Raw genomic sequence first — 57,052 nt, forward strand, 5'->3', positions numbered from 1 at the left:
AAAATAATTCTTCGTAGGCTATTATTCGGTGTTGATTATCCAGATAAAGTGCAGCGAAGGTTTCGTTTTTATAGTCACGCAATCTTTTTTTCAAATAGGCGTAGGTTTGCTTGCTGTTGGTAATCTGGGTTTCTTTTTGTAAGTGAATAAAGTCACTGCGGCGACAAATTTCTTTTACTGCTTGTAATTGCAGGTAACGAACCTCCCCAAGACCAGAGATTTGCTTGAAATTCTGCACCGAGGCGTTCAGTATGGCTCGTAAATCGCCAAGATGTTTAATCAGATCATAGGCTAATTGCAGGCATGATTTTTTTCCGCTTCCTGAACTGATAAAAACAGCTAATAATTCCGTATCAGAAAGGCTTTGCGCACCGTAGTTAAGTAATTTTTCACGCAGATCAAGCTGCGGTGTTGATTGGACAACCGTCATTTTTGTATTCCTTTTTTATTCCTTTATTGCGAAGTTTGTGCTTTGATCGGGGGTATTCTTATAAAAAATGGTCAGTCATGCAAGATTTTATTAATAAAAAAATTCTTCTTGGAGTTTGTGGCGGTATTGCTGCTTATAAATCAGCTTATCTGGTCAGAGAGTTAACTCGACTTGGCGCTGATGTCAAAGTGGTTATGACTCAGTCTGCCGCACAATTTGTAACCCCTTTATTAATGCAAGCTTTATCAGCGAACGAAGTGCGAACCGATTTATTTGACAGGCAATCAGAACATGCCATGGGACACATTGAATTAGCACGATGGGCGGATTATTTCCTGATTGCTCCAGCCTCAGCGAACTGTCTTGCAAAAATGGCTCAGGGTCTAGCAGATGATTTATTGTCTACTTTGTATTTGGTTGCAGAGACCCCGGTACTTGTTTGTCCGGCTATGAATCGCAGTATGTGGGCACACCCTGCAACCCAGGCAAATTACGCCCTGCTCAAACAACGTGGTGTCATTTTTGTTGGACCAGAAGAGGGAACTCAGGCCTGCGGTGAGCACGGGTTAGGTCGAGTTAGTGAAGCAGAACAGATAATCAGCGCATTACGATTACATGAGGTGCATCAGCTTTTGTCAGATAAACAGCTCTTGATCACCGCAGGCCCTACACGTGAAGCATTGGATCCGGTTCGTTATTTAAGTAATTACAGTTCTGGCAAAATGGGCTTTGCACTGGCAGAGGCTGCAGCCATGGCCGGAGCTCGGGTTACAATAATCAGCGGGCCTAGTACTTTATCTGTTTCGGCAGGAATAGAACTGGTTCGAGTGGAGTCTGCACAATCCATGCATGATGAAGTGATGCAGCGTTTACACCCAGGGATTGTATTTGTTGGTGCAGCTGCAGTTGCTGACTATAAAATAGCAACTCCGGCAGTTGAGAAAATGAAAAAAAATAAACAGGAAGAGCTCACGCTGCATCTTATCAGAAATGTCGATATTCTGAGCACCGTTGCTGCCAGCGGCAAGGCCGCTTATGTTGTCGGATTTGCTGCTGAAACGAATGATGTAGTGCACTATGCTCGAGAAAAATTAATACAAAAAAATCTCGATATGATCATCGCCAATCAGGTAGGAAAAGGCATGGGCTTCGAGACAGATGACAATCAAGTGAGTGTGATCACAAAAAACAACCAAATAGATCTCCCCATGTGCAACAAAACACGACTCGCCGGACAAATTATTGCAATCCTTGCTGCAACTCTGCAAAATGGCGCTCATTAAACTTATTGGATTTTATGATGCAGCAGGTAATACAATTAAAAATTCTTGATTCACGAATAGGCGATACCATTCCCTTACCTACTTACGCTACTGGCGGTTCTGCTGGTTTGGATATGAGGGTATGTATTTCTGAACCCATTCAAATTGCTCCGCAAGAAACGGTACTATTACCCACAGGATTGTCCATATACATTGCAGATCCCAATTTGGCAGCCGTCTTGTTACCTCGTTCAGGATTGGGACATAAAAATGGCATTGTTTTAGGCAATCTTGTTGGATTGATTGATTCAGATTATCAAGGGGAATTAAAAATTTCCTGCTGGAACCGAAGTCAGGATTCTTTTACCGTTCACCCCGGTGAGCGGATTGCTCAACTGGTTTTTGTCCCTGTGGTGCAGGCTGCCTTTGAGGTAGTGGATTCATTCACCGAGAGCAGTCGTGGTGAAGGCGGTTTTGGCAGTTCTGGGAGACATTAGACTATGTATGAGCAAGTACGTATCCCTCGGTCGGTTTTTCGTGCCTACGATATCAGGGGCGTCATAGGCCAGGATTTGGATGAGCACTCTTTTTATACTATAGGTTTGGCTCTGGCCTGTTTTTTACAGTCTTTGCATAGAACACAGATTTATCTGGCTCGTGATGGGCGCCTTACCAGTCCTGGTTTATCCCAGGCGTTAAAAACAGGACTTTTAGACAGCGGAATTGATGTCGTTGATTTGGGTGCTGTTGCAACACCGGTCATGTACTATGCGACCCATACCCAAGGTTTGGATTGTGGATTAATGGTAACTGGCAGTCATAATCCGGCCGACTATAATGGCATTAAGATGGTTTTGGCGGGTAAAACATTAATTCAGGAAGATATAGATACCCTCTATGAGCTGGTTCTTGAACAGAAACGCATTCACGGCAAGGGGAGCGAAATCCAGTTTGATGTCTTGCCACATTATATCCAGCGTATAGTCAGTGATATAGACCTAAAACGTAGATTAAAGGTTGTGGTTGATTGCGGTAATGGTATTGCCGGTCCAGTAATTCCTGCGGTGCTTACTGAATTAGGCTGTGAGGTAATCCCTCTATTTTGTGATGTAGATGGACGTTTTCCCAACCATCATCCCGATCCGACTATAGAATCAAATCTGCTTGATTTAAAGAAAGCGGTAGCGCAACATCACGCCGATATAGGATTAGCATTTGATGGCGATGCCGATCGTTTGGGTTTGATTACCAATGCTGGAGAAATGATTTGGCCTGATCGTTTGATGATGCTTTTTGCTCAGGAGGTATTAAGCAGAAATCCCGGAGCTACTGTCGTTTATGACGTTAAATGCAGTGCACATCTTGGGCAAATGATTACCGATGCCGGCGGAAAAGCGAAAATGTGCCCTACTGGACATTCTATAGTCAAGGGGGTTATGAAAGAAGAGCAGGCGGCTTTAGCGGGTGAGATGAGCGGTCACCTGTTTTTTAAAGACAGGTGGTTTGGATTTGATGACGCCCTCTACAGTGCCTGTCGTTTATTAGAAATTATCAGTGCCTCTGATTTAACGGTCAGTGAGCAATTTAAACGTATTCCTGACAGTATTAATACCCCTGAATTAAAGATCGCAATTGTCGAGGATGAAAAATTTACGTTTATGAAACGGTTTAGTGAACATGCAGATTTTCCCGGCGCACGAATGATCACTATTGATGGTTTACGTGTCGAGTTTCCCAATGGCTGGGGTTTACTCAGAGCGTCCAATACGACGCCTTGTCTGGTCGCCCGGTTTGAAGCCGTTGATGCCGAGAGTTTGTTGCAGATTCAATTGATCTTTAAAAAGCAAATTCAACTATTTGACGCCAATCTGGTTCTGCCTTTTTAGCAGGAAAGATCACGTTCTTTAGGCCGTTTAGCCGCATGTGGTGCATGCGGCCTTACTTTGGGGAAAACCTTTTTGGTGTATTTTTCTCTTCCTGTTGGTCAGAAGCGCTTTGAGTGGCACCGAACAAGTGATAGGCATTCAATTGAGGTTGGCCTTGGACCGTATTAAGCAGGCGGTTTAGTTCTATTTTGGTTGATGATTTACCGTACAATCCACGAATCGCTCTGACTATCCACAAATTACTGCGTAATTGACTGATAAAGAGTAACTCTGGAGCTATAGGATTATTTTTCGTTCCATTGAGATCTTTTTTTAACCGTTTTATTTCGTTTGGTGTGAGGTTTTCCAGATGCTGTTTAATGGTATTCACTGCAATTATTTTTTTAATTTTCAGGTTTAAATTGGAGTCCTGGCTTATTTCGCCTATAACCTTTTTTAAATCAGCATAATGGTTTATCTTGCGATCATAATAGCGGGAGTGAAATCGGTACTGTTCTAAATTAATTCTTTTTGATTTCAACACCTCTGCAACTTTGGGCGTCATTTTTGCGCCTTGTGACAACAAATGTTTCATAACACATAATGGGTCGTTGCCTGGATTGGTTTGCTCAGAGTATGGAGTATATGTTTGGGCTTTTTCGGCTGCAACTTCAAGAGGTGTTTGGCCTGCGGCATTAGTCATTTTAAGATGTTCGCCAAATGCTTTTTGGCTTTCATCAAAGCGGTATTGCCCAAGGCGAATAAGCACATGCAAGGGAGTATCACCTTGCTGAAATATAGTTGCATTTTGAGAATTAATCGATGTTAAACAGGCCTTGTATTGATTGTTGATTGCCTTTTGCATCTTATCTATTGAATCTTTATGAGAATGCAATGTTTCTGTCATGTAGTGCTCAAATTCCATTTTAATGTCGTTTACATCGTGTTTACCGTCTTTGCTGTTTAAATAAGCGTGAAATTCTGGGATAGACAATAACACGGCTCGTAGCTTGATAAGACGTTCGTTTGTTGCCTGGGTTATTAAATTAATTTCTGCAGCATCTTTGGAATCAGTTGGATTCAAATGCAGGCTTAAAGCGTCTCTCATCAGTTGCTCAGGAGTCATGATGCATTTAAGGAATCGCTTCCATTTATATCTATTGAATTGAGGATCGTGTTTTAAGTTGATGAAGGCATTTCGCTCTTGAGTATCGATGTATGCTTTATCATCGTTAAAATGAATCATATACCGGCCATAGGTTGGCCAATAATGATTGGCAGAATCCTGAAGATCTGGGAAATTAATTAAATCCCTGGCTGTAATGTTGAATGATTTATTGCCATAAGACCAATTGGGAACCCGTGAATCAATAAAGGACATAATGCTGTCACTGAGCATTAAATCGTGATCTATATTAAAAAGGACGACATGCGGCTTGTTGTCTTTCATGACAGTATAAAAACCCATGTTTCCTTTGTGGAGATCATCCTCCTCAAGAGTGAATTTGTTGACAAACGTATTGGCAACCGAATCCATATCTACAGTGAGGTATCCTTGTTTTCTTTGTTCCATCAAGGTGTTGAAAAATCCGTGTGGCAGTTGATTAAAAAACTGAACCGGGATTTCTGACGATTGTTGGACTGCGATTGGGCTCAATTGATAACGCTTGGTTGCTGATGAGTATTCAATTTTTTGGAACTTGGCTTGAGTTATATTCACTTGTTTTGCAATAGACAGATGGATGTGTAAGGAGGCTACACCTGTAACAGCGTTGCTTTGTTTATTACGCACCAAACCATAAACGGGCGTTGAATGGCTGAGCATAAAAAGACGAGCTAACTCGCTAAATGCGACTTCTTTGACTGATGCATCAGGATTATTGTTTTTGTTTTTTTTGTAGATAATCGGCACAACGGTTCCATCGGGCAGCCTAAAGTTTAAATTGTGCGTTTCATGCCCTGATTTTTTTGGGCCAGAATGTTCTAATGGAACGTTTATGTCATAAAATAAATGAGGATCAGGCATCAGCTTATCCACCATTATGGTAAATTATTAATCTATTTTAAGGGTAGCATAATAAAATTAACAAATTATTAAATTAGATCAAAGTGAATTAATAAATTACATATTATGTTTTATTTAATCTATTTTGCTGCTTTATTGGATGTGTAAAATAATACCTTGATTGCACTGCCTTCCATCAAGGTTTTTGCAGTACGTAAAGCATTACTTCCAATGGATGCTGGTTGTGTAAACGTGCCGGAACTTTTTCTTTTTTGATGAGATCAAACTGATATTTATTCGCCAGACTTAGAATGTAATCAGGATGATGCTTGAAGCGGGCGCTGGTTTGCAGCATCCATGAATGCTTATCGCTTAGTTCAGTTGAAAAAATAAAATACCCTTTGTCATTAAGATGAGTGCTTATTAATTGAAACAGAGTATTTAAATCGCCAAAATAGGGTAAAACATCTGCAGCGACAATCAGATCAAAAAAACTGTTGTTTTGGTTAAGGAAATCTAAGGCCTCAGCATGAACCAAAGTGTCGTAGATTCCTTTTTCTCTGGCATGCGCCAGCATTTTTTCCGCTATGTCTATTCCGGTTAAGTGATTGCTGATTTCACGCAGTACGACTCCGGATAATCCCGTCCCACAGCCTATATCCAAAGTATGCCCCACGTGCAGTAACTTCAGTTCATGGACTGTTCGGCCTAAATGCTGAGGCAATGAGTAATTAAGCTGATCGCGCATATGCTGTTCGTAATACAAGGCATAATTGTTAAACAGATTTTTCGCATAATCAGGCGTTGTATCGGCATCATCGGCACCGTTTAATGCGTCAAGCATATGCTTGCTTATGGTATCTTGCGGATTTATTGTCAACGCTCGTTGCAAATATTCCCTTGAGGTTTCTCGCATCTCCATTTTAAGATAGATGGCGGCCAGGTTATTTAACGAGGGTGTGTGGGTGGTATTTAAATTCAGGATGTGTTCAAAAAAAATAATGGCTTCGTTTAAATGCCCCAGAGCCATTTGCGCAACTCCTGAGTTATACAAGTACTCAATATTGTCAGGATCTTTTTTTAACAGGACATCGTAATGCATTAACGCATTCTCGAATCGGTCGTGATGCATAAACGTAGCTGCCAGATTATTGCGAGCATCTGTGTTTTCATTATCTAAAGCTAACGCTTTGGTAAAATAATCAACTGCTGTCTGCTTATGATCTTTTTTAAGAGCAATAACCCCGAGGTTAATCAGGGTTTGAACGTGTTCGCAATCGTGTTCCAAAACCTTTTGCAATGCCTGTTCTGCTTCTGCGAGCAAATCTTCTTCCAAATAGAGAATTCCCAGATAAAAGTAAGCTTCCAAATAGTGAGGATTTAATGAAATGACATTATTAAATTGCGTTCTGGCAGCGGCTGGTTGCTTGTTTTGCAGTAAGAGCAGTCCCAAATTAAAGTGCGCTGCGCTGAAATCAGGCTCTGCATTAACTGCTTTTCCATAGTGGATAAGTGCCATTTGGTAGTTATTTTGTGAGGCATACACGGTGGCCAAATTATTGTGTGCCTGGGCGTATTGGGGGTTTAGTTCAAGCGCTTTTGTGTAGAACAGAATTGCTTTATCCAGTTGATTGGTTTTTTTGTAAGCATTGGCAAGGTTATTTAACAAAGCCGGATCGTCTGCATTGACTTTTTGTGCTTGCAGCAGGTATGAAATTGCATGATCCATGTCGCCAAGTTGGGCATAGGCCAGACCTAAAAAATGCAGTGTGTCGTAATGTTTGGAATCTTGAGCCAGGATCTGCTCATAAAGGCTTATTGCTTGCACAAGCTGTCCTTCATGGTGCACTGTGTAAGCCTGAGCAAAGAGATTATCAAGTTCAGTCTTCATGTTAAAATGGGCATGTATTCACGTAAATGGTGCAGCGCTTTGGCACGATGACTGATGGAATTTTTAATTTGTGCTGGTAATTCGGCAGCCGTGCATTGATGTTCTGCGATAAAAAATACCGGATCATAGCCAAAGCCTCCCGAACCTACAGCTGCCAGAGCAATACTTCCATGTAAAATACCTGTAGCAATAAAAGGCGTTGGGTCTGTGGCATGTTGAACCAGTGCGATAGCACAATAAAAATAAGCGTGCCGCTGTGCAGTGGGGAGGTCTTTCATATTCTCCAGTAACAGCTGGATGTTGTCCTGGTCACTTGCTTCTTGCCCTGCATAACGGGCAGAATAGATTCCGGGCTGTCCATTAAGAGACGGTACTACCAAGCCAGAATCATCCGCTAAAGCCGGTTTTTTTGCCAAAGAACTGACATGCCGGGCTTTGATGATGGCATTTTCTATAAAACTTAAACCCGTTTCCTCTGCACCGTCTATTCCCAGGGACGATTGGGCGATACAGCGTATGGGTGCTAATAACTCCTGGAACTCCCTAATTTTCCCTTTGTTACCGGTAGCTAGAATAATTTCGTTCATGATGATGCGTGTTTGAGGTTTTGGTCATTGTAGCGTGAGAACAGAAAGAACTAAACTTTTTTTGTATCGCATGAGGATGCTCCCTCTGAAGAGTCTCTTGTTTCCAAAATATCTGATTATTTTTAAAACAAAATCCTTGAATTCTTAGCAATAGTTTTATTTTTAAGTTAAAATAGAGGAGCGTCCAAACCTGAAGAATTCATTATGCCTGTATCTCATTTGTTGTTGGCCTTATTGGTTGTGCTTATCTGGGGAATCAATTTTCTTTTCGTCAAGTTGGGACTGGAGGAAATTTCTCCTCTGTTGCTGTGTGCCTTGCGTTTTTTTCTGGCAAGTGTTCCGGCGGTGTTTTTTATCAAACCACCTGCTGTCCCTTTTCGCATTATTGCGTCTTACGGGCTGGTGATGTTTGCCCTGCAATTTACTTTTTTGTTTTTGGGCATGCAGATCGGTATGACTCCGGGGATGGCTTCCTTGATCATGCAGGTTCAAGTGTTTTTCAGTATTTTTTTCGCTGGAATGTTCATAGGAGAATCGCCAACACCAGGCCAGCTTATCGGGGCATTGGTGTCGTTTTCAGGTATAGGCCTAGTTGCCTTGCATTTTGATGCGCATGTGTCACTCCCGGGATTTTTGTGCATTATGGCTGCCGCAGCGACCTGGGGTATTGGTAATTTGATCACCAAAAGCATGAAAACCAATCAGTTGATTTCAGTGATTGTGTGGGGCAGTTTTATAGCCTGTATTCCTATGTTTCTTTTGGCTTATTGGGTTGAGGGTGCAAGCAGTTTCAGTTATACCTACCAGCATTTAAGCTGGAAAGGGTGTGTTGCATTGGCCTATATAGTCTACATGTCAACATGGGTAGGTTATGGGGTGTGGAATTGGCTGATTAGCCGTTATCCCGTTGGGATGATAGTTCCCTTTACTATACTGGTTCCCGTGGTGGCCATGTTAAGTTCCATACTGTTTTTGGGCGAATCGTTCCAATTATGGAAACTGGAAGCTGGTTTATTGGTCATAGGCGGGCTTTGCATCAATCTGTTGAGTGCCCATCTCTTTGCGCCCAAAACACTTCCTGAGACGGCTTGAGTTCTGATATGCGTCAATTAAAAAACATCATTTTATGTGCTGATGATTTTGGTCTTAATAAAGGAGTCTCTCAAGGGATCTTGAAGCTGGCGCATATGCGTCGACTGTCTGCGGTGAGTTGTATGGTGAATATGGCCGATTTTGCACTTCATGCCCATGAACTTGGTGCGCTGCAAAATCAGGTGCAGATTGGTTTGCATTTTAACCTTACGGAAGGGTGTTTTTTATCAACGCCTGAGCGCCGGTGTTTTCGTTTACCGGAATTAATTTTAAGAACCCACACCAGAACCCTGAACAAACGTAGCATTCTTGCTGAACTGAATGCGCAGTTTGAACGCTTTGAGCAGGTCATGGGATGTACTCCTGCATTTATTGATGGGCATCAGCACGTGCATCAGTTTCCTGTTGTTCGTCACGCTCTTTTTGAGTTATTTCAGCAACGATCCCTGCACCATCAAGGGGTATTTATTCGCTCCACTTATCCTGCTGTATCGCTTTCGCAATTCAGATTTAAGTCTTTGCTTTTAGCCAAAACAGGCGGCAGACAATTGCACCTTCAGTTAAAACGATTGGGCATTGCCCACAACCCGGTATTTTCTGGTATTTATAATTTTTCTCCTGATTTAGCTTACAGGGATTTGTTTCGCTTTTGGTTGCAGAATGTACCTGCCAATAGCTTAATCATGTGTCATCCCGGTGAGGGAAATGAGATGGGCGATGTGATTACCAATGCTCGAAACAATGAAATGCAGTATTTGATGAGCGATGAGTGTTTAAGCGATTGTGAGGAACTGGGTATTGTTCTCAATGGCAACTGTCTAACGACAAGCCCAAAATCTTGAGAGAATGTAGCTGTAAACCGATACCAGCCCTAAAACCAGAACCAAGGCAATCATATAATTTAAAACAGTGAACTGTAACAAAAGAAAATACAGTAACTCATTAAGCACTCCCGCAGACGCCGCAACCAGAAAGAAATGAGGTAAACTTAATTGTTTTTGATCCTGAAGTTTGGAAAAGGTAAGGTACTTGTGGCCAAAAAAACTGAAATTAAACGCAATAAAAAATGCAATGACATTGGCCATTAATGGTTTCAGATCTAAACGAGCGACCAAATACAATACCGACATGATGTGAACCCCAGCTGAAGAGGCACCTATTCCGGTATAGTACATCAGACGATGAGATAATTTAGGTGTGGCTGTCATCAAAACTGGAATCCTCATCAATGATATAATGTGGTCTGTATTTGACCTCATCAAAAATACGCCCTATATATTCTCCAACCACGCCTAACGCAAATAACTGCAGCCCGCCAAAAAATGTAATGGCTGTGACTATGGTTGCCCATCCAGGAGTCTGTATACCAAAAATCAAGGTACTGATGATGATCCATGCCGCATAAAGCAAAGCCAGGGAAGCAACGCCAATTCCCCCCAGGGCTATCATTCTGAGTGGGAAGGCCGTAAAAGAGGTAATGCCGGTGATTGCCAGATCCAGCAGGGAATAAAAGTTCCACTGTGAGGTACCTGATTTTCTGGGTTGCACTTCAAAGGGAATGGCGATTTGTTTGAAACCAACCCAGCTGTATAAACCCTTCATAAAGCGATTGCGTTCAGGCAATTTTTGCAGCGCATTGACTATCTTTCTGTCCAGAAGCCGAAAATCTCCGGCATTAGCCGGGATATTGACGTGGTTTATTTTTGAAGTAAATTGATAAAACGCTTTGGCACAGGTTCTTTTTAGCCAGGATTCATCGTGTCTGTTTTGCCGGACAGCATAAACCATGTCATAACCTTGCTCCCATTGATGAACAAAGTCACTTAATAACTCAAAGGGGTGTTGAAAATCGCTGTCCATTAGAATGACCGCATCGCCCCGAGCATTATCCAGTCCTGCACTAATGGCTTTTTCTTTACCAAAATTACGACTGAATCTCAGATAACGAATGAGAAATTGCGATCTTAATTGTTGTATAATTGCAAAAGTATTGTCCTGACTGCCGTCATCGATAAGCAATATTTCATAGGGATAATCTAATTCTTTTAGTGTCTTATCCAGAGCAGCAACGAATTCCGCAATGACTTCTTCCTCATTAAAGACGGGAACCACACAGGAAATGAGTTTTTGAGTTTGTTTCGTTTTTAACATGGCGATTTTAATGGGTGTACCACTGATAGTTAGACGGCGCATCTTAACCCAATTTGGGAAGTGGCGTCTATGGCCATGGTTAAAAGTGGTACGGTTTTTATCTCGTTTTGCGTCAGCTGCCTACTTCCCATAACTGACTGTGTTGGAGTACTCTAGTGCAAGGTATCGCTTCATTGAATCAGGGTGTGTGATGCATGAGTTATGGTTGTGCAAGAGTATTCTTGAGCTGATTACCCAAGAGGCCAGGGAACTAAAATGCAAACAAGTGAAAACAATTGTTTTGGAGCTTGGTCAGTTAAGTGCCGTTGATCTGGACTCATTGACTTTGTGTTTTAAGGTAATAGCACAGGGTTCTGTGGCGCAAAATGCCGAGTTACGAGTTATTGATGTTCCTGGCGAGGCTGAATGTTATAGTTGTCATGCAAAGGTTCCTGTAAAACAGTATTATGATGATTGCCCCAAGTGCGGCAGTCATTCATTAGGTATTCTACAGGGTGAAGAGTTGCGAATTAAATCCATGGTGGTTGAATAATGTGCGGAATTTGTGGGTGTACTGAAGAAGATGGGCACAGTGGCGTGCATGAGCATCACCACGAGCATTCAGGTTCTGCTGAGCACTTGGTGCAGATAGAGCAAAATATTCTGGCAAAAAACGACCAATATGCAGAAGAAAATAAACGTTCTTTTTTGCAAAAAAATATTCTGGCCTTGAATATGATGTCCAGTCCTGGTTCAGGGAAAACGACTTTACTTGCCAAAACCATAGATGATTTACGCTCCATCATCGATGTTGCCGTTGTTGTTGGCGATCAACAAACCGATTTGGATGCTCGAAAAATTCAAGACAGCGGGGGAACCGCCATTCAGATTAATACCGGAAAAGTATGCCATCTTGATGCGCACCGGGTTGGACATGCGGTAGAAAAGCTCCCATTGCAAAAGCAGTCTATTTTGATTGTTGAAAATATAGGCAACCTGGTGTGTCCGGCTTTATTCAACTTAGGCGAGCACTATAAAATTGTCATTCTTTCAGTTACCGAAGGGGATAATAAACCGCTTAAATACCCGGATATGTTTCATGCAGCGGATTTGTTAGTGATTACTAAAACTGATCTTTTGCCTTATGTTGATTTTGATTTGGCGCAATGTAAACAATACGCACTCCGAATAAACCCAAAACTTGACATTTTGTCTCTGTCCAGTAAAAGTGGCGAGGGTCTGCAAGAATGGTATGAATGGTTGAATACTAAATTACTGGGGCTGGTCAGTTTAAAGAAGATGTAAATGAACCTTACACGGGAGCAAATTTGCGTTGCAGGCCGAGTTCAGGGGGTGGGGTTTCGGCCTTGCGTGTATCATATTGCGAAAAAATTAGGGTTGACGGGCTGGATTCAGAATACTGCCTCTGGAGTGCTTATTGAGATACAAGGCCTTCAAAGCACTCTTTTTTTAAAAGAATTACACGAAAATCTGCCACCATTAGCTCAATTAAGTTCGGTTCAGTCCCGGTTTATTCCCACCCTGGCGGAAGAAAACGAATTTGTTATCAGAGCAAGTCAACCAGGAAAAGCGCAAACGCTAATCAGTCCTGATGTCAGCGTTTGCCCCCAGTGTTTAAATGAATTATTTGATGCTCGCAGTCGTTATTATCTGTATCCCTTTCTTAATTGCACTCATTGCGGCCCGAGATATTCCATAACCCGAGCTTTGCCTTATGACCGTTGTCAAACAGCGATGGATGTGTTTCCGCTTTGTGCTCTGTGCGTTGCCGATTATTCAAATCCTCAAAACAGGCGTTATCATGCTCAGCCTACTGCATGTACTGATTGTGGCCCTGAACTGTCCTTGTCTGTTGATGAGATAGTAATACGAATACGGCGTGGTGAGGTGATTGCCTTGAAGGGGTTGGGGGGATATCAGTTAGTTGGTGATGCTCGCAACGAGGCGACTATTGCCAAACTCAGGGCAGGCAAAAATCGAGCAGCAAAACCTTTGGCTATAATGGTTGCCAATAGTGAAAGTGCTGCGGCTTTGGTTCATTTGACGCCCCAGAGCAGAACTCTTTTGGAGAGCAGGGCAAGGCCTATAGTGTTGCAAGCAAAAAAAAAGAGTTTCCTGCCTGATACGCTGGCACCGGGCTTAAAGCATCTGGGCATTATGCTGCCCTCTACCCCCATCCACTATCTCTTGTTTCATGCTTTTGCAGGCAAACCGGATGGCTGCCAATGGCTTAATGGGTGTCACGATCTGTGTTTGATCGTGACCAGTGCCAATGAGGGGGGGGAGCCATTGATTATTGAGGATAATGAAGCGCAACACAGCCTTTCCTGTATCGCAGACACGGTAGTATCTTATAATCGACAAATAGTCGCTCGAGTTGATGATTCGGTTGTTCATGTACTTAATGATGCTCCTGTTTTTATAAGGCGAGCCAGGGGGTATGTGCCCCAACCTGTAAAATTATCCCGTGCTGTTCCCACGGTTTTGGCTTTGGGAGGGCATTTAAAAAATACTTTATGTATTACTCGTGGCGATGAAGCTTTTGTGTCGCCGCATATAGGGAGTTTGACTAATAAGGCGACCATTGAGTTCTTTCATGAGACTTTGGACTATTTACTGCGTTTTCTGGATGTAGCGCCTGAACGCATCGCTCATGATTTGCATCCTGATTTTTATACCACCCGATTTGCAGAACACTATGAACTACCAACTTATGCCATCCAGCATCATCATGCTCATCTTGCATCGGTAGCTGCAGAGCATCATATTGAGGCACCCATTATCGGCTTGGCCTTGGACGGTTATGGATATGGACTGGATGGTTCAGCATGGGGCGGCGAGCTGTTATTAATGGAGGGTACACAATTCTCGAGAATAGGGCATTTAGCCTGTATTCCCCAGCCCGGAGGCGAGGTGGCTGTGCGAGAGCCCTGGCGGATGGCGGCAGGCGTGTTACACTGTTTGGGTCGAGGTCATGAAATTACCAAACGATTTGCACAACATGAGCACGCTTCCGCCCTACAGGCATTACTGGCGCAAGAAATTAACAGCCCTGTGACTTCAAGTGCCGGGCGTTTATTTGATGCGGTGAGCGCCCTTTTGGGGGTTCAGGCGCTCTCATCTTATGAGGGTCAGGCTCCCATGCTTCTGGAAAGTTTGGTAACCCAACCGCAAATATTAAAACAAGGCTGGCGGATTAACGAAGGGATTTTTGATATGATGCCTACTCTGGATTATTTATGTAATCATACTGATCCGGTAACAGGTGCCAATATTTTTCATGGCACGTTAATCGCTGGACTGACCCAATGGATTACTAATGCGTGTCGAGAAAGAGGAATCACTAAGGTACTGTTAAGTGGTGGTTGTTTTTTAAATCAAATAGTGGCGGAAGGACTTGGCAAGGCGCTAAGCCAGTCGGCTATTACTCCCTTGTTTCCACGAAACTTGCCTCCTAATGATGGGGGTATTTCCTTGGGACAGGCATGGATTGCTGCAATAAATTAAGGACAGGATATGTGTTTGGCAATGCCGGTACAAGTAACTCAACTTCTGGAACACAATAGGGCAATTATTAATTTAGGCGGGATCACTAAAGAGATTTCTACCGCTTTGGTGAGCGACATCAAGACTGGCGATTACGTCATTATTCATGCAGGCTATGCATTAACACGCCTTGATGAACAAGAAGCTCAAAAAACATTGAGTCTTTTTGCAACAATGCTTCAGGAACACAGCGAATGAAATATATTGAAGAGTTTCGTAATGCTGCCTATGCAAAAGCCCTGGCGCTTGAAATTGCGGCATTATCTCGTTCTGGGCGCCAATATTACCTGATGGAATTTTGTGGTGGCCATACTCATGCGATTCATCGCTACGGTATTCCTGATTTATTGCCTGAAAATGTAGAACTGATTCATGGCCCTGGCTGTCCGGTTTGTGTTTTGCCCATGGCAAGAACGGATAAAGCCATCAATCTTGCCATGATGCCCCATGTCATTTTGTGCAGCTATGCCGATATGATGCGAGTACCAGGCTCTAATCAAAACAGTCTTTTAAAGGCAAAAGCTGCCGGAGCTGATGTGCGGATGATTTACGCCGCAGATGATGCCTTAAGAATTGCCCGAGAAAATCCGCATAAAGAAGTTGTATTTTTTGCTATAGGTTTTGAGACCACAACCCCACCTACTGCATTGGTGATTCAACAGGCGAAACAATTAAAAATAAATAATTTCACTGTGTTGTGTAATCATGTTCTAACCCCTGTTGCCATGGAGAGTTTGTTGCAATCGGGCGAGGTCAATCTGGATGGATTTATTGGGCCTGCTCATGTCAGTATTGTTATTGGCAGTCAACCCTATGAGGCAGTATGCTCTACTTATAAAAAACCGGTAGTGATTGCCGGATTTGAACCTCTGGACGTCCTCCACTCTATAGTCATGTTGCTCAGGCAAATTAATGAGGGTCGATGTGCGGTGGAAATTCAGTACTTGCGAGCAGTCAATCGTCAGGGAAACCTTATTGCGCAGCAGGTGATGGCCGAGGTTTTGGAATTGAGAGACAAGTTTGAGTGGCGAGGTTTGGGCTTTATTCCTCATAGTGGTTTGCAAATTAAAGAGGAGTACGCAGCCTTTGATGCTGAAAAGCGTTTTGCATTACCTGAAACCATGGGAACAGAACACAAAAAATGTCTGTGTGGCGAGGTTTTGCGTGGAATAAAAAAACCTAAGGAGTGTTCCTTGTTTGCTAAAGTGTGTATGCCAGAAAATCCTTTGGGTTCATGTATGGTTTCATCAGAAGGAGCCTGTGCCGCTGTTTATGCCTATGGTCGGGTGAATTCATTATGACCCAAACAGTGCTTAGCCGGCCGTATCAAGGCCCTAAATTGAATGTTAAGGATGGCGTTGTTAATTTAACTCATGGCAGTGGTGGCCGAGCTATGGCTCAGCTCATTGATCAACTGTTTCTGTCGGCGTTTCATAATGAGTGGTTGGCGCAAAAAAATGATTACTCCAGTTTTGCGGTTGCTTCCGGGCGCATGGTGATGACTACTGATGCGCACGTGATTTCACCTTTGTTTTTTCCTGGTGGCAATATTGGCTCTTTATCAGTACATGGCACGGTCAACGATGTCGCCATGTCTGGAGCAAAACCTTTGTACTTGACGGCCAGCTTCATTTTGGAGGAGGGCTTTCCCTTGGCCGATTTAAAAAAAATAGTGGAGTCCATGGCGCATGCAGCACAAGAAGCGGAAGTCGCTATTATTGCCGGAGACACTAAAGTTGTGGAGCGAGGAAAAGGCGATGGTGTTTTTATTACGACTACAGGAGTAGGGGTTCTTGCTGACGGCATCACTATTTCCGGTGATCGTGCCAGACCTGGTGATCGAATTATCGTGAGTGGCACTGTAGGTGACCACGGTGTTGCGATTATGGCGTATCGCAATAATCTGCAATTTCAGACTCAGGTGCAATCGGATACGGCGTCATTACATGGACTGGTTGCACAGATGATAAGAGCCGTTCCCGACATTCATTGCCTGCGCGATCCGACTCGTGGCGGTCTCGCTACGACTTTAAACGAATTGGCCGTGCAATCAGGAGCGGGGTTTCTCATCGATGAAACGGAAATTCCCATCCGCACTGAGGTCGCCAGTGCTTGTGAGTTGTTGGGTCTTGATGCGCTTTATGTTGCCAATGAGGGTAAATTGGTCGCAGTCTGTGCTGCGGCCGATACACAACAGTTATTGACCGCAATGCGATCTCATCCTTTAGGTGCGAATGCAGCAGTTATTGGTGAGGTTATTGCAGATCCTCGTCATTTGGTGCAGTTAAAAACAAAATTAGGCGGAAAAAGGGTAATTGATTGGTTAACGGGGGAGCAATTACCCCGAATTTGTTAGACGCCAGGGATAACGCTCTGGTATGCAGTACTAAAACATATTCCGGTTAAATTAATTGGTAACGAAGGAGTTGAGATTGACCCAATACGAACAGGATGTACGCTCTTATTTTTTACCTCATTCCCGTTTGCAATCTTTGTTGGATGCTTTGCAAGGTGCCGGGTATTCCTGTATTGGTCCACAAGTACGTGATGACGCTATAGTTTATGATGAATTGATTCATGCCAGTCAATTGCCCTGGGGAATTCGTGATCATCAGTCTCCGGGAGAATACCGCCTGGAGCACATTCCTGAGCGCAAAGCATTTGCTTTTGCCAATGGTCCCCAGGCGATTAAACCCATTTTATTCAAACCGCAGGAAACGTTATGGACTGTAATCAGAAATGAGGAGGGAAAACTAACGTTTAAATCACACCAGCCGGATGAAAAGCCGGTTGCGGTTATAGGCGCTCGTTCTTGTGATTTGGCAGCGATGCGTATTCAGGATAAAGTCTTTGTTGACAGTGCCAAACCCGATCCCAGATACACTAAAAGGCGAGAGCAATTGTTTGTTATTGCTGTGAATTGTACTTACTCTTCGGCAAATTGTTTTTGTGTTTCGGCAGGTACTGGACCTGAAGTGCAGGATCCCTATGATATTCTGATGACTGAGGTAGAATCTGGTTTTGTGGTTAGGACGGGCAGCGCAAAAGGCCAGAATATCATTGGTTTATTAGGTCTGACTGCAGCAAAAAAAGCCCAATGCAACCTTGCCAAAGCAACGGTGACGCAGGCAGGAGCGATGCAAACCAAAAGGATTCCATTAGACAATAAAAAGGGTTTACGGGATTTATTGTTTGCCAATTTAAATCATTCACGCTGGGAGGATGTGGCAGAGCGTTGTTTGTCTTGTGGTAATTGCACCTCCGTATGTCCTACCTGTTTTTGTCACAGTGAAATAGAAAAACCAGAGCTGGATGGCTCTGGGAGCGAACACCAAAGAGAGTGGGATTCCTGTTTTACAAGAGGCCACAGCGTCGTTAATGCAACCGTTATTCGTAATGATACGCAAAAGCAATATCGCCAGTGGTTAACTCACAAAGTGGGCAGCTGGTTTGATCAGTTTGGCACAAGTGGATGTGTTGGTTGTGGGCGATGCACTACCTGGTGTCCCGTCGGGATTGATATTACTGAAGAATTGGCCGCCTTAACTGGAGAATCCAATGTGAGGATAAAAAAAAGTGATTAATACAGTCTCTGATCCTTATTTGCCCTATGAGGTGGAACTGGTGGGCAGGGTGCAGGAGTCTCCGTCTATTTTTACCTTGCATCTGCGCTTTGTTGAGCCTGATCTTCATGAGCAGTACCGCTTTTATCCTGGCCAGTTTAACATGCTTTATCTTTACGGCGTCGGCGAAGTCGCCATATCCATAGTTTCAGATCCAAAAGAACAAACAGTGCTTACTCATACCATTCGTGCGGTTGGGCGAGTGACTCGAGCTTTGCAGCAATTGCAGGTTGGTGACAGGCTGGGTATTCGAGGCCCTTACGGGCGAGGATGGCCACTTGATGATGCTAAAGGAAAAGATATTGTGGTGCTTACCGGAGGGCTGGGGTGCGCTCCTTCTGTGTCTATAATTAATTATATTTTAGCCAGAAGAACACAGTACGGTCATCTCAGTATCTTGCAAGGGGTGAAGCACAGTGATGATTTTATTTTTCGCAAGCAATATGCCCAATGGCAAAAATCACCGCATACGGAAGTCCATATCGCAGCCGATCAGGCCGGCCCCAAATGGCCGTGGAGTGTGGGGTATGTAACGGATATGATAGATAAACTCACCTTAGACCCCTCAAAGACTGTCGCCATGATGTGTGGACCAGAACTGATGATGCACACCGCAATCAAGGTACTGTCTGAAAAAGGATTTACCGATGGGCAGATGTTTTTGAGTATGGAACGGAATATGGAGTGTGGTATTGGGCAATGCGGGCATTGCCAGTACGGTGGACTTTTTGTGTGCAAGGATGGTCCTGTATTTGCATATTCTGAAATTAAGGGTTTATTTAAAGAACCGGGATTTTAATTGATTAATCGTTTGAGCATCCGATGAAAGCACGTATTGCCGTTCATAAATTTACATCCTGCGATGGATGCCAGTTGGCGTTTTTAAACGCAGGTGAGGCTTTGCTTACTTTGGCAGAGATGGTAGACATAGTCAATTTTGCTGAAGCAGGCGTTATTAACGTGGATGCGGCAGTTGATATTGCTTTTGTTGAAGGGAGTATTTCCACTCCACAGGAACAAGAGCGAATAAAAAAAATTCGGGAGCAAAGCAAGTATCTGATTACATTGGGTTCTTGCGCCACGGCAGGAGGAATTCAAGCCCTGCGTAACGGTGCTGATGTAAAGGAATGGATGGCTCATGTTTATGCGTCTCCCGAACACATTGCTACCTTAAGTACATCTACCCCTGTTTCCCAGCATGTTCGCGTGGATTGGGAGTTATGGGGGTGTCCGGTTAATGGAAAACAGGTGTTGGAGGCCATTCGCTTTTTACTCTCACATGCCGCACCACGAATTAAAAAAGACTCCGAGTGCATGGAATGCAAGCGTCGGGGAAATGTGTGCGTGTTAATTACTAAAAAACAACCCTGTATGGGGCCTGTTACTCAATTGGGTTGTGGCTCACTTTGCCCTGCTTTGGGGCGTGCCTGCTACGCATGTTATGGTCCTAAAGAAAATACCAATACCACTTCTTTGGGTGGACTTTTTGAGTCTTGGGGAATGGATAAAGAAGCGGTTGCACGACTTTTTTTACATATTAATAATCAGGCACCAGCCTTCAAGAGCGCAGGCAATTTTTTTAAAGGAATTCGGATAGTCCATGAGTAAAACTATAGCGATTAATGTACCTATTCTGGCACGAGTTGAAGGAGAGGGGGCGCTGGAATTGCATCTTCGTGACAGCGAAATTGAATCATTAAAATTAAAAATTTATGAACCACCTCGTTTGTTTGAGCAATTTCTCCAAGGGCGCAGCTTTAGTGAAGTATTGGATATAGTGGCCAGGATTTGCGGCATTTGTCCTGTCGCCTATCAAATGAGTGCCACTCAGGCGATAGAACAATGCTTTTCTTTACAACCCAGTTCCTGGGTGAGATCCATGCGGCGTTTATTTTATTGTGGTGAATGGCTGGAAAGTCACAGTCTTCATGTTCATTTTTTAGCATTACCGGATTTTTTAGGGTTCAAATCAGCGCCCGAAATGGCAAAACAATATCCTGAGGAAGTACGCAGAGGTATGCGTTTACAGGCCTATGGTAACGAGTTAATTAAACTGTTAGGAGGCCGGTCGGTGCATCCTGTAGGTGCATGTGTTGGTGGTTTTTATAAAGCACCTCAGCCCACCGAAGTAAATATACTGTTGGCAAAAGCCAAAGAGAGGGTTACTGATTGCATTGAGTTAATCCAATGGCTTGCCAGGATGGAATTGCCGGATAATTCACATGAATTCACGTCAGTTTCATTGTATCACCCTGCTGAATACCCCATGAATGAAGGCAGAATCGTATCTGATAAAGGCTTGAATATTGGTATTGATGAGTTTAATGACTACTTTTGCGAAAGCCAGGTGGCCTACTCAACCGCTTTGCATTGTTTGTTACAGAACAAACCCTATTTAGTTGGTCCTTTGGCCAGGCTTAATAATTGTTTTGGTCATTTGCCTGAGCCCATTCATCTTCTATTACAGAATCTGGGCATTCATTTTCCCTCACGTAATATGTATGATTGCGTGATTGCACGTGCTGTTGAAATCTACTATGCCGTTTTGGAGTCCATCCGCATTTTGGAACACTACGAACGCCCTGAACACGCATACCCCGAGGTCTTGCCTCAGGCAGGGGAGGGTTTTGGTTGCACCGAAGCGCCCAGAGGGCTGTTATGGCAGCATTTTAAACTGGACCAACAAGGCATAGTCACTTTTGCTCGCATCGTGCCCCCTACCAGTCAAAATCAGGCTCGTATTGAAGAAGATTTGGCAACGTCTTTAAAACAATTGGGTTTGGATAGGCCCGAGGATGAATTAAGGCATTTTAGTGAAATGATTATTCGTAATTATGATCCCTGTATTTCATGCGCCACCCATTTTTTAAAATTGACAGTCAACAGAACATGAACACGATAAAAGTTCTGGGGATAGGCTCTCCTTTTGGCGATGATCAGGCGGGATGCCTCGTCGCCAAAAGGTTAATGGACAGTGATTTGCTGAAGCTTAATTGCCCTTTTGTTGTGATCGAAGCTCATGATAGACCCGGTATTCGTTTGCTGGAGTTAATGGAGCAGGCCAATAAAATTTATCTGGTTGATGCCATTCAAACAGGCAGTCCGCCAGGAACCATACACCGATTGATAAACGAGGCGATTTTTGAATTAAAGCCCATGCTTTCAACTCATGATGTAGGTATTGCCCAGGCACTTGAGTTAGGGCGTAGTCTTAATCAATTGCCTGAGCACGTTATTTTGTATGGAATTGAGATAGGATCTTTTGCACATCATTCTGAGCTTTCTTTGCCAGTAGCGCACGCAATCACCAAGACAGCAGCTTTATTGGTAAAGGAGCTGTACGCAGAAAGTATGGGGTGTATTGACCTTTTGTGATGTCGTCATTTTAGCTTCTTTAATTCTTCTTATGTTCAATTCGTCGTACTCGATAAATTAATTATTGCAAATGAGAATCATTATCATTTATAGTGTATTTCATTCAGTGTATTTTGGGTAGGATTATGAAAGTGAAGGTTAATCAGCAACAGGAAGTAGCTCATCCATTGCACGTCGTGCTTTTTGAAAAAATTCTGCATCATTCGCCGCAAGAGTTGGATGCGTTCATTGAAATGGCGTATCAGGATTGTTTTTCTCGACTACAACACGCCGCTCGCAGTGAACAATTAATTGAGCACGAATATACTTTATGCTCCATTCATCACTATCTCGATTTGCTCAAAACATATCAAAATACCAAGCATCCGGCGGGTTTATTTGACCGCTGGAGCGGTTTACGAGAAGAGCTGGAAGAAAGCATACTTAATCAAGCATTTGCTTTGGTGTATCGTCACCATTGGCAGCAGACTCTGAATGCACAAGCAAATGAATATCCGACTTTATGGGCGTGGTTAAGCGCACATTTTGATCAACAGCAACTGTTGAATTTTCTTGAACAATGGGGGTGTACAGGACATCCTTATCATCCTAATTTTCGAATGAAAAAAGGATTCACACCTCAAGAGGTGATTCACTACTCACCAGAATTCAATACCCAGGTAACTATTCATTGGGTGGCGGTACATTGCTCTTTGGCGTTTACTTCAATAGCGCCATTAAACTACCGATTGCTTTTTGCACATCATTTTGCCCAGGAATATCAGTGCTGGGCTCAGGCGCTTTTGTCCATGCACCGGAATCCTGATGATTATTTACCCTTGCCTGTTCATCCCTGGCAATGGACAAATAAAATAAAAGAGTTATGTTCTTCTTTTATTGCATCGGGGCAAATGATGCTTATTCCTGATGTCCAAGAAACCAGACCGTCCATGTCTTTTCGCACTATGATGCCTTTGTCAGGTAATAAGCCGCATCTAAAATTAGCGGTAGGTGTTCATACGACTTCTGCAATGCGTACCGTATCTCCTGCATCAGCATACAATTCAACCACTCTTTCAACATGGCTTAGTGAACTTTTGGCTCAGCATCAGCATTTTGGCGGCACTTTATACATTGCCAGGGATTTGGCCGGAATTAATCTAGCTGATTCGTCCATTCCACCGCATGAAAAAAAACATACAGCCTTAATTGTTCGTGAAAATCCTTTAAACCATATTAAGGAACAACAGCGTCTGGTTCCATTGGCGGCTTTGTTTGCCAGGTCGTCGGTAAGCCATATGCCTTTGTTAGTCGAAATCATTCAGAACAGTAAAGTTAATCCTCGTGCCTATTGGTCTGAATATTGTCATTGTGTTTTGGCTGGACAATTGTATTTAATGCTGCGCTATGGAGTCGCTTTGGAAGCACATCAGCAAAATACCTTGGTCATCATGCAGAATCATAGACCTGTGGGGCTGGTGATTAGAGATTTGGGGGGAATCAAAATAAGTAACAATGAACTGCATAGGCAAATTACCAAACCGCACTTGCATCCTGATTCTACTATTACCTGTTCTGAACTGGATGGCTTATCTCAACTTTTTATTCACGGAAATCTGTTAAGTAATCTGACTCCCTGGATTCATTGCCTTAATGCCGCTTATGGCTTTGCCATTGAGCAACTCTGGCAGCAGGTCAACATGATCCTGAAAGGGTTACTGGAGCACTTCATGGAAGAGATTCATCCAGCGGTTTATCGTTCTCATTATCAGCATTTATTGAACATGCCCTGGCAACATAAAAGTCTGTTGACCATGCGACTGAATCAAAATCAGGATGAAATCCAATATTTTGCTCTGGAAAATCCTCTGAGTGTCTTTAATGAATAAGTCCGTGCAGGCGGTTGTTTTACTGGGGCAGTTTTTTATGATCCTGGCCTTGGAAATGACCAATCCATTTCTACCCCTTTTGATCACCGCCCAGAGTCAGGCGCCTGGAGAACAAATCGTATTATACAGTACCCTGTGTTTGCTTCTTCCTATGCTGGCTAATAGCATTATGGCTCCTTTTTGGGGGCAAGTGGCGGATCGTTATGGCTATAAGCCTATGGTGATGCGTGCATCCTGGGCTTTGGTGTTCACGCAATGCGCCATGATTTTTGTGCAATCCGTTGGTGCCATATTGGCATTACGCATCATACAGGGGGCATTTGCCGGATTTATAATTGCGTTGCAAACCTATGCGGTGAGTTTGTGCGAATGGCAAACCAAAGGCAGGCAATTGTCATTATTGCACTCAACCAAAGCGCTGGCTTCTGCGGGTGCTGGTTTTTTGGGGGGAGTGGTATTACTGTTTACTGATTATCAGGGTTTATATGGCGTAGCAAGTTGTATTTGTCTTTTAATCACTCTTTTGCTGCAATTTTATTTACCTCCCTCGCATAAAAATAATCTGCAACAGAAAAAATCACAGGCCGATCTTTCGGGTGACTCTAGTGGTATTTTTTATTTTTTGTGTTTTTTGATTGCTTTGACGCAAATTGCCAAATTCCTGCCAGATCCGGGTTTTTCTCTTTACCTGAACGAGTATTTTTCTAATCAGCTGCTGATGATTGGCGCACTGTATTCTATGCCTGCTCTGGGTATGTTATGCAGCTCGACCTGGTGTGGCCGTCAATTTGACCGGTGTCGTAACGACCCAGAATTGGTTAATCTGTTCCTGATTCGTTACAGCATCCTGGGTTTGATTCTTATGCTGCTTCAGGCCTTTGTCAGCTATACGGTTATTTTTGTCATTGTGCGTATCCTTTGGGGAGTAGTTTTGGCTGCTTTATTGCCTGCTTTGTTTGTCATGTGCTCGGATCGTGCTCTTTTACCGGGTTATGCTTTGGGGATGGCTAATTCTTTTGCCAAAATAGGTAACCTGATTGGATTGGTATTAGGGGGTGTGTTAACTCATTGTGTTTCTTATCCTGTTGTTTTTTTGGTTATTGCAGCGATATATGGGCTTTTTGCTCTTTGTGTAGGGGGATATCATTGGTTTTTTGTTTTAAGAATGAAACATTTCACAGGTTTATACAGTGATGCGGCATCATGAAAAAAAGTGCTTTATTAATGATACTATTAACCTGGTTTCTCGGGAATATGGACGTCCACTTTATCACGCCATCATTGCCTGCTCTAGCGGCGAGTTTCTCGGTAGATGCAACTAAAGCACAACTCATCATCAGTTCGTTTTTGTTGGGAAAAGCACTCAGCATGCTTTTTTGGGGAATTATTTCGCAATATTACGGCAGAAAAACAATATTGATTGGTGGATTAGTGCTGTTTATTTGCAGTAACTTGATTGCCTCTTGGAGCACTACTATTGGTTTTCTTATTGTCTGTCGTTTTTTTCAAGGTATGGGGGTTGGCGCAACCTTGTTAATGGGACGAGCAATGATTAATGACACCCAAAATGAACGCAACGCCACTCGTTATTTCGCCTGGTTATTTACTTTAGGGGGCGTGTTTATTTGTTTTCTTCCTTTGTTTGGGGGGCTCCTTAACAGTTATTGGAATTGGCGTATTGCGCTGTTAGTCATTGCCGCTTATGGTCTGTTTTTATTGCCTTTGGGCGGTTTTTTAAGGGAAACCAAACTTCATAATGAGCGTCCTGTAGCATTAAAAAAAATACTGTTTATGGTTTTTAGCCATCCCGTTTTTGTTGGTTATTTGATGATTTCCGCTTTGATGATGGCTGGTGAGTCAGCTTTTAATACCAGTGCCTCGTTTATTTTGATTAAAGGAGCGCATTATAGTGTCTCGGAATACGGCTTTATTAAAACAACCATGGCTGTTATGCACCTGTTAGGTACGGCATGTTGTGGTTTTATGGCAACCTATTATTCAGGAACGCAGTTGGTCGGTTTTGGGGTTCGTCTTTTTGTTTTATCCGTATGGTGCATGGGGTTATTTGCAATTATTTTTGACTCAATTCTTTTTTATTTTATCGTACCCATGATGATTTATTATTTTGGGACGGGATTTATTGTTGCCTCAGCTGCCGCATCATCAGTTCGTCCCTTTCCCAAACACATGACCATGGCTTTGGCGCTTACTCTGTTTTGTCAGTTTAATTGTTCCGCATTATTCAGCCTTATAACCAGTCTTATTGGGGTAGAGCGGGTTGATGCGTTTTTGGTTTTGCTTGCCTTGATTAGCCTGTTGAGCTTCATCTTCATGCAGCGATTAAAGGTAAATGCGCATGTTTGCGAGTTTACGTCTGGACAAAAAGTATGCGTAAAACAAACAGGTTGAAGCCGGATACTCAAGACCAGTACTCGTCTTGAGCATCCGTGTTGATTATACAGCAGGGCTTATTGCGGGTTCTTTGATTGATTCAATACCGCCAGATATTTCTGAAGATTTTGGTGCTTTCAAGCTCTCAGATGCTTCAAATAATGCGGAATAAACCTGATCGGTTTTTGTCGCTTCTGAAAAAGGCTCGTCGGAATTTTTGTTTTTACTGGTTTTATTTTTTTTCAATTTAGACAGCACCTTCGCAAATTTTATTCAAGCGATTGTCAATTCACTCAAAGTCGATGGCGAGGCTTATTTTTTATTGCGACCCTTAACTCAGCACGGTTGTGACTTATTTGCGGAAATGTCCGGTTTATTGTGCCCAAGCACCATTACTCTTCGTAAAGTGGCTAATATTCGTGGTAATGAGGTGATTTTTTTGAAGAAATGTTGTCCAATTATGATGTGATTGATGGCGCTATTATGGCTTTGCGATTGGCTGGTTCATTCTTTTTTTACTTTTTTCCATACAATTAATTGCTGACCAGTGCTTAGGGGCGCTTCTGGGCTCAGATGATTCCAGTTCATAATGTCCTTTGCGGTAACGTGATACAGTTTTTCAAGTGAACTGTACGATTCATTGGGCTGGACAATATGGATTACTCTGTATACCTCACCTTTGAATGAAGTTTGGCTTAAGAATTTTGATTTGGATATTTCATGAAATGGCAGTACCGGAGTGTTTTTGGTGCTTGGAATTAATAGAACCTGATTAGGACGTATGGAATGATCAGGCAGCCGATTCAGTTTTTTGATCAAGGTCACTGTGGTGTGGTACTGTCTGGCAATACTGCCTAAACTGTCGCTTGGAAGAACAAGATGTTTGGTCCAACTGACTCGTTTATCTACTGGCAAGTGAGATAAATTAAAATAAAATTGCGTGACTTGAGCGATAGGAACAAGCAAAGTGAATGGTTTGTAGGGTGCTGTAGCCCATCGGTTAAAACCGGGATTTAATTGGGTCAATTCGTTCACGGAAATTCCGGCCAACCGAGCGGCATGGCTTAAATCAATTTGACTGCCAATATTCACCTCTTCAAAATAAGGTTGAAAGGGCGTTACGGGCAGCTTGATTTTATAGGCCTGGGCGTTGCCTATGATTTCAGCCAGAGCCAAAAATCGAGGCACGTAAACCTGGGTTTCTTTAGGTACTTTTAATTCCCAAAAATTAACCGGGTGATTTGTTGGGCTTAGTGATTTGATTGCTCTGCCTATTGTGCCTTCGCCTGCATCATAGGCGGCAATGGCGAGAGTCCAGTTTCCGTTAAATACTTTATTCAGACGCATTAAATGAGTAAGGGCTGCATGTGTTGAATGATTAATACTGCGTCTGCCATCAAACCACCAATCCTGAATCAAGCCTAATTCATTTCCTGTGACCGGCATGATTTGCCATAAACCGGCAGCACCAACTTTTGAATAGGCGAAGGGATCGTATGCACTTTCTATCATGGGAAGCAAGGCCAACTCACCGGGCAAATTTCGTCTTTGTATTTCTCTGATAACATGATAGAGGTAGGGCTGTGCTTTTTGACAGACTTTGGTGACAAAACCGGGATGTTCCAGAAGCCAACGGATTTGATCTTGCACTTCTGGTCTGGTGATTTGATGATTTATTTTGAATTCGCCACGTAAAACCTCCCAGGCATCAGGTGTTTGTCCAGCGTAAATCTGGGTGCAAAGCATATAAAAAAGCAGGCATTTTAACCTTTGCGGTATTTTTTTAGCGATAAAGGTCTTAATCAAATTGGTGTTCCTGCTTTTAATGGCGTCAATGAACGTCGCTTGCATTAAATGATTGATGACTGTAAATATTGGTATCAAGCTTTTAGTTTAAAATATACTGAGCTTTCTGTCTTGTACAAAGATCATTTTTTTAGTTCAAATTTCGTGATACAGCACGTTACTCCTAACCTGCCAAGAATTTTTTGGATGTGGTATCTGAATTAATGCCGATTCTTAACTAAATTTGGGATAAAGCTGACGGGCTATTTAAATTTCAATCGCCTGTTTGATTATATCATCATTATATTAGGGCATTTAAGGCTCTTGGTGCAGCACACCAAGAGCCTTAATGTTTGAGCCGTTGAAACGCCTTAAGGAGTCAATGCCATAGGGACAATGGCAAAAGATTGGGAGAACTCGTTGTTTAATCTGATGAAGTTCCCGCCTATGTAGACGGTGTTGCTGCTGACCGCAAGGGCAAAGATAGAGTTGTCGGGATTAGGATTCAAAGTGGTTGCGTTGCCGGTAGTGGCATCCAGGGCAGCAAAGTAATTGCGAGGTGCTCCGCCTATGGTGGTGAAGTTCCCACCAGCGTAGACGTTGTTGCCGCTGACTGCAAGAGCATTGATGTTAGTGTTGGCGCTGGGATTCCAGGCAGTGGCGTTGCCGGTGGTGGCGTCCAGGGCTGCTATGTAATTGCGAGCCTGGCCGCCTATGGAGGTGAAGTCTCCCCCAGCGTAGACGATGTTGCCGCTGACTGCAAGAGCAAAGAGGATATCGCTGGCGTTGGGATTCCAGGCGGTGGCGTTGCCGGTGGTGATATCCAGGGCTGCTATGTAATTGCGAGCTTGTCCGCCTAAGGAGGTGAAGGCCCCACCAGCGTAGAGATTGTTACCGCTGACTGCAAGTGCATAGACATCGCTGTTGGCGTTGGGATTCCAGGCGGTGGCGTTGCCGGTGGTGGCGTCCAGGGCGGCAATGTGATTACGTGCCTGGCCGCCTATGGTGGTAAATTCCCCGCCAGCGTAGACGGTACTTCCGCTCACCGCAAGGGTAAGGACCTCATTGTTGGCATTAGGGTTCCAGGCGGTGACGTTTCCGGTAGTCGCATCCAGAGCGGCAATGCGATTGCGTGCCTGGCCGCCCATGGTGGTAAATTGCCCGCCAGCGTAGACGGTATTGCCGTTCAGAGCAAGGGCAAAGACTATGCCGCCGCCGGCATCGGGATTCCATGCGGTGACAATACCGGTGGTCGCATCCAGGGCAGCAATGTTATTGCGCTCTTTGGCGCCTATGGTGATGAAATCCCCCCCGGCGAAGACGGTGGAACCGCTGGCCGCAAGGGCGTATACAACGTCGCTGGCGACGGGATTCCAGGCGGTGGCGTTTCCGGTAGTGGCGTCCAGGGCGCCAATGAAAATTCGTGCTTGACCACCTATGGACCCGAAGCTCCCGCCTGCATAGACGGTGTTTCCGTTCAATGTAAGGGCGTAGACAGCGTTGTCAGCGTTGGGATTCCAGGAGGTGGCGTTTCCGGTAGTGGCGTCCAGAGCGGCAATGTTATTGCGGGCTTGACCGCCCATGGAGGAGAAGCTTCCGCCTGCGTAGATGGTGCTTCCGTCTACCACAAGGGCACGGACAAAGCCGTCGGTGTTGGGATTCCAGGCGGTAGCATTACCGGTAGTGGCGTCGAGTGCGGCAATCCCATTGCGTGCTTGACCACCAATGGATAAGAAATTTCCACCAGCATAAATGGTGCTCCCACTCACCGCAAGGGAAAAGATGGGAAGGTTGGCATTGGGGTTCCAGGCGGTGGCGTTGCCGGTTGTAGCGTCCAGGGCGGCAATGCGATTACGTGCCTGGCCGCCTATGGAAGTAAATGTTCCTCCAGCGTAAACGGTGGTACCGCTGACCGCAAGGGCATCTACACTATTGTTGGCGCCGGGGTTCCAGGCTGTGACGTTTCCAGTAGCGGCGTCCAGGGCAGCTATGTAACTACGTGCTTGACCATTTATGATGGTGAAGCCTCCGCCAGCGTAGAGGGTGCTGCCGCTCACTACAAGAGTAACAACGTTACCGTCAAAATTGGGGTTCCAACTGGGGTCTAAAGTGCCGTCGCTTAGAATATGGGCAATATTATTGCGGGGCTCACCACCCACGCTGGTAAAAAATCCTCCTACGTACCAGCCTCCAAAGCCATCGGCTGCCACTGCTCGAACATTCCCATCAATGCGCGGGAAGGTAGCCACTGGCGAGCCTGTACTGTCGTCAATTGGAACTCCGCTGCCAGTGTTCGGTCCGACTACATTAAAGTTTCCCCCCAGATAAATGAGGTTATTGGTGGCATCGAATGCAATTGCAGCTACTTCTCCATCGGTTATATAAGGCAAGCTCAGGGTGATGGTTGCTCCAAATGTATTGGTGTTGGTTCCGGCAATGGTAATGGCGGTTGGCGGATGCACCTGGGTGTTGGACGTAAAGTGGAGGTTGCAGCTTGCCCCTGGTAGCAATACGGCGCAATTACTGGCATCTTGAGTGACGTCAGCCGCCAGGGAAGGGGGCAGTACTGCCATTACATTCAGGGCGGTGGCGCTGCCTGTGTTGGTGACAATTAATGAGCCTGTGGTATTTGGAGGCAATAACAGAAACGATCCGTTGGCGGAAATTGTTGTAGTCGGTATCGGTGGAACTGAATTTAAGGTGATATTGAGTCGATTAGGCTCACTTGGCTGATAACACTGCGGCATTGAGCCTGTTTCGCATAAGTAAGGGCCGTTTTGAATGCCTTCTTTAGGGATCATGGAGCCCTTCACAGTGACAGTCAGGGAACATCTGCCTTTGGCTCCACCTTTACTTGCTGGAAGAGAGCAGCCTGGCGAGCTTAATCCCGGTGTTGGAGGGCAACTAGCGCATGCTGGAACAGAAGTAACCAAAACAAGAGTTTTGGGATGCGATGAATTGTTGGTTATTGTATAAGTCACCTCGGCAGTTCCCGATGGCGTTACAGTCACTTTTTGCGGATTGGGAGCCGAAAAAGTCCATAAAGGCTTGGCCTGAACTGTTGTTATTACTGCAAGGCTTGAAATTAACACCCCAATCAGCATCATGCTGTATTTTTTCATCACGTTCATCCTTAAGTCACTAAAATGAAATGGAATAACATCCTCTTGAGCTCGTTATCATCTGCGAAAATCAAATGTACCAGATTTTTTATTAATGTAAACAAGAGGATACGTCTTCAGTCCTATAGTGAATTATTTGTAGTGCAGGGTAATGAGGTGTGAGTAAACTATCGATTTTATTAGTATGTTGATGGTTTGTCAGACGAGATGGACATTATTTTGTCTTGTCGTTAATGTTATCTGGTTGGTTAATGCCAAGTTTCATTAGCATTAATTTACTGTCTGCAAAATCGCCAATAATATATCGTTTAGGATGAGGGTGGGTTTTAACCACAGTAGGGATTGCAATAATTTCTTCCTGGTGGGCTAATTCAGGATGTTGCCTCAAATCTATAACGTCAATCCGGTACTGATTGTGAAGGTAACGCTCACAAAATTTTTTGAGATTGGCTAATGTCAACAAGCAATGAGGTGTCTGGTCGGCAATATACAGAATAAACTGCCATTGGGCATTGGTGTTTGGGGATGATTTTTTTTGCGAAGTCTTGAGAATTTTTGTTTTTGGGTTACTCATTTTTATTCTCTTTCTTGATGTGACGCTGAGAGGGCAGACTTCGTGACATACGAATTTTTTCATAACCTTTTTCACAAACTTCATCAATTTTCTTTTGGGTGGATGCTAATAAATCGATGTTTTCCTTAATGTGATTCAGCTGCGTCGTTAAGGTATTAATACTGGATTCAACGCTGGATTGTTCTGATTTTAGTTCATTAATTTTTTGGGTTGTTTCCTGAGTTCTGGTAATTTCTTCCACTTTATCCTGCATGGCTTGTACTAACCGTGCCGAGCCTACTAGTATTTTACCCGATCCCATGTATACCTCGTTAAGATGGATCCCCTTGCTGCTGATTTGTAATTCTCGCATTTGATTGGAGTGTGCCATCCCACGAGATTTTTTTATGATAAGCAGGGTATTTTGTTCCAAATCAGTTTCAACAGTGTGCAGTAAAATCCAGGTATCCATTAGTGATGAGATGCCCAGCTGTTGGTTTGGGGTCTCTTCATGCAGTAAGCTGTTCATCAGGGTTGTTATGTTGTTTAGTTTTAGAAAGTGAATTAAGCGAGCCAACATTAATTTAACATTATGCGGCGAGCCGATAAGGCTAAAATCAGAAATGGGATCGATGACCACGCTATCGGGTTTAAATTCTTTAATCAGTTGCACCATTTTGATTAGGTGCGATTCTAAACCGTAAACACTGGGTCTGATGGAATTAAACAATAATGTGCCTTTGTTTTTCCATTTCTCCAGATCTATGTTAATGGATTTCATGTTTCTGATGATTTGATCTGAGGATTCTTCAAAGGCAAAGTAGATGCATCTTTTACCGAGTTTACATTGATTTTCGACAAATGCAGAAGCGATACTGGTTTTTCCAGTTCCAGCTGTTCCATTAATCAGGATACTTCCCCCCGCATAGTAGCCATAGCCGCTTAATGCCTTGTCCAGTTCTTCAATTCCGCTTGGAACAAAATGCTTGGGAACAATGTAATCAAGAGTAATTGCGGTGACTGGTGAGAGAAGAATCCCCTGATAATCAATAATGAAGGGAAATTCGTTAGCACCATGAGATGAACCCCTGTACTTTATTATGCGTAAGTAACGAGTGGCAAGCTCATTGGTTACTCGGTTATCCAGTAAAATAACGCAATCTGCAACGTATTCCTCAAGACCATGGCGGGAAATAGTGTATTGTCCATTCTCTCCAGTAATAATAGAGGTTACCTTTTGTGTACTCAACCAGCGAAAAAGACGTTGCAATTCAGAGCGGATGATTGGGATATTTTTGAGTTGATTGAACAATACTTCAATGGTGTCAATAACAACCCTTTTAATTCGGTATTGCTCTATGAGATAGCCAATCTGAATGAATAATCCTTCGAGATTATACGTTCCTGTTTCATCAAACTCTGTGCGCTCAAGATGAATGTGATGCAGTACTATGCTCTTTTTTTGAGTCAACTCAGCCAAACCAAAGCCCAGTGAGCTGCAATTGGCAATCAAATCGGCTTCTGTTTCTTCAAAAGAAATAAACAAACCAGGCTCTTCGTGTACAGCGCCATTGATTAAAAACTGCATACCAAATAGTGTTTTGCCAGTACCAGCACCGCCTACTAGCAGGGTACATCGGTTTTCTGGAAGACCTCCATGGGTGATTTGATCAAAACCACCTATACCGGTAACGCATTTTTTTAGCTCCTTGGAGGGGGCAGCAGCGTTTTTTTTCCTTTAGTCATCGTCATCAATCCTGTTTGCAAGATAATTGATACTGCAATTTGGCGGAAAAAATATTTATTAGCCTTCTTGGCCACTCTTTCAAGTATAGTTTATAAAAAAATATGTGTGGTATTTCCTGTTGCTGTTTCGCCCCTGAAACAGAAGAACTGTTCTATACTTTAATAAGAGTATTTTGCCTGCTTGATAAAAAATTTAACTGAAGCGGTTACTCATTTAGGTTTTTTACCGTTTGACAGAGCGTTTGGGCTTTTAATTTAAACGTCCAGATTATTTGTTTGCATGAGTTAATATGGCATAAAAAAATACATCGATTAAACGACTTTAATCCAGAAATAGTTTACGAGAGATTAACAGGATAACATGGATCGCCAAACCTTGATTTTAGTTGCCTCTATCCTGATTAGTGTCGTATTTATTACAGGACTGGTCTTTATTGCTTTGCTTTACAAAACACGCAATAACCAAAACTCATCAAAAAGCGCACTTTATGACTACGACGACAAACAACTGTTTTTGGAATTCACGCAAAACATTCAACAGGTTTTATGGCGCTTGTCTACAGAAACAAACGAGTTTACGTTTATAAGTCGCTATGCAGAGCAGGTATTTGCCCAACCACTTGATTTGATTGATAAAAAAATAGAAACCTGGTTGCGCTTTGTCGTTCCTGAAGACCAACCTAAAGTCATGCATGCTCTTAAACGCATGAAAGAGAATCCTGCCAATAATACTCTGCAAATTAAAATTTTAAGGGCGGATGGTATAATGGCCGTTTTATCCCTCCAGCTTTTTCCTTCACTTGATGCCCAGGGAAAAATAATTGCAATACTCGGCATTACCTCGGATGTAACTACCCAATTCAATGCTGCCTTACAAAAACGGCTGAGAGCTGACCTGCATAAAAATCTGAATAAATCCAATGACTTAAATAGTTTTACTTACAGTACGTTGCAATCTATAGGATTGGCTGTTGGTTATGATATGGGCGAATTGTGGATATTTGATGAAAAGGAAAACTCGCTGGCGTGCATTGTGAGTTGGTTTGGCGAGAAACTCAAAAATTCGGTTGAGCATCATCAGCAGTTCATTATTTCACCCCAAACTCAGCATGAGTTTCCAGTGATTTGTCTTAACAATAATATCATCCAGTACAGTACTCATAAAACGCATTTAAAACCTATGGGGGCAAATTGGGATGAAAAAACGGTAAAACTTAAAGAAGTAGTTGGCATACCTATAGAGGTTGCAGACAAGAGAATTGGGGTTTTATGTTTTTACAATCAACAGATTCTCAATCTTGATGTTGATGGTTATAGGCTTTTACTAGACTTTGCAAAAGAGTTTGGCGAGTACATTCAGAATAAATTACTTACCAAACAGCTGAAATACATTTCTGATTACGATGTGTTAACCGGATTACACAATCATGTGTCCATAGAGAAAAAAATCAAAGAAATGATAGCTAATGGAACACAATCGATAACCGTTATCAAATTACGAGTCAATAATTTTCAGCTCATTAATTTTGCCTTTGGTTATGATGTGGGCAATAAGATATTGCAAGAAATGAGTAAAAAAATCGTTGATTTTTCAACAAATTTTAGTAATTCATTGTCTTACATAGACATGATCGCTTTAATTGAATCAGGAGCTTTTTGCTTTTTATCAAGTCAGTTTCGTGATAAGAAAATGATTACTGATTTTGTTGGCGTATTACTGAACTTGTTTAAACAACCGTTTAAAAAAAACGATATTGAGCTGTTTTTATCTGCTAACGTAGGAATTAGCCGCTACCCGCAAAATGGAACTACTTCAGAGCAACTATTAGGCAGTGCGGTAATGGCGCTTCTGGAATCCTCTAACGAGGGGAGTAATCGTTTCAAATTTGCTACCAAAGACAGTTTTAAAAAGACTTCCGAACACCTTGAAATTGAAAATGCCATTCATCATGCTCTTGAAAATAATGAATTAGAACTTTATTACCAACCTAAAGTTTCCTTGAAAACTGGAGCAATTGTGGGGGTTGAGGGATTAATTCGCTGGCATGATCCGCGCAACAGCATGCGAACCCCGGAATATTTTATTTCCGTTTGCGAGCAATCCGATTTAATTTTTAAAGTGAACGAATGGGTCATGGCCACTGCAATCCGGGATATTGCACGCAGTGAGCAGCCCATCAGGACATCAATTAACTTATCTGCACGTCAATTCAGCACATCCTATAACTTACTCGAACAACTCAATCAGTTATCAGCGCAATACGGTGTTGATTACCAGTATCTTGAAATGGAAGTAACTGAAACTTTATTAATGACGAACAGGTTATACGCATCCAAAGTGATATCAGAACTTAGAAAATTAGGCGTAACCATTTCGCTGGATGATTTTGGTACAGGATACAGCTCATTTGCCTATTTAATGAATTTCGCCCCGGATGTGATCAAAATGGATAAATCCTTTATAGACGGTATTCCTGAGGACAGTAAGAGCAATAAAATAGTTAATGCCATGATTTCAGTTGCTCATAGTCTGGGGTTAAAGGTCGTTGCAGAGGGCGTTGAAAATGCCGCACAAGTAGGGTTCTTGAAAAGCGCAGATTGCGATGAAATTCAGGGCTATTATTTTTCTAAACCAGTACCTTTTGCTGAAGTTCAGATGATGATTAAAAACGACCTGCGTTTATCTTATTCTGAATAAAAAATAGCTCAATTTGCAGTGATATAAACGATGATTTGTACCAAATAAGCCGCACCCATAGCGCATGACGTGGGGAGTTACGTTTCTTTTAAGTAAATTAATTTTTGCTCATTTCGACTTGTATTCGTTAATAATGTATTAATAAAATCATACTATAATTTAAAAAAACGAGCATTTACTGAAGAATCTTCATTTGGATCATTATGCGTAATAAAATTGAGCTGAAAGATTATGTTTTCCAAGATGGGATGTCCACAGATGAAATATGGTTGTACTACAACCATATTGCACATGAAAACAACTCTGACACCTTCAAAGTTCACCTGTCTGTGCTGCATGATATTGATACCATAAATAAAGCTCAAGCTCTTATACTGCCTATACTGGCAAAATATAACGTACGGATGTTCAAAACACAGAATACAGATCTATTATCCATGCACCAGAATTTAGATGGAAAAGAGTTCTGTATTTACATGCAAACATGTGATGAACACTCTCCTGAAAGCAAACAAGAGTTCTGGATGGAGTTACTTAATGAAATAGAAACAACTCTGGTACAACATGAGATTAGTAAAAATCCTAATGGAGCATTGGGTGATTTACCTTTTCCAGGAAGTCAAGGATATGTTTATTACAGAAATCCTCATAATGTAGGTAATGAGTATGTTGATGCAATCACATTGATGGACAGTGGATTTACACGCCATGAATCATGCAATATTTCAACAAACGATTTCTTTAAAGGATATGCTCTTAAAGGAGAGGAGGTTAATTCCAGCCAAACAAAAACCTCTGAACCTTTAAAATTTAAATTACCTGTCCGTCAGGTTGATCGGGAAAAGCAGCTGAAGCAATCGATTCTTGAATCATTTCACAATCAACTTAAAAATAATAACAATCTGTTAAAATTATTTTTAGGCACAAGCGGGTCTCCTTATAGCAGAAACGGTCGTTTATGCGACCGTTTATTTGGAACAAAATTATCCAGAGACAAAAAATTTAGAGCCTTTGAGCAGGCTCGTTCTGGAGCACTTGATTTAGTAGGCCCATTCACGAATTATTTTGACCGTGCCGCAGACAAATTAGCACAAATTGCTTTAATACTCGAGAATAACGGCTACACCTTCGATGCACATAAGCTGGGTAATGTATTACCCGCACTGTACTTTAAGTTCTATACCCCTCTTTACCTTGAAAATCACAATAAATACCCCGTAGTTATAGAACTGAGTGAGAGTGATACAGAGGCTTTAGTTACTGAAATAATACGATGTAGCTTACGTGATGTATCCAAAGTTGCAATTGATTATGAGTTGCCGCAATACATCAATAACATGAACGAAGCAGACATCTCCATGTTATTGTCATTCATTGGCATTGAACATCCTCGACATGAACATTCGGCTGAAATTAAAGAACATGTTATTGATATAGAGCCATATCGAGAAGCATATAACGAATTGATAAACAAACTTTCGACCGTTTTTACAGAACACGGCAAAGAAAAAGACGAGGTTGCATCAACATTAATTCAACGCTTGACCGAAGAAGCCAAATTCTTTGACAGACCCACAGCAGAGCAGCTTGGAAACTTTATAAAAAATTGCAAAGATTCCATTAACAGCGCATCAAAAGAACTTAAAAAAGAGAGTGATTTATGGAGTGCAATTCATCCTGTTCTCAAAGGGATCCTGGGCGTTCTTGCGGCAATAACTTTAATTCCTGCACTAGTCACCGCTGCTGTAACAAAAAATGGGTTCGTGGGCACTTTCTTTAATTCCCCGGAACCGGTATCAACAAAAAAACTGTCTGAAATTGAGGCCGATTTGACCGCTTTAGAAGAGGATATTAAAAAACGGATTAATTGAATCCGTTTTTCGTTCATCATATATTTATTCCCCTTCACGCCGGCATAAAGCCGGCGCAGCTTGTGGGCAAATATTACAATTTTAAAAAAGTCCATTGATAGTTAATATTCTAATCAATCGCATAAAGTAAGGTTTGCCCTTAAATGGCCACAGTATTTATGGATGACTATGGCTTGACGGAGGTTGAATGGTTTTCTTCTTCCTTGGCAAGGCTTTCATCGTCAAGTGCCATCTTCCTGAACTCATGGATTGATGAGGTCAGTTGCCTTACAAACTCATCAAGAATGGCCTTGTTTGCTTTTCCGTGTTCAAACCGGGTTGGTTCTTTGTTTATGGTGCTTAATGTACTATCACAGGCGTCAATGAACACACGCATCAAAGAGGCATTCATCTCGCTATTGACATGAAAATGTTTACTTGATTTGGGAAGCCTGGCATAAAGAAGAGATTCATAGATTTCTCTCATCTTCACTATGTCTTCCGCAGTCAAAATGAAGATTCTGGATTGCTGAACATGCTTCATCCAGTACAGGGAAATTTCAGCACATTTTAGCACCATGTTTGAATTTTGCTGCTGCTTGTCCATAGCGGACCATTCTGGATTCCATACTCTGCCAATTGAGCCTGGATAACCAAATGATACAATGGATGCCACAACGTGTCTGACAAAACCTTCATACCCGTAATGATCTATCAAGGCGTTTCTTTGTAAATGGGGACTGGAATGTATTACTTTGTAAGGCAGTTGCGTCGCATGCCACCACATTTCAAACTTATCGAACGAGGACGCTTTGATGCCAAGGTTCATACCAATGTAATGAATATAAAAATGTCCATAGGAGTTGAGATATTTTGGATCCAAGTGAATACCTGGAATCGATGAATCATCTAAATGACCTGAATGTCCGGATGAGTCATCAGCAAAGAGCACATGCTCAGAGCCATCGCTAGCTCTTACTAATAGTGCTTTTCCTTTGTGTAATAAGGTTGAATCATGTAATGGCGTGTGAGGCCGACGGGAGTGAAACATACGAATGGATGGCGTAGTATTATTTGTTATTGAACCGGAACGAGTATGCTTAATTGGGCTAATTACGTCTTGCTCACAAGGCAAAAGTTCGTCGCTATCGGGCGCATCTGGTGATGTTGATGAAGACGATGCCTTGTACTGAATCTCGTTTACAGTGAAAACGACCAATCCCGTGAGAAACATGCCAAAAGTAAAGTAAAATAATACGTTTTCTATAGGACCAGGCCTACAACGAAGTGCTTTTTGAATTGCATTGCAAATATTCCTCTCTCTTCTGCGTTGGGCTTCATACCCTATAGCCTGACGGTAGCTGTCAACAGTCGCTGTATGGTTTGTTCTGTGGGTGACAAGTACTGGCTTTCCGGCATTTTTATTGCGATTGTTGGTCATGGAGAATATCCTTATCTGATTTTTTTTGATTTTGTAACGGTCATTCTGAAGGCACGAATTGAATTTTTTATTTGCCTCAATGAAATCAAAAAAAAAACAAAAATATGGTTGACGAACCGATAAATTACGCACCACCGTTACATTGTGCCTATTTATAGCATGAAGTCTTCATAAAAGGAACAGTGGACGCATAGCATAAACAATGCGTTATTTTTTTTGTATAATCCGAGGCCTATAGACAATTACCATTCACGGCTGAAAATCATTTTACTGTTCAGTTACCATTTCTTGCAGCCCGTTGGTTTTCCATGCCTTTGAATGGCTGAGTCAAAATCCGGGTTTTTGAGATTGCTTTGCGAACAGGCTCATCTATTATTAAAATCAAGCCGCATGTCTTTATGTGGAATTCCTGCATCCAGGTACTCATCACTGCAAATGATAAATCCTAATTTTTCATAAAAGGGAATTGCATAGGTTTGAGCACCGAGTTTCGCTTTTTTGACCAGATGATTGTTTTGGATGTCCTCTATGATGAAATTCATCAGGACATGGCCTAAGCCTTTGCCTTGATATTCGTCACTAATGGCCACACGTTCGATTTTAGCATAATCGTCTGTATAGCGAACACGGGCAGTGCCTATGGGGGTTTTATTGAAAAACACTAAATAATGTTCGCTGTGTTCGTCCTGTCCATCAATTTCTTCTTGTAACGGAACATTTTGTCCTACAACAAACACCTGATAGCGTATGGCAAGACAGGCCTCTATGTCTTGTTCCCGGGATACTTTTTCTACCCTAATCTTATCGTGTAACGTCATGTTTTAAGCCTTTAATCTATAGGAATAAGCAATCTATGCTTTAGTGTTTAATTGAGATTTTTTGCATAATTTATGATGTTATTCAGTGCTTATTTAAATAATTGCAGAGATATTACCGTATAATTTTTAAAATTCATCTATACTCTATGGTAAAAAACCGAGATTCTATGAGTTTACCTAAAAGGCGGATTTATATCGATATTTTGTGTCTGTTTGTTGTTTTAATCAGCACATTAGTCATGATTGGATGGTACAAACGTTTCCCTTTGTTCGTTCAGCCTTCTTCGACGTTTACACCGATGTATTTTAATACCGCCCTTTGTTTTATTTTTTGCAGTTTTTCATTATGGGCATTAAATCATAATCAATCCCAGAAGGCTGTATTTTTTATTCTTCCCTTATTATTTATATCTACAGTGACTCTTTTGGCATATGTTTTTAATGCCCATTCCTTTCTCGATGAACTCTTTGTAAGGGCCTTTGTACGAGCCAACTCTCCTTTTCCCGGACGGATGGCTCCCAATACGGCTTTTAGTTTTGTTTTATTTGCTATTTCTTTAATCTTGACACAAAAGGTGCATTCAGTAATTTTTAATCCAACACCCGTTATTGTGGTCATTAATTACCTGATTATCAGTTTGAGCATTCTCTCTTTAATTGGCTATTTTACCAATTTGGTAACCAGTTATGGGATTGGGCAACTAACCAAAATGGCTCTTGGTACAGCCATTTGTTTTATGGCGCTCAGTGTGGCTCAACTCCTCTATTTAAGAAGGCAGGAGGCAGTTCATTGCTCAACTTTGATTACCTTTTTATTGCCTTTTGTATTTCTTAATATTTCTTATTTGGGATGGCAATCCATAAGAAATAATCAGGAAAATAATTTGACGCTAATGTTGCAGCAAGCATCAAATAATATGAGTAATTACATACAGCTGTCTTTGCGAGAGCGAGCCGCTGCGTTTGAGCGCATATCCTATCGTTGGCTCAATAATAGAGCGATGACCAGAGAAGAGTGGGAGAAGGACGCATACCATTACGTAAAAGATCAAGCGGGTTATATCGCAATTGAACGGGTGGATTCACGGTTTATTATTCAATGGATAGTGCCGCGCGATGAGCACAACGATAAAGTAATTGGATATGATTTGTATAAAGATGCGCGCAGGCGGACTGAAATAGATGCGAGTTTACAAACCAGAAAATTAAGATTAAGTCCTGCATTGGATCTGATCCAGGGCGGAAAAGGGGTGATTTTTTTTAGTCCTTTATACGAACAAGAACAATTCTATGGGCTTATGGTTGGTGTCATTGATACGGCAATATTATTTCACGATTTGTTCAACAGGTTAGGAAAAAATGATTTTAGTATCACGGTAAAAGATAAGACAGGTATTCTTTTTACTAACAATCACAGCACCCATAATCATTCGTCTTTTAATCATGAGTGGAGTGAAAGTGCTCATTTTTCTGTATATGGCCAACCATGGGAGGTGATTATCGCACCCTCCTCAGCACTTTATCAGCAAATACTTTCCCCCCTTATTCCCTCACTTATTTTAATTGTCGGCTTTATCCTTGCAGCATTATCGGGATTTTTGATGGCCTCTTTTTTTTCAATAAAAAAATTGCAAATTATTGCTGGCGATGCCCTGGAGCGTTTGAATGGAATTATAGAGGGTTCTTCTGAATTAATAGCGGCTGTTGATTTGAATTTTAATTTGATGGCGCTTAATCAAAGTTATCGCAGTGAGCTGTTTCGTATTTTTCATTTCGATTTAAAACCAGGGATGAACATCAACATTCTCTATTCCTTCATGCCAGAAGAGAATAAAAAAAGGGCAATAGAATTGTGGAAAAACGCATTTTCTGGAAAACCATTTACTGTTATTGAGCCCTTTCTGGATATAAATCATCCTAATCGGCAATACGAAATCAGATACAGTCCCATTTATAATATAAAAGGGGAGTTAATAGGGGCATGTCATATTGCGTCTAATATCACTAAAAGATTAGAACACGAACAGCAAATTAAAGAAGATCGCAACAAGTTGCAAATTTTGGTAGAGAATTTGAAGGAAAAAAGTAATCAATTGTTGTTGTTAAAAGAATTTACTAATATATTGCACTCCTCTATGACCATAGAGCAGACTAAAGAAACCATCTCAGTCTATGCAAAAAAGTTATTTCCACAAACTGCGGGTGTTTTTTATCTGTTTCATTCAAAAAAACGTTCCGCTGAGGTTGAGGCAGTTTGGAACCATCCTGTCATCGAATTAAAGACCATTACCTCGCCCGAATGTTTAGCCTTGACGCAAACGCAACCTTATTTTGTGGCAAATACCGAAGAGGATTTAAATTGCAGCCATGTGCGTTGCACGAAAAGACCTGTCTCTTATATTTGCATTCCTTTACTCGCTAAAAATGAGGTACTTGGTTTGGTTTATGTCGAATTTGAGAAGCGTGCCGATGACGAAGAAATAGAGTTTATTTTGTTATATTGCGAACAAATTGCTCTAGTTTTAGCAAACATTAAACTGCAAGACATTTTACGCTTTGAATCCATTAGAGATCCTTTAACCGGATTGTATAACAGAAGGTATTTTGAAGAGCAGGTAGAGCAAGCAATCCTTACTTGCAGGCGCACAGATGATGTTTTTGGAATTATGATTCTGGACATCGATCATTTTAAATTGATTAATGACCGTTACGGTCATTGGGCAGGAGATAAGGCTCTTTGTTGCCTTTCTGATAAAATGCGGCATTTTTTTCGTGAAAGCGACATTATCGGCAGATGGGGTGGTGAGGAGTTTATTATTCTGCTTAAAAACCTGTCTCAAGAGAATATTGTAAAAAAAGCGGAGCAACTCAGGCAAGACATTGAAACGCTTAGAATAGACATAAACGGTACTCTGATTTCTTTTACAATTTCTATTGGCATTGCATCATTTACTCCGCAAACAGATAAAGAGCAAATCATTAATAATGCCGATGCGGCATTATATAAAGCCAAAAATAAGGGACGAAATAAAGTAGTCGCTTTCCCTTTTTAAGATTAACTTTGAGGCAGAAGAGGATTTTTCTTACCAATCAAAATTTGGAACAACCTGTAGATATTGACGATTAATGCTGCCAAAATATGTCAGTATTAACTGATTTAAGGATTTATTGTTTGTCCAGAGCAGAACGTCTTCTTCAACTGATTCAAATACTCAGGCGATATCGCTATCCGGTTAGTGGAATACACCTGGCTGTAGAGCTGGGTGTCAGTCTTAGGACTCTTTATCGAGATATAGCCACTTTGCAGGCTCAGGGCGCCTCAATTGAAGGCGAAGCGGGCGTTGGTTATGTCCTGCGTCCGGGCTTTATGTTACCTCCTTTAATGTTTTCTGAAGAAGAAATTGAAGCATTAGTCCTTGGATCACGTTGGGTCGCTCAAAGAACCGATAAAAAATTAGGTCTTGCTGCAAGGAATGTTCTGGCTAAAATAGCGGCTGTTCTTCCTGAAGATCTCGGACAACAACTTGAGTTTTCAGGATTATTAATTGGGCCTGCTAAAACGCTAATAGAACGTGATGATGACAAGGAAGCGTTAATTCGCCATGCAATTCGGCATGAGCAACGGTTGCAAATGAACTATATTGATTTCAAAGGTGATGAATCAGAACGCATTATCTGGCCTTTAGCTCTTGGTTTTTTTGAAGAGGTACATGTTGTCGTTGCCTGGTGTGAGCTTAGAGCTGATTTTCGTCATTTCAGGACAGATAGAGTTGCTACATTAGTTCCATTAAATACTCGTTACCCCAAGCGTCGTAGAACGTTACTTAAACAATGGCGCAAAATGAATAACATTCCAGAGCAATAAACGCCTGTTCACTGCTGACAAAAACTGTCAGTCTCTAGTAGTAAACTGGGTTCGTTCAATCAATTAATTTATAGGAAAAAATATGATACTCGAACCTGATGTGATTGTGTTGTATGTGAATGATCTTGCAGTGACCAGCAAATTTTATTGCCAATTGCTTGGCATTACTCCTGATGAAACATCACCGACATTTCATAGCTTCACTTTGTCAAACGGGATGAGTTTTGCTTTAAAAGCAAAACATTCTGTTGTACCGCCAGTTCAAGAATATAGTGGTCATGGCGAATTGGCGTTTACTTTGGATAGTTATGAACGAGTAGATGCGTTATTTGCTCTTTGGGCGGCAAAAAAAATGACGATTATTGTTCCACCAACACAGTTGCCTTATGGCTATACTTTCGTAGCTCTTGACCCAGATGGTCATAGATTACGGGCTGTTTGTTTGGGAGAGTCCAAGTGAAAAACTGGATTAATGTGGTTTTAGTCGAGTATGTTTGTTTTGGTCGTGCACAAGGAGCAACCCAATGGTAAGTTCACCAGTCGTGAAACAGGTAGAGCGCTTTGACGTGACTGGTTTTAGCGTTAAAACGCAGAATAAAGATGAGTTTAATACAAACACAGCACAGTTACCCAATCTATGGCAGCAATTTTATGCCAGTGATCTGGGCTCCAATACTTGTGTTTATGGTGTTTATTCACATTATGATTCTGATGCCAGTGGTTTTTATCAGGTTACTGCAGGGGTTAAATCGTTCCATCCCGCTGCTGGGTTGAGTACGGTTACTGTGCAAGAGGGTTCTTATCTTGTTTTTCAGGGCTCAGGGCCTATACCTGCTGCAGTTGTTGATACCTGGAAAAAAATATGGGAATTTTTTGCAACTCATGCAGAGTTTCAGCGTAATTTCATTAGCGATTTTGAGTTGTACAGCGGTTTTAATCAAGTCGCTATTTATATAGGATTAAAATAATCGAGTCTGGGCAGGGTAAACGCATCTAAACGTATTATCTAAGACCAAGATGCCTGCGTTCTGCGCTTTATGCGCAGAATCCAGATCTTTGCCTGCACTAAGATCGCATGGATCCTGCGCATAAAGCACAGGACGTAGGCAAAAGGGTGGAGATTTATGTTCATAATTTAGATGCGTTTGCCCTGGAGTCTGGAGAATTGCGGTGACACGTGTTCAGGTAATGCCCCCAAATGCGTATTTACTGTCATGATTTCATTCATCCATGAAGCATATCAATCCGCATTCCGCCAATAATTTGGCCATGAATTTTTGCTGTTGGGTCGCATAATACTTCGCCATGACCGCCTTCAAAAAGAATATCTCCATGTACTTCTGTGTTTTTTTTGAGGCTTAGGCGCTGCACAGTGTTTTTAATGGGTATTTTTTTGAATATTATGCCCTGTGCTGTACTGTTTTCCAATTCAGCGCAGGCCGATAGAATTTCAGTTGTGTTTGAAAATGTGGTTGATGCGGCTTCAAGGCTTCCCCTAAATTTCGCTTCCCCATGAATTTGAGTATGATTAAGTGATGAAGCACCATTTACTGTGACATCGGAGAGGAATGCAGAATGATGAGCAGTTAACTGGCCATTAACGAGCATCTTTTTTTCTACACGAACTTTATTTCCCAATAGTGCCTGCCCATTGATGCAAAGCTCAATCCCTATTTCAGTATCTTGTGCCTTGTAGCTGCCGTTGATCACCTGCTCAAAATGATCGTTCTTTTCTTGCTGCAATAAGGGTTTTTTATTGAAGTATTCAGTAATTAGTTTAAACATAACGATCATCTCGGTTATTAAGTTATCAGTTCGCTTTTAAAAAGACGGCTTTAATCCGGGCGCTTTTTGTATGCTGCCAACTGCCTAAGAATAACCTTAAATTATAATCTACCTCAAGTTAATACAGGGGTTAGGCTAAACTGCTTTTTAGAACAAATAAATAAAAATCATTCGTCTTTACATGCAAAAAATGGCACTATTATCACCATTCAAGTTAAAGAATGGAGCCTGCCAAGTGACGATAAAACTGCTTGCACCAATCTATATATGCGCACAGCTAATCACAGGAGGAGTGTTTGCCATGGATATTGCGATTGTAACCGTAGAGCAGCCTGAATATTCCGAAGTATTAACCCGCAAGGCTGAAAAGGTAACATTTCCATTACAACCATCTGATAAGAAGCTTATTGCTGCGATGAAAACAAAAGTGGTTGAATTAGGCGGGGTAGGGCTGGCGGCACCGCAGGTCAATCAAGCAAAGCAAATCATTGTCGTTTATATTCCAGAAGAAGCCCGATTATTGCGAGATAATATTGAGGCCACCTATCCTGTGCATGTGATGATAAACCCAAGTTATGAACCTGTTGAATCAAAAGGTAAAACAGCAGACTATGAAGGGTGTTATTCCGTATCCTCCAAAGCAGGGAAGGTACCTCGATACCAGAGTATCAACGTTTCCTATGTTGATGAGCAGGGTCAGGAGTATCAAAAAACCGAAACTGGATTTTACGCCAGAGTATTACAACACGAGATAGACCATCTCAATGGTGTTTTAATTACAGACCGTTTAACTCCCAATTGCATTCAAGGAACACCGGAACAAATAAGCCTCATGCGCCGTAATGAATTATCTGAGGATAAAAAAGCGCTATTCGATGAGATCATGAAGAAAAAAATGAAAAAATAAATTGTCTTCCCATATAAAACAAAGCGAAATGCTGGATGCCTAAGGTGAGTCAATCAAAAAAATTTAATTGCTGACACCGTTTGCTTTTCTCATGTATTATTATCCGTTGTTTGAGGAAACGGTGGTTCAAATTTTATTTTGATATTTAAAACATCGAACACTTTGAGCAATGTGTTTAACCGCACCGATTCTTTCCCTTTTTCGATATCATAAATCACCGTCTAGCCGACACCCGCTAACTGAGCTAATTCCCGTTGCGATAAGCCACTGTGCTACGGTAATAATGAGCTAAATGAGCAATCTCGTGTTTGGACATGGAACACCATAAATTAATCATATAGTACTGTTATAGCAGTAAATTTGGGCGGGGCAGATGATTACATCATCCCTTAACTTACTGCACTGCTTCTGGCTTATCTATCTGAATCTGAAATAGCCAAATTGATGATGGATCACGCTGGTAAAGTGGTCATACCGTATGAGGCTCTAAATTCGACTAAAGTATTGCAACTTCTTCTAAGTTGTCTGTCAGTGGAGCAAAGGATTGAGGCACTTAGAGTTCGTGACATGTACGGAAATACCCTGCTGCATTTCGCTAGTATCAAGCCCGAATGTATTAAACTGCTTTTGGATGGTGTAAGCGGGGAACAACGAGTTGAATGTGTAACGGCTGGTAATCTTGGTAAAACTACTCCGTTGCATAACGCTGCGAACTATCCTGAATCTCTAAAGTTACTTCTTAACTGCCTGCTCGCTACAAAAATGATTGGTGCCATAGGGACACCAAATAATCATGGTCACACGGTAGTCTACTTGGCCAGAAACAACTCCGAATCATTGGGCGTAATTCGAGAGTGCTTGTCCGATACCGAAAGGGCTGATTTATTGATGGCTAAGGATGATCGTGGCAATACACTACTTCACCACTCCATAAAACCGGGCATTAAAAATCTGCCCCAATTGCTCAATTACCTTACTAAAGCAGAAAGAGCTCAGGTCGTGATGATCTCAAATAATCTCAACGAGAACTTACTGCATAGAGCTGCACCTAATTGCGAAACGCTAAACTTGCTTTTTGACTGCCTCTCGCTACCTGAAAAAGTTAAAGCCATTATGGCCCCTGACAAATACGGAAATACAGTATTGCACAAAGCCGCTAATAACCCCGCATCCCTGAAATTGCTTCTTGACAGTTTGCCTAAGAAAAATAGAGGCAACGCCGTGCTGGCAAGAAATGTGCGGGGAACAACAGTACTCTACAAAGCCGCAAAAAACCCTGCATCGCTCAAATTGCTTCTGGACTATTTACCCGAGACATCAAGAGCGGACGCAGTGATGATTAAAAAAAAGTCTGGCAATACTGTGTTTCATAAGGCTGCATGTAATCTTGACTCATTGCAATTGCTGATGGACTGTGTGCCGGTAGCAAAAAGGTGGGACGCTATCTGTTCACCAGGCGAGGATAACCATACTCCATTGCACTATGCTGTATCTTCATACAAATCCCTTAAATTTCTTCTCTATTGTTTGCCAAAGGAAAGAATAGTCAGTGCTATTTATTTACAGACTGTGACAGGTTTAACTGTTTTAGGTGCAGCCAGCGTGGGTCAACCCCTGTCTTTTCTTGAGAAGATTCTGTCTCAATTCATGTCCCGAACTACAGTCTCCGCAATGGTGCAATCTACATCTTCTTCAGGGAGCGTAGCATCTGCATCCTCTAGTTCTGTTTCGTTTTTTAGTCAGTCTTCGACAACACCAAATTTTGAAGGCTGTCAGGAAGAGAAAAGCATGTTAAAAAAGTGAATCCTGCATTTAAAGACAGTATGGACTCTTGCCAAAACAGCAAAGAGCAAGGCTTAGATTCTTGAACTTTGCTGTTTTTTTTAGTATTTGATGAATGCAAATGAAATTAGTGTTCTCTTTTTATACGATAGAGGACGTGACTCGATAGTCGGTGATTTAGTGGCAATTTAGGATGGGCAAAAGAGCCATTAATATCATGCATCATGCCAATTTTTTCCATAACTTTTCTTGAACGTAGGTTATCTGGTACGGTGAATGCAACTATTTCGTTGAGTTTAAGTTGTTTAAAACCATAATCAAGGCAAGCTAAAGCACCCTCTGTTGCATATCCATATCCCCAGTATTGCGAGCCTAAACGCCAACCAATTTCGACAGCGGGTGAGAAATGGGCTGGTTTGTCAAAATAATTAAGACCTATAAAACCAATGAGTTCACCCGTATTTTGTAATTCAACGGCCCATAACATGTAATGACGGGTTTCTAACTGGGCATTTTGATGTTGCATAAATTCATCAACTTGCTCTCCAGACATGCTTCCGGCTAAAAATTCCAGTACCTTTGCATCCTGATTTATTGCAAAAAATGGCTTGCTATCCTGTTCATGCCAGGGTCTTAATATTAACCGGGAGGTTGTGATCATACGCATTTTATTTATCTCCGGTAAAGTCGAAATTTTTCGATAGTTTTGGGGGCGGTTATAACAGGAAATTGAACATTGCGGCTTTTTTTCATTAGAGGAATAAAAGCGGTCTCATCCTGGAGAGATGGTTTACGAAGAACAATCATTGCAAATTCATAGGCTAAATTGTCAAGCCTGGAATTATATCATGGTTATAACAAGCGCATATTTGAACGGAGCTAAGCAATTAATGAAGCTACTCAATATTGGGATAATTTATCAGCACGTTGCAACATGATTTTGGTAAGTAGGTTAGCTATTGTATTTTTTTTGAATTTTGCTAATTAGATTCAGGGCTTCTTTACGTAGCAGGGCTCTGGATAAAAGAGCCTCATCTGTCCTTTGTGTAGCGTGACGAGTAATAGTCGTAATTCAGGTAAGAGGCTACTAAAAAACAGACGACATTGCTGCATTGAATAAAGGTTTTTTAACGGAAGGGCGTGTGACAAAAGAAGATTATTCTTGTTTTCAAAGCAGCCGTCATCATAAATAAAAGACATATCGCCATACATATCAGTATAGGTAGCCTGTATTAGACGAAGTCGTAATACAGGTGGTCAGATTGCCTGTCTAATCAAGTTGCTGTGAAAAAACAGGTGGCACAGAGTGAATAATCTCTGCGATATCGTACTATTAAAAACACTTCATGGGTTGATTGAGTGGAACAACAGTCTATTTAGGTATTGGTAGATTAGGGCAAGACACTAAATCACGAATATGTACATTATTGACTGCCTATTGGGGTGAGAAAAAAGGACGTAAAAATCCTAAACCACGCTTCTGCAAATGGTCTATTATTTCATTGGGATTGATAGACTGTTTTCCTCGGCTGCAAGCAGCCGGGCTACTTGTTGTGTATTCAAAGCTAGATGATTTAATTTTTGTCAATGACATTATGAGGCAGCTTTGCTGCCTCATTTAAAAAGCAAGAGGTAGTTTTAGGGGGTAAATGACCGGACGCAGCGCACCAAGTAGTTGCTGGCCTTGATGACGGTGCCCTGAAAGCCATTGATAAAGCTCTGTACATAGGCGTTGTTTGCAGTGGACTCTGTAGAGCTCCAGTAGAACGCAGGTTGACCGCTTATAGCCGCACTGTTAGTGTACAGGCAGTTGAGCTGACCTGTCGCAGTTAAATTATTTCCTGCCGGCAGGAACCAATCGTTATAACAGGTATTTCCTGCCTGACATGGGGTATTGCCTTGTGAGTCTACTTCATAATTATCACACAGTTGTGCTGCGTAAGGTACGCCGCCATTATTACCAACGACTGCAATAATAGCCGTTGTATTGCTTGCACCATCGACGTTGCTTTGAGCCCCGGCACCAACAAGCAGGTTAGCAGTCCCCCAATCAATCCCCAAGCTGTTATCATCAGCAGCTGCGATCAAATTATTCAATCCACCGTTTAAACAAGCAATCACGCCTCCAAAAGCAGGTTGGCCTACGGTGGTCGCTACATAAGTAAAGCCATTGACCAGTGTAGCGCCTCCTGCTGGAGTGTTAATGACAATATCTACCGCCCCTGCGGCATGAGCTGGTGTGACACCTGTTACTGTTGTTGAATTGACTACTTGAACACTTGTTGCTGGTACACCGCCAAAGTTGATGCCTGTAGTACCTGTTAACCCTGTTCCTGTTAAGATAAAGCCTGTTCCCCCGGATGTTGGGCCTGAAATGATATTAATACCTGTAAGCGTACTGCCTGATTGAATGGCAATGGCTGCGGTTAGTGCATTCGTATTGGTGCCCTGGATGGTGAAATTCGTTTGAGGCACCACCGTATTGCCTGGAGTGTACGTCAGAGTACAACTGCCCCCAGGCGGTACGATTGCACAGGTATTTCCTGTTTCTGTGACTTGTCCATCCAATGCCGTTCCGGTGAAACTGGAGGTAACATTCGTTGCTGCCACCTCAAGAGTTAAGTTAGTAATTGTGAGTTGTCCTGCTGATCCGTTTGCGGTTAATGTTAAAGGAGAACCGGTCAATGCAATCACAGCATCTGTTATTGGCGGAGCCTGAGTGATACGCAGGATATCGGCTCTACCTGGCCTATAGCATTGATTTTGGTTCGATTTTTGACAAACCACTGGCCCCCCGGTAATGGAACTGCTTAATTGGCTACCGTTTATCCGTAAAGACAGAACACAAGAGTTTTTATTTCTGAGTACAAAAGTATTGCCGCACACATTGAGTCCCGAGGTGATTTGTGTAATACCTCGAATAGGACGCATGCTTAAAGTATGTATTTTTTTTGATTGATTGGTGATTCGATATTGTACCGTGGCGGTGCCATTGGCAGGCACTGCAATCGTTGTGGCTGTGAGTGGTTCAAAAGTCCACAAGGGCTTGCCTGCGGAAGCGGTTGTCATTATTAACATGGAGATCAAAAACGAAAGTATTCTCATAAAAAAAATCAAATTGCAGTTTCTTAACATTGTTATTGTCCTTATGAAATGTAACTTAAGATGAACCCAATCCTATCGGTGAGGAACGCTATCCCGTTCATTTGTACTGCAATAGACCTGTATCGTTCTAAATTGAATGCGAATCGTCACAATTCAGTATATTTTTTTAATGACTTAAAATCAAAAAAACAGACAAAATCATAGGTTTAATTTTCTGACTTAAACAGGCGTTTCGTTGATTTACATCCCATGCATTATAACGTTTTGCTCCTTGGGCTCAGGGATGAGTTTTTTTGCCCTGTTAACCATGGCCGATTGTAATTTTTTTTATCACTAATATGATGCGCTTTTTTAGCTCAAAAAGGAGTTGTAGTGCCAAAATTTATATTTGTAACCGGAGCATCGGTTTGGAAAAATCAACTTTGTACGAGGTAGTGAAAAGCAAAACGGCAAGATCTGACCCCATTGACGTATCAGCTGCAGTTGTGCTTTATCAAGTTATTTGAATGCAAACCGAAAGTTATTTGTCATTGAGCTCTCTTTATCACGATTAATTTCAGGTACTCGAAGACTGTTGATTGATCGGAGTTGCTTCTTCGGTAATATTTTGTTCTGATATCGACTCTGGTTTGAAGAACAGTGTACTGCCTATAGACGGGAACGCAAATCTTAGCGCTTTGAAAGAACTCCAGGCAGGGGCATCGACCGGAGAAGGTATTAAATTATATTGGCTTAAGCGTATTTGTACCGATGAAATTGTTGTGGTTGTTTTTATCTCCCACAAAATACAATCAACTATGGGTTTACAGAATTGGTTGGCTGCGGCTTTACAATAAAAAGTGATAGCATCATGCGTGCGTTTTTCCCAGTATGTTTGTATATTTTCCTTTGCTTTGATAACGCCTGGAAAACGACCTTCGATAAGAAGACCCGCGACAAGATTTGAAAGTGGAGAATTCCATTTTTCCAAAATATTAACTAAAGATTCGAGCTTTTTTTCATCAACTATTATTTCGGGAATAATTTTTTTTAAAAATATTCGGTATTTCTCTGCTAAAATCAGCATGAAAAAAATATCATATAATTCCGCGGCTTCTCGTTTTGTTAAGTATTGATACCAGTCAGAAGGTATACTCTGGATTAGAGATACCAAGGCGGTGGCTTCCTTTTCCGGTAAACTTTTACATAAAACACTTAGTAACGATTTTTTACCTAGATCAAGGGGTAATGTCGTGCTATAGGGTTGGTCAATGGCTATTGAGGCTGCCAACAAAGCTACCTTCTCTAACAAATCTGATGACAGGGTCGTTTGTTGAATACGGTGGCGCAATGCTTTATTCCAGGTTGGCATATTAATTCTCGGTCACATCTAAATGCACGAAATTTTTGCATAATTGCATAAGTATTGGAAGTTTTATTTCTGATACTTTTAGATTTTTCATTACTTTTTCACAATACCATATGTATTGCCCAGTCCTGACCGGTGCAAAACCTGTACGCATAATCAAGGTCTGGCTATTGGGCATATGGCCTAGTGTGTAAGTCGGAGCTGTTTTGTGACAGTATTTCACATTACAAATAAACTTAAAAGCCTATAAAGCAGTCATTGTTAATGATATGAATCTTTCAGTTTAGAGCAACCAAACTTAAAAATTTACGAAAGATAGTTTTTTGCTTTAAAGTGCTGCAATTATGCTTAATAGTTCCAACTATTTTAGTGAAAAGAGAACAAAGTTGTCGCAAAACAGCTCCGACGTACACACTAGGCCAAATAAATGTAAAACTTACAGGAAACCCTTGTCAGTACCGAAGACGACCTCTTTTGTATATTAAAGGATGTCTTAAGAATCCAGGTCGATGTCAAGTCTCGAAAAATACGTGGAATCAGCATCTATAGCAATGTGTAATACAAAAAATGAATTTAATAAAATAGCGTGAAAAGGAAGTAGGGATGAGTGACCTTAAAATTAGATTTGCAACTAAAAATGATACCAATTTAATTCTTCAATTTATTAAAACCATTAGGGTCAGATCTTGCCTTTTGCCTCTATATCACATCATGCCTATTTCTACAGATCAAAGGCAAAAGAAAAGATCTGACCCCATATCCAGACCCCATATCCGGTGTTTCATTGGGATTGATAGACTGTTTCCCCGGCTGCAAGCAGCCGGGCTACTTGCTGTTTCCTAAATCGTTTAGTGGAATCCAAGTTTATTATTTGAAGTTAATCAATATCTGGTTATCCTTTGATATAGAGAACTCTGGTATTAATTTAATTGTTGGAGTAATATTGCGCACTGGGCAATTAAAGAGCAAAAACTTATTAATCTCGAACATAAATAAGCTATATATTCATAAATAAAGGCTTCATAAATCGTTCCGCCATAACTCATTGATTAATAAAAACCTAAAGAATCGAGTAACTGAAAGTAACATCTTTTAGGATGTAGTCATAACCATTAGGGTCAGATCTTGCCTTTTGCCTCTATATCACATCATGCTTATTTCTACAGATCAAAGGCAAAAGGCAAGATCTGACCCCATTGATATTCAATATAATTTCAACACCAATATTGTCCTCACATGCGTCATGGGTCTGGATTTATAATGGGGGGCATGCCATTATCCAAGATCTTGAAAGTAGCTAGCTTATGGATATTTTGTTTGTAAATGCTATGAGCAATTATTAAGTACTCTTATAAATGGACAAAAAAGAAAAAAGTGCTGTATTTTTATCATTAAAATTCGCGGATAGAGAAATAGATTTTCATAGTCCAGAAGAACTTCAAAAATTCAACCAAAGTGAAAATCAAGCTTGGTCATGGTTAAGTGCGGCCGTACAAAAAGATAATAACTTGGGTCCGATAGCGAATGTCTATAATAATTTTTGGAACGCCCTTAGTGAATTTATTGGAGGTTACAATCGAGTAAAGGATAATGAAGATCAAATTGCGAATCTTAAAAATCAGCTAAACAACAAAACAAAAACCGCAATAACTCAAAATTACATTTTATATGATAGTCCTGATGGACGATTTGTTAATCAATGTAAAGATACCCATGATGTTCAAGTAGCAGGCTATTGTTTGGCATTTCTTATGAAAGCTAAAATTACTTTCAATTCAAGTACTTCATTAGAAGGTTGTTATTGGGCTATCCAATACATGCATGGTAACACGAAAACCGTTGCAGCTATTCAGAAAAGTCTTGAGTTAACCAAAAGAGACTGGGAAGCAAAATTTTCCTACCAATATGGTGAGGCCAAGAACAATAATGACGAAATCAGTCAGCAAATAGAGCTTTTGAAATCTCAGTATGAAGAGTTGGTGGTGAAAACTAATGGACAGTTGGAAAAACAAGAAGCAGATTTCAAGTCCAAAATTCAAGAGTCTGAAGAAAAGCTTAATGATATTGCGCATACTTATGATAACAAATTAGCACTACAATCCTCAGTAAACTATTGGACAGGTAAAAAGGATAGTCATAAAAATATAATGATATGGGTTGGGATTGGAACACTTGCTCTTGCGTGTCTAACAGGTGGTGGATTTGTTTGGGCTGCTTATGAATTGTTACAAGAAACAATTGCTCAAGTCCCGCTTTGGAAACTTGGTTTTATGCTTGCAATATCCTCTTTTGGAGTCTGGTTAACTCGCCTTTCAGCAAAAATATTCATCTCTAATCTACATTTATGGACGGATAGCTCCGAACGTGTAACGATGATTCAAACATACTTGGCTCTTTTGCGAGAAGGAAGTGGCCCTAAAGATGATGAGCGTCAACTAATTCTACAAACTTTATTTAGACCAAGTGCTACAGGTTTTGTGTATGAAGAAGGTCCAACAGGATTTCATGAAATACTTGCTCAAAAACTTATAAAATAGATGTTAAAAGCTCATACTTTCGTAATAAAAAGATTATAAATTATTTTTTTTTATCTGTGAAACCCCACCAATGTCCCCTCATACCCATTGATATTCTAGGGCTACTTGCTGGCCCCGTTAGTTTTTCCTCTAAGTCAAACTTAAAAATCGTTATAAAAAGACTGGGCACTTAATTTGCATGATTTTTGAAATGAATAACTAAATCGAGATGTATATGAATAAGATGATATTAATTTTAATATGTAACTTTATCTTTATAATGACTGGTTATTCTGCGGAGCAAAAAAAAATATCTTCAATAATTAATTATCCCATACTGATTGAATCAGCAATTAAAATTGCAAATCAATCTTTAACGAATTATCAAATTGATGCAAAGAATGAGGATAATAAAAAAAATAAAACTGATTGGTGGATGGTCGGAGTAACATTTTTCCTTGGTTGTGGTCAAATTGGATTATTTTGGTGGCAATTAAGGCTTATTCGAGACAGCCTTGACGATACTAAAATTACAGCACTAGCTGCTAAAGAAACTGCTGATGCTGCACGGAACCAAGCAGAAGTGGCTCAAAAAGGATTTTTTGCTTCTCACCGGCCTTGGATACCAGCAAATGTTCTAATTGGTGGCCCACTTGAATATGATATTAATGGGATGAATATTAACTTGATGTTTAATCTAACCAATATCGGACATTCACCTGCCATAAATACGTGGGTTCATTTTAAAGCAGTTGTACCAGCTATTGGGATTGACGCAAATTTTGATCCTAGGAAAATTCAAGAGCAAATATTGGAAGAAGCTAGAAGTAAACCAAATGATTTTCTCGGGCATGTTGTTTTTCCGGGTCAAACAACATCCCAATATATTTCAACGACTGTTAGTAATGAAGAACTTCAAAGAATTACAAATAAGACTACACTTGTTCACATCGTCATCATTGGCTGTATAGATTATGGTTCCACATTTGAGGAGGGTCATCATCAAACAGGTTTTATTTTAGAACTTCGAAGAAGTGACCGCCCTCGAGAAGAAGTTCAGAGACAGAACCGAAATCCCTCAGCAATTTTCATTGATGATGGTAATATTCCAATGGAAGACCTTCGTCTTTTCAAACATGTTATCAATGGATTTACTGCAAGCTAAAGATATAAAATAATAATTTCACCATTAATTTTTCTGTTATAGCACTTTGAGGTGGTCAAGAAAGGAATATTCGTTCTTAGCCGATTATTAATACTTGAAATAAACGCTGAAATTGCAGCAATGAACGCTGAGATAGATGCTATAGTTGTATTGGTAAGAAAAATAAATCTTTCATTCTTTAATTCTGCAAGTACTGAAGACAAATAACTGTAGTGAACACAATGTTTTTCTTTTTGCGTAAATGTTACAAAGAGTGTTACTAAGCTACCATCTGAATTTTTATATTTGTATTTCTCTGCTAAATAATAATGAAGACGTCCAAATATTATTTCTGGGTTACTTTTTAGTTTTTGGGATATCTTGTGTATATCTATTGGAATGAGATTTTTAGATTCATGCGTATTCCGGAGGACTTGATCACTAATTCCGTTAGGCATTTGATCACCGATTCCGGAGTATTTGATCACTTCAACGCCTCAC

At 41.5% G+C, this 57,052-nt stretch carries 46 protein-coding genes and 2 pseudogenes (1 of these 48 only partly in view); 29 read left to right on the forward strand and 19 right to left on the reverse strand.

The window, feature by feature from the left end:
• Positions 1-430 carry the 5' portion of a RadC family protein gene (gene radC, locus Lwor_RS08445; RefSeq protein ID WP_058493450.1) on the reverse strand. It extends 254 nt beyond the left edge of the window, so the window shows 430 of its 684 coding nt (coding positions 1-430); the start codon lies at positions 428-430; the stop codon falls past the left edge of the window.
• A 77-nt stretch (positions 431-507) separates the two neighbouring features.
• Between radC and coaBC the strand changes: the two genes are divergently transcribed.
• From coaBC to Lwor_RS08460, 3 genes are read left to right on the forward strand one after another with little or no spacing between them, the layout of a single operon-like run.
• Entirely contained in the window at positions 508-1,713 is a 1,206-nt protein-coding gene (gene coaBC, locus Lwor_RS08450) for a bifunctional phosphopantothenoylcysteine decarboxylase/phosphopantothenate--cysteine ligase CoaBC (protein WP_058493451.1), read from the forward strand.
• A gap of 17 nt (positions 1,714-1,730) precedes the next feature.
• Entirely contained in the window at positions 1,731-2,189 is a 459-nt protein-coding gene (gene dut / locus Lwor_RS08455; protein ID WP_058493452.1) for a dUTP diphosphatase, read from the forward strand.
• 3 nt (positions 2,190-2,192) lie between these two features.
• Complete coding sequence (locus Lwor_RS08460) at positions 2,193-3,578, forward strand: phosphomannomutase/phosphoglucomutase (protein ID WP_058493453.1); 1,386 nt, start codon at positions 2,193-2,195, stop codon at positions 3,576-3,578.
• Positions 3,579-3,630: 52 nt separating this feature from the next.
• Here Lwor_RS08460 and ankK read toward each other — a convergent pair whose 3' ends face one another.
• The 3 genes from ankK to rdgB form a co-directional block, all read right to left on the reverse strand.
• Complete coding sequence (gene ankK, locus Lwor_RS08465; RefSeq protein WP_058493454.1) at positions 3,631-5,583, reverse strand: Dot/Icm T4SS effector AnkK/LegA5; 1,953 nt, start codon at positions 5,581-5,583, stop codon at positions 3,631-3,633.
• 175 nt (positions 5,584-5,758) lie between these two features.
• A complete protein-coding gene (locus Lwor_RS08470; RefSeq protein WP_058493455.1) occupies positions 5,759-7,453 on the reverse strand; it encodes a tetratricopeptide repeat protein in 1,695 nt (564 codons plus the stop codon).
• A complete protein-coding gene (rdgB, locus tag Lwor_RS08475; protein WP_058493456.1) occupies positions 7,450-8,040 on the reverse strand; it encodes an RdgB/HAM1 family non-canonical purine NTP pyrophosphatase in 591 nt (196 codons plus the stop codon). Before rdgB ends, Lwor_RS08470 begins: the two co-directional genes overlap by 4 nt.
• Before the next feature lie 204 nt (positions 8,041-8,244).
• Here rdgB and Lwor_RS08480 point away from each other — a divergent pair, with 204 nt between their 5' ends.
• A complete protein-coding gene (locus Lwor_RS08480) occupies positions 8,245-9,132 on the forward strand; it encodes an EamA family transporter (RefSeq protein WP_058493457.1) in 888 nt (295 codons plus the stop codon).
• Positions 9,133-9,140: 8 nt separating this feature from the next.
• Positions 9,141-9,974: a ChbG/HpnK family deacetylase gene (locus Lwor_RS08485; RefSeq protein WP_058493458.1), complete on the forward strand. Its 834-nt coding sequence runs from the start codon at positions 9,141-9,143 to the stop codon at positions 9,972-9,974.
• Here Lwor_RS08485 and Lwor_RS08490 read toward each other — a convergent pair.
• Positions 9,951-10,340 carry a GtrA family protein gene (locus Lwor_RS08490; RefSeq protein WP_058493459.1) on the reverse strand — a complete coding sequence of 130 codons (390 nt, stop codon included), beginning with the start codon at positions 10,338-10,340 and terminating at the stop codon, positions 9,951-9,953. The genes Lwor_RS08485 and Lwor_RS08490 overlap by 24 nt on opposite strands.
• Positions 10,324-11,283 carry a glycosyltransferase family 2 protein gene (locus tag Lwor_RS08495; protein WP_058493497.1) on the reverse strand — a complete coding sequence of 320 codons (960 nt, stop codon included), beginning with the start codon at positions 11,281-11,283 and terminating at the stop codon, positions 10,324-10,326. The genes Lwor_RS08490 and Lwor_RS08495 overlap by 17 nt, the downstream gene beginning before the upstream one ends.
• A gap of 190 nt (positions 11,284-11,473) precedes the next feature.
• On the opposite strand from Lwor_RS08495, the gene hypA reads away from it, so the two are divergent.
• The 14 genes from hypA to Lwor_RS08565 all read left to right on the forward strand — a co-directional run bounded on the left by hypA (position 11,474) and on the right by Lwor_RS08565 (position 26,104).
• The gene (gene hypA, locus Lwor_RS08500) at positions 11,474-11,815 is read left to right on the forward strand and encodes a hydrogenase maturation nickel metallochaperone HypA (RefSeq protein WP_058493460.1); all 342 of its coding nucleotides are present in this window, start codon (positions 11,474-11,476) and stop codon (positions 11,813-11,815) included.
• The gene (hypB, locus tag Lwor_RS08505; RefSeq protein ID WP_058493461.1) at positions 11,815-12,567 is read left to right on the forward strand and encodes a hydrogenase nickel incorporation protein HypB; all 753 of its coding nucleotides are present in this window, start codon (positions 11,815-11,817) and stop codon (positions 12,565-12,567) included. Before hypA ends, hypB begins: the two co-directional genes overlap by 1 nt.
• On the forward strand, positions 12,568-14,790 hold the full coding sequence (gene hypF / locus Lwor_RS08510; protein WP_058493462.1) for a carbamoyltransferase HypF: 2,223 nt from the start codon (positions 12,568-12,570) through the stop codon (positions 14,788-14,790). It begins immediately after the preceding gene.
• 9 nt (positions 14,791-14,799) lie between these two features.
• A complete protein-coding gene (locus tag Lwor_RS08515) occupies positions 14,800-15,027 on the forward strand; it encodes a HypC/HybG/HupF family hydrogenase formation chaperone (protein ID WP_058493463.1) in 228 nt (75 codons plus the stop codon).
• Positions 15,024-16,130, forward strand: a complete 1,107-nt coding sequence (gene hypD, locus Lwor_RS08520; RefSeq protein WP_058493464.1) for a hydrogenase formation protein HypD — start codon at positions 15,024-15,026, stop codon at positions 16,128-16,130. The genes Lwor_RS08515 and hypD overlap by 4 nt, the downstream gene beginning before the upstream one ends.
• Positions 16,127-17,185 (forward strand): hydrogenase expression/formation protein HypE, encoded by a 1,059-nt coding sequence (gene hypE, locus Lwor_RS08525; RefSeq protein WP_058493465.1) that lies wholly within the window; start codon positions 16,127-16,129, stop codon positions 17,183-17,185. The genes hypD and hypE overlap by 4 nt, the downstream gene beginning before the upstream one ends.
• Before the next feature lie 76 nt (positions 17,186-17,261).
• The gene (locus Lwor_RS08530; protein ID WP_058493466.1) at positions 17,262-18,413 is read left to right on the forward strand and encodes a 4Fe-4S dicluster domain-containing protein; all 1,152 of its coding nucleotides are present in this window, start codon (positions 17,262-17,264) and stop codon (positions 18,411-18,413) included.
• Positions 18,406-19,251 (forward strand): FAD/NAD(P)-binding protein, encoded by an 846-nt coding sequence (locus tag Lwor_RS08535; RefSeq protein ID WP_058493467.1) that lies wholly within the window; start codon positions 18,406-18,408, stop codon positions 19,249-19,251. The genes Lwor_RS08530 and Lwor_RS08535 overlap by 8 nt, the downstream gene beginning before the upstream one ends.
• Before the next feature lie 23 nt (positions 19,252-19,274).
• Positions 19,275-20,060 carry an NADH-quinone oxidoreductase subunit B family protein gene (locus tag Lwor_RS08540; RefSeq protein WP_058493468.1) on the forward strand — a complete coding sequence of 262 codons (786 nt, stop codon included), beginning with the start codon at positions 19,275-19,277 and terminating at the stop codon, positions 20,058-20,060.
• Positions 20,053-21,345: a Ni/Fe hydrogenase subunit alpha gene (locus tag Lwor_RS08545; protein WP_058493469.1), complete on the forward strand. Its 1,293-nt coding sequence runs from the start codon at positions 20,053-20,055 to the stop codon at positions 21,343-21,345. Before Lwor_RS08540 ends, Lwor_RS08545 begins: the two co-directional genes overlap by 8 nt.
• Complete coding sequence (locus Lwor_RS08550; protein ID WP_058493470.1) at positions 21,342-21,827, forward strand: hydrogenase maturation protease; 486 nt, start codon at positions 21,342-21,344, stop codon at positions 21,825-21,827. The genes Lwor_RS08545 and Lwor_RS08550 overlap by 4 nt, the downstream gene beginning before the upstream one ends.
• Positions 21,828-21,952: 125 nt before the next feature.
• The gene (locus Lwor_RS08555) at positions 21,953-23,695 is read left to right on the forward strand and encodes an IucA/IucC family protein (protein ID WP_058493471.1); all 1,743 of its coding nucleotides are present in this window, start codon (positions 21,953-21,955) and stop codon (positions 23,693-23,695) included.
• Positions 23,688-24,902, forward strand: a complete 1,215-nt coding sequence (locus Lwor_RS08560) for an MFS transporter (protein WP_058493472.1) — start codon at positions 23,688-23,690, stop codon at positions 24,900-24,902. The genes Lwor_RS08555 and Lwor_RS08560 overlap by 8 nt, the downstream gene beginning before the upstream one ends.
• Entirely contained in the window at positions 24,899-26,104 is a 1,206-nt protein-coding gene (locus Lwor_RS08565) for an MFS transporter (RefSeq protein WP_058493473.1), read from the forward strand. Before Lwor_RS08560 ends, Lwor_RS08565 begins: the two co-directional genes overlap by 4 nt.
• Before the next feature lie 45 nt (positions 26,105-26,149).
• On the opposite strand, the gene Lwor_RS08570 is transcribed toward Lwor_RS08565, so the two are convergent.
• From Lwor_RS08570 to kaiC, 5 genes and pseudogenes are all read right to left on the reverse strand, one after another.
• The gene (locus Lwor_RS08570) at positions 26,150-26,332 is read right to left on the reverse strand and encodes a hypothetical protein (RefSeq protein ID WP_058493474.1); all 183 of its coding nucleotides are present in this window, start codon (positions 26,330-26,332) and stop codon (positions 26,150-26,152) included.
• A 258-nt stretch (positions 26,333-26,590) separates the two neighbouring features.
• On the reverse strand, positions 26,591-27,892 hold the full coding sequence (locus Lwor_RS08575) for a LysM peptidoglycan-binding domain-containing protein (protein WP_058493498.1): 1,302 nt from the start codon (positions 27,890-27,892) through the stop codon (positions 26,591-26,593).
• A 350-nt stretch (positions 27,893-28,242) separates the two neighbouring features.
• Positions 28,243-31,002: a beta strand repeat-containing protein gene (locus Lwor_RS08580; RefSeq protein WP_147279866.1), complete on the reverse strand. Its 2,760-nt coding sequence runs from the start codon at positions 31,000-31,002 to the stop codon at positions 28,243-28,245.
• A gap of 205 nt (positions 31,003-31,207) precedes the next feature.
• Positions 31,208-31,567, reverse strand: a complete 360-nt coding sequence (locus Lwor_RS08585) for a circadian clock KaiB family protein (RefSeq protein ID WP_058493476.1) — start codon at positions 31,565-31,567, stop codon at positions 31,208-31,210.
• Positions 31,560-33,248: pseudogene (gene kaiC, locus Lwor_RS08590) on the reverse strand (circadian clock protein KaiC); the annotation flags it as partial. The gene Lwor_RS08585 and the pseudogene kaiC, both read right to left, overlap by 8 nt.
• Before the next feature lie 405 nt (positions 33,249-33,653).
• Between kaiC and Lwor_RS08595 the strand changes: the two are divergent.
• Together Lwor_RS08595 and Lwor_RS08600 are read left to right on the forward strand one after the other, a co-directional pair.
• Positions 33,654-35,990, forward strand: a complete 2,337-nt coding sequence (locus tag Lwor_RS08595; RefSeq protein WP_058493477.1) for a bifunctional diguanylate cyclase/phosphodiesterase — start codon at positions 33,654-33,656, stop codon at positions 35,988-35,990.
• Between the two features lie 203 nt (positions 35,991-36,193).
• Positions 36,194-37,861 (forward strand): hypothetical protein, encoded by a 1,668-nt coding sequence (locus Lwor_RS08600; RefSeq protein WP_058493478.1) that lies wholly within the window; start codon positions 36,194-36,196, stop codon positions 37,859-37,861.
• A 166-nt stretch (positions 37,862-38,027) separates the two neighbouring features.
• Here the strand turns inward: Lwor_RS08600 and Lwor_RS08605 are convergent, their stop codons facing one another.
• Together Lwor_RS08605 and Lwor_RS08610 are read right to left on the reverse strand one after the other, a co-directional pair.
• The gene (locus Lwor_RS08605; protein WP_058493479.1) at positions 38,028-39,281 is read right to left on the reverse strand and encodes a hypothetical protein; all 1,254 of its coding nucleotides are present in this window, start codon (positions 39,279-39,281) and stop codon (positions 38,028-38,030) included.
• 365 nt (positions 39,282-39,646) lie between these two features.
• Positions 39,647-40,099 carry a GNAT family N-acetyltransferase gene (locus Lwor_RS08610; protein WP_058493480.1) on the reverse strand — a complete coding sequence of 151 codons (453 nt, stop codon included), beginning with the start codon at positions 40,097-40,099 and terminating at the stop codon, positions 39,647-39,649.
• Positions 40,100-40,266: 167 nt separating this feature from the next.
• On the opposite strand from Lwor_RS08610, the gene Lwor_RS08615 reads away from it, so the two are divergent.
• The 4 genes from Lwor_RS08615 (at position 40,267) to Lwor_RS08630 (ending at position 44,932) form a co-directional block, all read left to right on the forward strand.
• A complete protein-coding gene (locus Lwor_RS08615) occupies positions 40,267-43,152 on the forward strand; it encodes a diguanylate cyclase (RefSeq protein WP_058493481.1) in 2,886 nt (961 codons plus the stop codon).
• Positions 43,153-43,271: 119 nt separating this feature from the next.
• Entirely contained in the window at positions 43,272-43,964 is a 693-nt protein-coding gene (locus Lwor_RS08620) for a helix-turn-helix transcriptional regulator (RefSeq protein ID WP_058493482.1), read from the forward strand.
• Between the two features lie 82 nt (positions 43,965-44,046).
• Positions 44,047-44,424, forward strand: coding sequence for a VOC family protein (locus tag Lwor_RS08625; RefSeq protein WP_058493483.1), 378 nt, complete (start codon positions 44,047-44,049; stop codon positions 44,422-44,424).
• Positions 44,425-44,488: 64 nt separating this feature from the next.
• Complete coding sequence (locus Lwor_RS08630; protein WP_058493484.1) at positions 44,489-44,932, forward strand: GyrI-like domain-containing protein; 444 nt, start codon at positions 44,489-44,491, stop codon at positions 44,930-44,932.
• 256 nt (positions 44,933-45,188) lie between these two features.
• On the opposite strand, the gene Lwor_RS08635 is transcribed toward Lwor_RS08630, so the two are convergent.
• A complete protein-coding gene (locus Lwor_RS08635; RefSeq protein WP_058493485.1) occupies positions 45,189-45,749 on the reverse strand; it encodes a hypothetical protein in 561 nt (186 codons plus the stop codon).
• A 301-nt stretch (positions 45,750-46,050) separates the two neighbouring features.
• Between Lwor_RS08635 and def the strand changes: the two genes are divergently transcribed.
• Positions 46,051-46,656, forward strand: a complete 606-nt coding sequence (def, locus tag Lwor_RS08640) for a peptide deformylase (RefSeq protein WP_058493499.1) — start codon at positions 46,051-46,053, stop codon at positions 46,654-46,656.
• Positions 46,657-46,745: 89 nt separating this feature from the next.
• Here def and Lwor_RS14255 read toward each other — a convergent pair.
• A pseudogene (locus Lwor_RS14255) lies at positions 46,746-46,972 on the reverse strand (helix-turn-helix transcriptional regulator).
• 128 nt (positions 46,973-47,100) lie between these two features.
• On the opposite strand from Lwor_RS14255, the gene Lwor_RS08645 reads away from it, so the two are divergent.
• Entirely contained in the window at positions 47,101-48,459 is a 1,359-nt protein-coding gene (locus tag Lwor_RS08645; protein WP_083501600.1) for an ankyrin repeat domain-containing protein, read from the forward strand.
• Between the two features lie 106 nt (positions 48,460-48,565).
• On the opposite strand, the gene Lwor_RS08650 is transcribed toward Lwor_RS08645, so the two are convergent.
• The 3 genes from Lwor_RS08650 to Lwor_RS08660 form a co-directional block, all read right to left on the reverse strand.
• Complete coding sequence (locus Lwor_RS08650) at positions 48,566-49,105, reverse strand: GNAT family N-acetyltransferase (RefSeq protein ID WP_058493487.1); 540 nt, start codon at positions 49,103-49,105, stop codon at positions 48,566-48,568.
• A 971-nt stretch (positions 49,106-50,076) separates the two neighbouring features.
• The gene (locus Lwor_RS08655; RefSeq protein WP_238584642.1) at positions 50,077-51,507 is read right to left on the reverse strand and encodes an IPT/TIG domain-containing protein; all 1,431 of its coding nucleotides are present in this window, start codon (positions 51,505-51,507) and stop codon (positions 50,077-50,079) included.
• A 592-nt stretch (positions 51,508-52,099) separates the two neighbouring features.
• Positions 52,100-52,894, reverse strand: coding sequence for a hypothetical protein (locus Lwor_RS08660; protein ID WP_058493488.1), 795 nt, complete (start codon positions 52,892-52,894; stop codon positions 52,100-52,102).
• 1,352 nt (positions 52,895-54,246) lie between these two features.
• On the opposite strand from Lwor_RS08660, the gene Lwor_RS08670 reads away from it, so the two are divergent.
• Positions 54,247-55,428, forward strand: a complete 1,182-nt coding sequence (locus tag Lwor_RS08670) for a DUF6161 domain-containing protein (RefSeq protein ID WP_058493490.1) — start codon at positions 54,247-54,249, stop codon at positions 55,426-55,428.
• Between the two features lie 214 nt (positions 55,429-55,642).
• Positions 55,643-56,572 (forward strand): hypothetical protein, encoded by a 930-nt coding sequence (locus Lwor_RS08675; protein ID WP_058493491.1) that lies wholly within the window; start codon positions 55,643-55,645, stop codon positions 56,570-56,572.
• On the opposite strand, the gene Lwor_RS08680 is transcribed toward Lwor_RS08675, so the two are convergent.
• A complete protein-coding gene (locus Lwor_RS08680; protein WP_147279867.1) occupies positions 56,569-57,009 on the reverse strand; it encodes a hypothetical protein in 441 nt (146 codons plus the stop codon). The genes Lwor_RS08675 and Lwor_RS08680 overlap by 4 nt on opposite strands.
• Between the last annotated feature and the right edge of the window lie 43 nt (positions 57,010-57,052).

The organism is Legionella worsleiensis (genome assembly GCF_001467535.1).
Taxonomy (GTDB): domain Bacteria; phylum Pseudomonadota; class Gammaproteobacteria; order Legionellales; family Legionellaceae; genus Legionella; species Legionella worsleiensis.

Coding starts and splice junctions, on each gene's coding strand:
- coaBC (WP_058493451.1), top strand. CDS start 508: ATGCAAGATTTTATTAATAAAAAAATTCTTCTTGGAGTTTGTGGCGGT.
- dut (WP_058493452.1), top strand. CDS start 1,731: ATGCAGCAGGTAATACAATTAAAAATTCTTGATTCACGAATAGGCGAT.
- Lwor_RS08460 (WP_058493453.1), top strand. CDS start 2,193: ATGTATGAGCAAGTACGTATCCCTCGGTCGGTTTTTCGTGCCTACGAT.
- ankK (WP_058493454.1), bottom strand. CDS start 5,583: ATGCCTGATCCTCATTTATTTTATGACATAAACGTTCCATTAGAACAT.
- Lwor_RS08470 (WP_058493455.1), bottom strand. CDS start 7,453: ATGAAGACTGAACTTGATAATCTCTTTGCTCAGGCTTACACAGTGCAC.
- rdgB (WP_058493456.1), bottom strand. CDS start 8,040: ATGAACGAAATTATTCTAGCTACCGGTAACAAAGGGAAAATTAGGGAG.
- Lwor_RS08480 (WP_058493457.1), top strand. CDS start 8,245: ATGCCTGTATCTCATTTGTTGTTGGCCTTATTGGTTGTGCTTATCTGG.
- Lwor_RS08485 (WP_058493458.1), top strand. CDS start 9,141: ATGCGTCAATTAAAAAACATCATTTTATGTGCTGATGATTTTGGTCTT.
- Lwor_RS08490 (WP_058493459.1), bottom strand. CDS start 10,340: ATGACAGCCACACCTAAATTATCTCATCGTCTGATGTACTATACCGGA.
- Lwor_RS08495 (WP_058493497.1), bottom strand. CDS start 11,283: ATGTTAAAAACGAAACAAACTCAAAAACTCATTTCCTGTGTGGTTCCC.
- hypA (WP_058493460.1), top strand. CDS start 11,474: ATGCATGAGTTATGGTTGTGCAAGAGTATTCTTGAGCTGATTACCCAA.
- hypB (WP_058493461.1), top strand. CDS start 11,815: ATGTGCGGAATTTGTGGGTGTACTGAAGAAGATGGGCACAGTGGCGTG.
- hypF (WP_058493462.1), top strand. CDS start 12,568: ATGAACCTTACACGGGAGCAAATTTGCGTTGCAGGCCGAGTTCAGGGG.
- Lwor_RS08515 (WP_058493463.1), top strand. CDS start 14,800: ATGTGTTTGGCAATGCCGGTACAAGTAACTCAACTTCTGGAACACAAT.
- hypD (WP_058493464.1), top strand. CDS start 15,024: ATGAAATATATTGAAGAGTTTCGTAATGCTGCCTATGCAAAAGCCCTG.
- hypE (WP_058493465.1), top strand. CDS start 16,127: ATGACCCAAACAGTGCTTAGCCGGCCGTATCAAGGCCCTAAATTGAAT.
- Lwor_RS08540 (WP_058493468.1), top strand. CDS start 19,275: ATGAAAGCACGTATTGCCGTTCATAAATTTACATCCTGCGATGGATGC.
- Lwor_RS08545 (WP_058493469.1), top strand. CDS start 20,053: ATGAGTAAAACTATAGCGATTAATGTACCTATTCTGGCACGAGTTGAA.
- Lwor_RS08550 (WP_058493470.1), top strand. CDS start 21,342: ATGAACACGATAAAAGTTCTGGGGATAGGCTCTCCTTTTGGCGATGAT.
- Lwor_RS08555 (WP_058493471.1), top strand. CDS start 21,953: ATGAAAGTGAAGGTTAATCAGCAACAGGAAGTAGCTCATCCATTGCAC.
- Lwor_RS08560 (WP_058493472.1), top strand. CDS start 23,688: ATGAATAAGTCCGTGCAGGCGGTTGTTTTACTGGGGCAGTTTTTTATG.
- Lwor_RS08565 (WP_058493473.1), top strand. CDS start 24,899: ATGAAAAAAAGTGCTTTATTAATGATACTATTAACCTGGTTTCTCGGG.
- Lwor_RS08580 (WP_147279866.1), bottom strand. CDS start 31,002: ATGAACGTGATGAAAAAATACAGCATGATGCTGATTGGGGTGTTAATT.
- Lwor_RS08585 (WP_058493476.1), bottom strand. CDS start 31,567: ATGAGTAACCCAAAAACAAAAATTCTCAAGACTTCGCAAAAAAAATCA.
- Lwor_RS08595 (WP_058493477.1), top strand. CDS start 33,654: ATGGATCGCCAAACCTTGATTTTAGTTGCCTCTATCCTGATTAGTGTC.
- Lwor_RS08600 (WP_058493478.1), top strand. CDS start 36,194: ATGCGTAATAAAATTGAGCTGAAAGATTATGTTTTCCAAGATGGGATG.
- Lwor_RS08605 (WP_058493479.1), bottom strand. CDS start 39,281: ATGACCAACAATCGCAATAAAAATGCCGGAAAGCCAGTACTTGTCACC.
- Lwor_RS08610 (WP_058493480.1), bottom strand. CDS start 40,099: ATGACGTTACACGATAAGATTAGGGTAGAAAAAGTATCCCGGGAACAA.
- Lwor_RS08615 (WP_058493481.1), top strand. CDS start 40,267: ATGAGTTTACCTAAAAGGCGGATTTATATCGATATTTTGTGTCTGTTT.
- Lwor_RS08625 (WP_058493483.1), top strand. CDS start 44,047: ATGATACTCGAACCTGATGTGATTGTGTTGTATGTGAATGATCTTGCA.
- Lwor_RS08630 (WP_058493484.1), top strand. CDS start 44,489: ATGGTAAGTTCACCAGTCGTGAAACAGGTAGAGCGCTTTGACGTGACT.
- Lwor_RS08635 (WP_058493485.1), bottom strand. CDS start 45,749: ATGTTTAAACTAATTACTGAATACTTCAATAAAAAACCCTTATTGCAG.
- def (WP_058493499.1), top strand. CDS start 46,051: ATGGATATTGCGATTGTAACCGTAGAGCAGCCTGAATATTCCGAAGTA.
- Lwor_RS08645 (WP_083501600.1), top strand. CDS start 47,101: ATGATGGATCACGCTGGTAAAGTGGTCATACCGTATGAGGCTCTAAAT.
- Lwor_RS08650 (WP_058493487.1), bottom strand. CDS start 49,105: ATGCGTATGATCACAACCTCCCGGTTAATATTAAGACCCTGGCATGAA.
- Lwor_RS08655 (WP_238584642.1), bottom strand. CDS start 51,507: ATGACAACCGCTTCCGCAGGCAAGCCCTTGTGGACTTTTGAACCACTC.
- Lwor_RS08660 (WP_058493488.1), bottom strand. CDS start 52,894: ATGCCAACCTGGAATAAAGCATTGCGCCACCGTATTCAACAAACGACC.
- Lwor_RS08670 (WP_058493490.1), top strand. CDS start 54,247: ATGGACAAAAAAGAAAAAAGTGCTGTATTTTTATCATTAAAATTCGCG.
- Lwor_RS08675 (WP_058493491.1), top strand. CDS start 55,643: ATGAATAAGATGATATTAATTTTAATATGTAACTTTATCTTTATAATG.
- Lwor_RS08680 (WP_147279867.1), bottom strand. CDS start 57,009: ATGCCTAACGGAATTAGTGATCAAGTCCTCCGGAATACGCATGAATCT.